Source organism: Streptomyces sp. PA03-6a, assembly GCF_033792765.1.
Classification (GTDB): Bacteria; Actinomycetota; Actinomycetes; order Streptomycetales; family Streptomycetaceae; genus Actinacidiphila.
Genome location: NZ_JARAVK010000036.1, coordinates 1 through 50,262, shown reverse-complemented (window position 1 = coordinate 50,262; position 50,262 = coordinate 1). Strand labels below are relative to the sequence as shown.

46 protein-coding genes and 1 pseudogene are annotated in these 50,262 nt (G+C 71.6%); 12 read left to right on the top strand and 35 right to left on the bottom strand.

Going from position 1 to position 50,262, the window contains the following annotated elements:
- Positions 1-416 precede the first annotated feature (416 nt).
- Positions 417-1,409 carry a 2,3,4,5-tetrahydropyridine-2,6-dicarboxylate N-succinyltransferase gene (dapD, locus tag PV350_RS12015; RefSeq protein WP_500333637.1) on the bottom strand — a complete coding sequence of 331 codons (993 nt, stop codon included), beginning with the start codon at positions 1,407-1,409 and terminating at the stop codon, positions 417-419.
- Between the two features lie 10 nt (positions 1,410-1,419).
- A complete protein-coding gene (locus PV350_RS12010; RefSeq protein WP_499511211.1) occupies positions 1,420-2,712 on the bottom strand; it encodes an MFS transporter in 1,293 nt (430 codons plus the stop codon).
- Positions 2,713-2,780: 68 nt separating this feature from the next.
- On the opposite strand from PV350_RS12010, the gene PV350_RS12005 reads away from it, so the two are divergent.
- Positions 2,781-3,668, top strand: a complete 888-nt coding sequence (locus PV350_RS12005; RefSeq protein ID WP_499511212.1) for a winged helix-turn-helix transcriptional regulator — start codon at positions 2,781-2,783, stop codon at positions 3,666-3,668.
- On the opposite strand, the gene PV350_RS12000 is transcribed toward PV350_RS12005, so the two are convergent.
- From PV350_RS12000 to PV350_RS11945, 12 genes are all read right to left on the bottom strand, one after another.
- Positions 3,646-4,857 (bottom strand): MFS transporter, encoded by a 1,212-nt coding sequence (locus tag PV350_RS12000; RefSeq protein ID WP_499511213.1) that lies wholly within the window; start codon positions 4,855-4,857, stop codon positions 3,646-3,648. The two genes, PV350_RS12005 and PV350_RS12000, sit on opposite strands and share 23 nt — an antisense overlap.
- Positions 4,858-4,962: 105 nt before the next feature.
- A complete protein-coding gene (locus PV350_RS11995; RefSeq protein WP_499511214.1) occupies positions 4,963-5,517 on the bottom strand; it encodes a TetR/AcrR family transcriptional regulator in 555 nt (184 codons plus the stop codon).
- The gene (locus tag PV350_RS11990) at positions 5,517-5,837 is read right to left on the bottom strand and encodes a DMT family transporter (protein WP_500327259.1); all 321 of its coding nucleotides are present in this window, start codon (positions 5,835-5,837) and stop codon (positions 5,517-5,519) included. Before PV350_RS11990 ends, PV350_RS11995 begins: the two co-directional genes overlap by 1 nt.
- 50 nt (positions 5,838-5,887) lie before the next feature.
- Positions 5,888-6,676, bottom strand: a complete 789-nt coding sequence (locus PV350_RS11985; protein ID WP_500333634.1) for a hypothetical protein — start codon at positions 6,674-6,676, stop codon at positions 5,888-5,890.
- A 105-nt stretch (positions 6,677-6,781) separates the two neighbouring features.
- Positions 6,782-7,123, bottom strand: coding sequence for a metal-sulfur cluster assembly factor (locus PV350_RS11980; RefSeq protein WP_018560667.1), 342 nt, complete (start codon positions 7,121-7,123; stop codon positions 6,782-6,784).
- Complete coding sequence (sufU, locus tag PV350_RS11975) at positions 7,120-7,584, bottom strand: Fe-S cluster assembly sulfur transfer protein SufU (protein ID WP_326576995.1); 465 nt, start codon at positions 7,582-7,584, stop codon at positions 7,120-7,122. Before sufU ends, PV350_RS11980 begins: the two co-directional genes overlap by 4 nt.
- A 19-nt stretch (positions 7,585-7,603) precedes the next feature.
- Positions 7,604-8,863 (bottom strand): cysteine desulfurase, encoded by a 1,260-nt coding sequence (locus tag PV350_RS11970; protein WP_499511217.1) that lies wholly within the window; start codon positions 8,861-8,863, stop codon positions 7,604-7,606.
- Positions 8,860-9,624: a Fe-S cluster assembly ATPase SufC gene (sufC, locus tag PV350_RS11965; protein ID WP_499511218.1), complete on the bottom strand. Its 765-nt coding sequence runs from the start codon at positions 9,622-9,624 to the stop codon at positions 8,860-8,862. The genes PV350_RS11970 and sufC overlap by 4 nt, the downstream gene beginning before the upstream one ends.
- 7 nt (positions 9,625-9,631) lie before the next feature.
- On the bottom strand, positions 9,632-9,961 hold the full coding sequence (locus PV350_RS11960; RefSeq protein ID WP_500333632.1) for a non-heme iron oxygenase ferredoxin subunit: 330 nt from the start codon (positions 9,959-9,961) through the stop codon (positions 9,632-9,634).
- Complete coding sequence (gene sufD / locus PV350_RS11955; protein ID WP_499511220.1) at positions 9,958-11,133, bottom strand: Fe-S cluster assembly protein SufD; 1,176 nt, start codon at positions 11,131-11,133, stop codon at positions 9,958-9,960. The genes PV350_RS11960 and sufD overlap by 4 nt, the downstream gene beginning before the upstream one ends.
- An 81-nt stretch (positions 11,134-11,214) precedes the next feature.
- Positions 11,215-12,636, bottom strand: a complete 1,422-nt coding sequence (gene sufB, locus PV350_RS11950; protein ID WP_499511221.1) for a Fe-S cluster assembly protein SufB — start codon at positions 12,634-12,636, stop codon at positions 11,215-11,217.
- Complete coding sequence (locus PV350_RS11945; protein WP_499511222.1) at positions 12,633-13,382, bottom strand: helix-turn-helix transcriptional regulator; 750 nt, start codon at positions 13,380-13,382, stop codon at positions 12,633-12,635. The genes sufB and PV350_RS11945 overlap by 4 nt, the downstream gene beginning before the upstream one ends.
- 236 nt (positions 13,383-13,618) lie before the next feature.
- Here PV350_RS11945 and PV350_RS11940 point away from each other — a divergent pair, with 236 nt between their 5' ends.
- The 3 genes from PV350_RS11940 (at position 13,619) to PV350_RS11930 (ending at position 16,443) form a co-directional block, all read left to right on the top strand.
- On the top strand, positions 13,619-14,545 hold the full coding sequence (locus PV350_RS11940) for an ABC transporter ATP-binding protein (RefSeq protein WP_500333630.1): 927 nt from the start codon (positions 13,619-13,621) through the stop codon (positions 14,543-14,545).
- Between the two features lie 50 nt (positions 14,546-14,595).
- The gene (locus PV350_RS11935) at positions 14,596-15,312 is read left to right on the top strand and encodes an ABC transporter permease (RefSeq protein WP_499516792.1); all 717 of its coding nucleotides are present in this window, start codon (positions 14,596-14,598) and stop codon (positions 15,310-15,312) included.
- A gap of 114 nt (positions 15,313-15,426) precedes the next feature.
- Positions 15,427-16,443 (top strand): COX15/CtaA family protein, encoded by a 1,017-nt coding sequence (locus tag PV350_RS11930; RefSeq protein ID WP_499511224.1) that lies wholly within the window; start codon positions 15,427-15,429, stop codon positions 16,441-16,443.
- A gap of 15 nt (positions 16,444-16,458) precedes the next feature.
- Here the strand turns inward: PV350_RS11930 and PV350_RS11925 are convergent, their stop codons facing one another.
- The 4 genes from PV350_RS11925 to PV350_RS11910 all read right to left on the bottom strand — a co-directional run bounded on the left by PV350_RS11925 (position 16,459) and on the right by PV350_RS11910 (position 20,321).
- Entirely contained in the window at positions 16,459-17,568 is a 1,110-nt protein-coding gene (locus PV350_RS11925) for an amidohydrolase family protein (protein ID WP_499516793.1), read from the bottom strand.
- Positions 17,565-18,917 (bottom strand): glutamine synthetase family protein, encoded by a 1,353-nt coding sequence (locus PV350_RS11920; RefSeq protein WP_499511225.1) that lies wholly within the window; start codon positions 18,915-18,917, stop codon positions 17,565-17,567. Before PV350_RS11920 ends, PV350_RS11925 begins: the two co-directional genes overlap by 4 nt.
- Positions 18,918-18,989: 72 nt before the next feature.
- The gene (locus tag PV350_RS11915) at positions 18,990-19,352 is read right to left on the bottom strand and encodes a hypothetical protein (RefSeq protein ID WP_499511226.1); all 363 of its coding nucleotides are present in this window, start codon (positions 19,350-19,352) and stop codon (positions 18,990-18,992) included.
- 24 nt (positions 19,353-19,376) lie between these two features.
- Positions 19,377-20,321, bottom strand: coding sequence for a heme o synthase (locus tag PV350_RS11910; protein WP_499511227.1), 945 nt, complete (start codon positions 20,319-20,321; stop codon positions 19,377-19,379).
- 348 nt (positions 20,322-20,669) lie between these two features.
- Between PV350_RS11910 and tkt the strand changes: the two genes are divergently transcribed.
- Genes tkt through pgl form a run of 5 tightly spaced genes read left to right on the top strand, consistent with a single transcriptional unit; the run spans position 20,670 to position 27,216 of the window.
- Entirely contained in the window at positions 20,670-22,748 is a 2,079-nt protein-coding gene (gene tkt / locus PV350_RS11905) for a transketolase (RefSeq protein ID WP_499511228.1), read from the top strand.
- 40 nt (positions 22,749-22,788) lie between these two features.
- Positions 22,789-23,907 (top strand): transaldolase, encoded by a 1,119-nt coding sequence (gene tal / locus PV350_RS11900; RefSeq protein WP_500333627.1) that lies wholly within the window; start codon positions 22,789-22,791, stop codon positions 23,905-23,907.
- Positions 23,908-23,912: 5 nt separating this feature from the next.
- Positions 23,913-25,436 carry a glucose-6-phosphate dehydrogenase gene (zwf, locus tag PV350_RS11895; RefSeq protein WP_499511230.1) on the top strand — a complete coding sequence of 508 codons (1,524 nt, stop codon included), beginning with the start codon at positions 23,913-23,915 and terminating at the stop codon, positions 25,434-25,436.
- A complete protein-coding gene (opcA, locus tag PV350_RS11890) occupies positions 25,433-26,437 on the top strand; it encodes a glucose-6-phosphate dehydrogenase assembly protein OpcA (RefSeq protein WP_499511231.1) in 1,005 nt (334 codons plus the stop codon). Before zwf ends, opcA begins: the two co-directional genes overlap by 4 nt.
- On the top strand, positions 26,434-27,216 hold the full coding sequence (gene pgl / locus PV350_RS11885; protein ID WP_499511232.1) for a 6-phosphogluconolactonase: 783 nt from the start codon (positions 26,434-26,436) through the stop codon (positions 27,214-27,216). Before opcA ends, pgl begins: the two co-directional genes overlap by 4 nt.
- A gap of 87 nt (positions 27,217-27,303) precedes the next feature.
- Here the strand turns inward: pgl and pgi are convergent, their stop codons facing one another.
- The 15 genes from pgi to uvrA all read right to left on the bottom strand — a co-directional run bounded on the left by pgi (position 27,304) and on the right by uvrA (position 44,880).
- Entirely contained in the window at positions 27,304-28,965 is a 1,662-nt protein-coding gene (pgi, locus tag PV350_RS11880; protein WP_499511233.1) for a glucose-6-phosphate isomerase, read from the bottom strand.
- A 46-nt stretch (positions 28,966-29,011) separates the two neighbouring features.
- A complete protein-coding gene (locus PV350_RS11875) occupies positions 29,012-30,265 on the bottom strand; it encodes an MFS transporter (RefSeq protein ID WP_499511234.1) in 1,254 nt (417 codons plus the stop codon).
- Positions 30,266-30,343: 78 nt separating this feature from the next.
- Entirely contained in the window at positions 30,344-31,111 is a 768-nt protein-coding gene (locus PV350_RS11870) for a sugar isomerase domain-containing protein (RefSeq protein ID WP_499511235.1), read from the bottom strand.
- A gap of 131 nt (positions 31,112-31,242) precedes the next feature.
- Positions 31,243-32,223 carry an N-acetylglucosamine kinase gene (locus PV350_RS11865; protein ID WP_499511236.1) on the bottom strand — a complete coding sequence of 327 codons (981 nt, stop codon included), beginning with the start codon at positions 32,221-32,223 and terminating at the stop codon, positions 31,243-31,245.
- 111 nt (positions 32,224-32,334) lie between these two features.
- Entirely contained in the window at positions 32,335-32,670 is a 336-nt protein-coding gene (locus PV350_RS11860; protein ID WP_361803309.1) for an RNA polymerase-binding protein RbpA, read from the bottom strand.
- 163 nt (positions 32,671-32,833) lie between these two features.
- Positions 32,834-33,070, bottom strand: coding sequence for a preprotein translocase subunit SecG (gene secG, locus PV350_RS11855; protein WP_018557252.1), 237 nt, complete (start codon positions 33,068-33,070; stop codon positions 32,834-32,836).
- Between the two features lie 122 nt (positions 33,071-33,192).
- On the bottom strand, positions 33,193-33,969 hold the full coding sequence (gene tpiA / locus PV350_RS11850; RefSeq protein WP_499511237.1) for a triose-phosphate isomerase family protein: 777 nt from the start codon (positions 33,967-33,969) through the stop codon (positions 33,193-33,195).
- A gap of 4 nt (positions 33,970-33,973) precedes the next feature.
- Positions 33,974-35,185 carry a phosphoglycerate kinase gene (locus tag PV350_RS11845; protein ID WP_499511238.1) on the bottom strand — a complete coding sequence of 404 codons (1,212 nt, stop codon included), beginning with the start codon at positions 35,183-35,185 and terminating at the stop codon, positions 33,974-33,976.
- 129 nt (positions 35,186-35,314) lie between these two features.
- A complete protein-coding gene (gene gap / locus PV350_RS11840; protein ID WP_499511239.1) occupies positions 35,315-36,319 on the bottom strand; it encodes a type I glyceraldehyde-3-phosphate dehydrogenase in 1,005 nt (334 codons plus the stop codon).
- 173 nt (positions 36,320-36,492) lie between these two features.
- A complete protein-coding gene (gene whiA / locus PV350_RS11835) occupies positions 36,493-37,470 on the bottom strand; it encodes a DNA-binding protein WhiA (protein ID WP_499511240.1) in 978 nt (325 codons plus the stop codon).
- Positions 37,461-38,447: a gluconeogenesis factor YvcK family protein gene (locus PV350_RS11830; RefSeq protein WP_499511241.1), complete on the bottom strand. Its 987-nt coding sequence runs from the start codon at positions 38,445-38,447 to the stop codon at positions 37,461-37,463. The genes whiA and PV350_RS11830 overlap by 10 nt, the downstream gene beginning before the upstream one ends.
- 17 nt (positions 38,448-38,464) lie before the next feature.
- On the bottom strand, positions 38,465-39,388 hold the full coding sequence (rapZ, locus tag PV350_RS11825) for an RNase adapter RapZ (protein ID WP_018557246.1): 924 nt from the start codon (positions 39,386-39,388) through the stop codon (positions 38,465-38,467).
- A complete protein-coding gene (gene uvrC / locus PV350_RS11820; protein ID WP_499511242.1) occupies positions 39,385-41,430 on the bottom strand; it encodes an excinuclease ABC subunit UvrC in 2,046 nt (681 codons plus the stop codon). Before uvrC ends, rapZ begins: the two co-directional genes overlap by 4 nt.
- Before the next feature lie 39 nt (positions 41,431-41,469).
- Positions 41,470-41,889 (bottom strand): Rieske (2Fe-2S) protein, encoded by a 420-nt coding sequence (locus PV350_RS11815; protein ID WP_500333622.1) that lies wholly within the window; start codon positions 41,887-41,889, stop codon positions 41,470-41,472.
- A 75-nt stretch (positions 41,890-41,964) separates the two neighbouring features.
- Positions 41,965-44,880 carry an excinuclease ABC subunit UvrA gene (uvrA, locus tag PV350_RS11810; protein WP_499511244.1) on the bottom strand — a complete coding sequence of 972 codons (2,916 nt, stop codon included), beginning with the start codon at positions 44,878-44,880 and terminating at the stop codon, positions 41,965-41,967.
- 208 nt (positions 44,881-45,088) lie between these two features.
- Between uvrA and PV350_RS11805 the strand changes: the two genes are divergently transcribed.
- The 3 genes from PV350_RS11805 (at position 45,089) to PV350_RS11795 (ending at position 47,867) form a co-directional block, all read left to right on the top strand.
- On the top strand, positions 45,089-45,820 hold the full coding sequence (locus PV350_RS11805; protein ID WP_499511245.1) for a maleylpyruvate isomerase family mycothiol-dependent enzyme: 732 nt from the start codon (positions 45,089-45,091) through the stop codon (positions 45,818-45,820).
- A gap of 4 nt (positions 45,821-45,824) precedes the next feature.
- Complete coding sequence (locus PV350_RS11800) at positions 45,825-46,481, top strand: MBL fold metallo-hydrolase (RefSeq protein ID WP_499511246.1); 657 nt, start codon at positions 45,825-45,827, stop codon at positions 46,479-46,481.
- An 81-nt stretch (positions 46,482-46,562) separates the two neighbouring features.
- Positions 46,563-47,867 (top strand): MFS transporter, encoded by a 1,305-nt coding sequence (locus PV350_RS11795; RefSeq protein ID WP_500333639.1) that lies wholly within the window; start codon positions 46,563-46,565, stop codon positions 47,865-47,867.
- A gap of 11 nt (positions 47,868-47,878) precedes the next feature.
- On the opposite strand, the gene PV350_RS11790 is transcribed toward PV350_RS11795, so the two are convergent.
- Positions 47,879-48,859: a TerC/Alx family metal homeostasis membrane protein gene (locus PV350_RS11790; RefSeq protein ID WP_500333619.1), complete on the bottom strand. Its 981-nt coding sequence runs from the start codon at positions 48,857-48,859 to the stop codon at positions 47,879-47,881.
- A gap of 249 nt (positions 48,860-49,108) precedes the next feature.
- A pseudogene (locus PV350_RS11785) lies at positions 49,109-50,262 on the bottom strand (TerD family protein); the annotation flags it as partial.

The following is a 50,262-nucleotide window of genomic DNA, read 5'->3' as shown; positions in this document are numbered from 1 at the left end:
AGTCGATCTTCTGCCCGTCGTATGTGCCGCCCTTGCAGGTCCATGTCCCCCAATCGACTGTTCCGCCGCCCCCACCGACGCCTCCCCCACCGTGGGTGAGTGCGAGAAGGGCGGCGGAACAGTCGATTGGGGGACATGGACCTGCAAGGGCGGCACATACGACGGGCAGAAGATCGACTAGCCACCCTAGGCGCCCCGCAGCCACGCGCTGCGGGGCGCTCGCCCGCGAGCGCAGCCGGGAGGGTCGCAGGGACCCGCACGCTCGTCCCGACCACACGGTGGTGGCGCCAGGCGGCGCCGGCTCGAACTCCCGTGGAAGGGCGCTCAGCGATGACCAGCGTCGACAACTGCCGACAGCTCAGCAGTAGTTCGGGACGTTGGTCGACAAGGCAGCCGCAGGTCACGGCCGCCGGCGGTCAGTTGTGGCTGTGCAGGATCTCGTTCAGCCCGCCCCACGAGCCCGTGCGCTGGAGGACCTCGACCGCGCCGGTGATGGAGTTGCGGCGGAAGAGGAGGTTGTTGGCGCCGGAGAGCTCCTTGGCCTTGACGATGGTCTCGTCGGGGAGGGAGACCCGGGTGCCCGCCGTGACGTACAGGCCGGCCTCGACGACGCAGTCGTCGCCCAGGGAGATGCCGATGCCGGCCTCGGCGCCGAGGAGGCAGCGCTCGCCGATGGAGACAACGGCCTTGCCGCCGCCGGAGAGGGTGCCCATGATCGAGGCGCCGCCGCCGATGTCGGAGCCGTCGCCGACGATGACGCCCTGGCTGATGCGGCCCTCGACCATGGAGGTGCCCAGCGTGCCGGCGTTGAAGTTGCAGAAGCCCTCGTGCATCACCGTGGTGCCGGACGCGAGGTGCGCGCCGAGGCGGACCCGGTCGGCGTCGGCGATGCGGACGCCGGCGGGGACGACGTAGTCCGTCATGCGCGGGAACTTGTCCACGCCGTAGACCGACAGGTGCAGCCCCTCGGCGCGGGCGGCGAGGCGGGCGCGCTCGATGTCGCCGACGGGGACGGGCCCGATGGAGGTCCAGGCGACGTTGGCCAGGAGGCCGAAGATGCCGTCCAGGTTCTGGCCGTTGGGCTTCGCCAGACGGTGGCTCAGCAGGTGCAGCCGCAGGTAGGCGTCGTGCGCGTCGAGCGGCTTGTCGTCGGTCGAGGCGATGACGGTGCGTACGGCGACGACCTCGACGCCGCGGCGCGGGTCCGGCCCCAGGGCCTTGGGGGCGGCGTCTCCCAGCAGCTCGGCGGCCTGCTCGGCGGAGAGCCGTTCGGTGCCGGCGGGGCCGGGCGCCGCCACGAGCTCGGGCGCGGGGAACCAGGTGTCGAGGACGGTGCCGTCGGCGGCGATCGTGGCGAGGCCTGCGGCAACGGCACCGGTGGCGCGAGAGGTGGCGGTCGTTTCAGTCATGTGTCGAACGCTAGTCGTTGCGTCCCGCACTTGCCCAACCGGCCCGAAATCCGGAACGCCGGCGCCCACCCGCCTCGGCTCCGGCGGTCCCGGCGGTCCCGGCGGATCCGGCGTCCCGCGCACCCGCGTCGACGGTCCCGGAGCCGCGCCGCCACCGTGCGGCGGCCGCCAGCAGCACCGCCCCGCTGAGCGCGGCCAGCACCGCGCAGACCGGCCACAGCGCGCCGGGCGCGGCGTCGTACAGGGCGCCGCCGAGGGGCGGGGCGAGGACGGTGCCGCTGACGGAGGCCCCGGCGTACAGGGACTGGAAGCGGCCCTGCAGGTGGTCGGGGGCGTTGTCGGCCACGTAGGCGGTGGCGGTGGTCTTGTAGAGGATCTCCCCCGCCGTGAGGAGCAGCATCATCGTGACCGCGGCGGCGATGTACGGGCCGCCGGCCAGGGCGGCGTAGCCGGCGCCGACGAGGACGAGCCCGGTGCCGATGATCGGCAGCGGCGGGCGGCGGCGCAGGGCGACGGTGGCCGGGATCTCCAGGCAGAGGATGACGCCTCCGTTGACGGCGATCAGCAGGCCGTACGCGGCGGTGCCGATGCCGTGGTCGGCGAGCCAGACGGGCAGGGTGGAGTACTGCTGCCGGTAGACGGTGTCGGTGACCAGGACCGTCACCAGCAGCACCATGACGGCGGGCCGGGCGCGCAGTGCCGCCCACAACCCGTCGGCGCCGGCGGCGCGGACGGCACGGGCCCGGCGGGCGCCCTGGGCGGGCAGCGCGCGGGCGGCGTAGCCGGCGAAGAGAAGGGTGCCGAGGCCGTCGGCGACGAAGAGCCAGGTGTACGAGGTGCGGGCGGCCAGGAGCGCGCCGAGCGGCGGCCCCACGGTGAAGCCCGCGTTGGAGGCGAAGCGCAGCACGGCGAAGCCCTGGCGGCGCGCGCCCTCGGGGACGGAGACGGCGACGAGCGCGGAGTTGGCGGCCCGCACGGTGCCGGCCGCGTACTGCGCGAGCAGCAGGACGGGCAGCAGCGCGGCGGTCGGCAGGGCGGGCAGCAGCACGAGTCCGGCGCCGGAGGCGGCGGACCCGGCGAGCAGGACGCGGCGGTGCCCGAGGTGGTCGCCGAACCAGCCGCCGGTGAAGTTGCCGGCGACCAGGCCCACCCCGCCCGTGCCGGCGATCAGCCCGGCCTCCGGGACGGGCAGGCCCCGTACCGAGGTCAGCCAGACGAAGAGGTAGACGAACGTGAAGCTCACGACCGCGTTCGTGAAGACCCCGGCGGCCAGCAACCAGACGACCCTGGGCACCTCGCGCATGCCCGTACCCCCTCCTCCGCCCAGTGAGTTCCTTTTGGAAACTCACTCCCGGCTGGCAGGATAGCGGCATGGCCCGCCGCACAGAACTCGGTGACGCGAATTGCTCCATCGCCCAGGCCCTCGACGTGGTCGGCGACTGGTGGACGCTGCTGATCGTGCGGGACACCGCCCGCGGCGTGGACCGCTTCGACGACCTGCAGCGCGAACTCGGCGTGTCCCGCAAGGTGCTGGCCGAGCGGCTGCGCCTGCTGGTCGACGCGGACGTGCTGGCCCGTGAGCCGTACCAGGACCGCCCCGTGCGCCACGCCTACCGGCTCACCCCGCGCGGCCGGGCGCTGCTGCCGGTGCTGATCGCCCTCCAGGACTGGGGCGACCAGTGGGTGCTGGGCGACGGCACGACCACCGGCACCGCACCGGACGGCTCACGGGAGGCGGAGCGCGTGCACGCGCTGACGGGGACCCGCGTGCCCGCGCTGCTGCTCCCCGCGGGCCCGGACGGCGAACTCCGCGACCCGGTGGCCGCGGACCGCCCGTTCACGGTCCTCTACTGCTTCCCCGGCGCCTACGCGCGGCCCACGTCCTACCCCCCGGGCTGGGGCGACATCCCGGGTGCGGCGGGTTGCACGCTGGAGTCCTGCACCTACCGGGACCGGCAGGCGGAGTTCACCGCGGCGGGGGCGGCCGTGCACGGGGTGAGCGCCCAGCGCCCGGACGAGCAGGCGGAGTTCGCCGAGCGGGAGCGGTTGCGCTTCCCGCTGCTGTCGGACGCGGAGCTGACCCTGTCCGCGGCGCTGCGGCTGCCGACCTTCCGCGCGGGCGGCGCGGTGCGGCTGAAGCGGCTGACGCTGGTGGTCGGCGCGGACCGGGTGGTCCGGCGGGTGTTCTACCCGGTCACGGACATCACGGCGGGCGTGGTGGAGGCCCTCGAGGCGGTCAGGACTGCGTCGCGGCCTTGACCGTGTCCGGTTCGGCGGCCGCGTCCCGTACGCCCGGCAGCCGCTGGGCGCCGAGCACGGCCGCGCCGGCGACGACGCCGAGCACCGCGCACAGCGGCCACAGCGCGCCCGGCGCGTGCTCGTAGAGCACGCCGCCGAGCGGGGCGGCCAGCACCACGCCGCTGATGGACGCGCCGGCGTACATGCTCTGGAAGCGGCCCTGCAGGTGGTCGGGGGCGTTGTCGGCGACGTAGGCGGTGGACGGCGACTTGTAGAGGATGTCGCCCACGGTCAGCAGGATCATCATCGCGACGGCCGCCGCGACGTACCAGCCGCCGGTGGTCAGCGCGGCGAAGCCGAGCCCGACCAGGATCACGCCGAGGCCGATGATCGGCAGCGGGGCTCGCCGGCGCAGGGCGATGGTGACCGGGAGTTCGAGGAGGATCACCAGGGCGCCGTTGATGGCGATGAGGGCGCCGTAGACGCCCGTGCCGATGCCGTGGTCCTTCAGGTACACGGGCAGGGTGGAGTACTGCTGGCGGTAGATGGTGTCGGCGACCAGGATCGCGGCGAGCAGCACCAGGACGGCGGGCCTGGCGCGCAGCGCGGTCCACAGGCCGGGCGCGTCGGGCGAGGCCTCGCCCTTGGGCCGGTGGTTGCCGTTCGCCGGCAGGATGAAATGCGCGTAGACACCGAAGAAGAGCATGCCGAGGCCGTCGGCCACGAACAGCCAGTCGTACGAGATCGTCGTGGCGATCAGCGCACCGAGCGGCGGGCCGACGGTGACGCCGAGGTTCGCCATGAAGCGCAGCAGGGCGAAGCCCTGACGGCGGGAGCCCTCGGGCACGGAGAAGGCGATGAGCGCCGAGTTGGAGGCCCGGGTGATGCCGGTGGCGTACTGGGCGACCGGAAAGACCACCGCGAGGGCGGCGGTCGGCGTCAGCGGCAGGGCCGCCAGGCCGAGACCGGACACGACCATGCCGGTGATCAGGGTGCGGCGGTGCCCGAAGCGGTCGCCGAACCAGCCGCCGGTGAAGTTGCCGGCGACCATGCCGACGCCGCCCACACCGGCGATGAGTCCTGCCTGGGAGGTGCTGAGCCCACGCGGTCCGGTCAGGTAGACGAAGAGGTAGACGAAGGTGAAGCTCACCGCCGCCACGAAGAACATGCCGCTGGCCAGGAGCCACACCACCCTCGGTATGTCCTTCATCGCCTGTTTCATACTGCCCTCCGATCGACGCTCTACAAGAATCGATCACGTGAAGGCGTGAATGCGGCGCGTGAGGATGCCGGATCAGGTCGCGGCCGGTATAGGTCAGCGAATCCGGTCACATGTGCCGATGATCCGGGCGAAGACCTCGCGGGCCTCCTCCCGGTCGATGTCGCGGCCGGTCAGCAGTGCCTGCAGGCACATCCCGTCGGTGAGGGCGGCCAGCGCGCGGGCGGTGACCGGGTCGGTCCACCGGGTGAGGAGCGCGGCCATGTGGTCCACCCACTCCGCGGCGACCGGGCGTACGGCATCGTGGCGGAGCGCGGCGAGGTAGAGCTCGTACTCCAGTTGCGCACGCGGACGGTCCCGGGAGACCGTCTCCTCGACGAACCGGGCCAGTTCCGCGGCGAGGTCGGCGCCTGGCGAGCCGAGCAGGGTACGCTCCCCGACCTCCCGGAAGAAGGCCTCGTTGCACTGCCGCAGCGCGGCCACCAGCAGGTCGTCGAGGGTGGCGAAGTGGTACGTGGTCGAGCCGAGCGGGACGTCGGCCGCCGCGGCGACGGCCCGGTGGCTCAGCCCGGCGATGCCGCGCTCGCCGACGACGCGAATCGCGGCGTCGATGATGCGCTGCCGCCGTTCCGGGTCGTACCGGCGGGCCATCAGTGGGCGCCGCCGAGGTTGAGGACGACCACCCCGGCGATGACCAGGGCGATCCCCGTCAGCTTGGCGGCGGTGGCCGCCTCGCCGAGGAAGACCATGCCGATGGCGGCGATCGCGGCCGTGCCGACTCCGGCCCATATCGCGTAGGCGGTGCCCACCGACATCGACTTGAGCGTCTGCGCGAGCAGCGCGAAGGCGATCAGGTAGCCGGCGGTGGTGCCGAGGGAGGGCCACAGCTTGGTGAAGCCGTCGCTGTACTTCATGGACGTCGTACCGAGCACTTCGGCGAGGATCGCCCCGCCCAGCAATGCGTATGCCATGCGTACAAGCGTACACATCGATGTGTACGCCTGTACGCATGGCGGGCCCCTCAGGACCGGCGCGGCCACCACCGCTTCCGGGCGGTGTCCGGCGCCGGCGCCAGGCCCAGCGAACCCGTCAGGAAGAACTCCCCGTCCACCCAGTGGCCCGGGGCCGGGGCGTCGGTCAACTCCTCGCCGGCCACGGCGACATCGACCTCGTGGCCGCCGATGGTGCGCACCCGCAGCCGGTGGAAGCGGCCGCCCCCGGCCTCGCCTTCGTGGACCTCGGCGAGCAGGACCTCCCCGGCGAACGCCGCGTGCGCCGAGGGCACCCAGTCCTCGCCCGCTCCCTCCGGCGCGAACAGGCCGAAGGGAATGAGGTAGTCGGGCGCGAAACCGATCTCGCCCTCCTCCTGTGCGGCGTCGTACGCCTGCCTGCCCCCGGTGTGGAGAGTGAGCCGCTCCGCGAGCGCGGCGAGGCGCAGTTCGCCCTCGGGGGCCGTACCGCCCCGGGAGCGCAGCACGGCGCGGTCCTCCAGCTCCACCGCGAGCGGGCACAGCATCGTCCCGCCGGGCCGGTCCAGCAGTTCGAGCCGGGCGGTCTCCTCGTCCACCAGCGCCACGCGGGCCACCGGCACGGGCTCCCCGGCGGGCGCCAGGCAGGGCAGCACCTGGGCGATCGAGCGCCCCTGCGTCTCGATGACGACCCGGGCGCCACCGGCGCCCGTCCACACGTGCCGCCTCAGCTCACCCTCGACCTGCTGCGTGTCCGCGCGTTCGAGGAGCCCGACGACGAGTGAACGGAAGGAGTCCTGGTCGGTCACGCCGAGTCCGATGGCGGCGAAATGACTGCTCATGCGCGGAAGACTCGCCGACCCGGGGGAACCCGCGCAAACGAAAATACGACCGCGGGACGCCGCTCCTGCCCGGAGCGGCGTCCCGCGGTCGTGGTCCCGTGCGGGTCAGACGTTGAAGCCGAGCGCGCGCAGCTGGTCGCGGCCCTCGTCGGTGATCTTGTCGGGGCCCCACGGCGGCATCCAGACCCAGTTGATCTTCAGGTCGTTGACGATGCCGTCGGTGGCGGACTTCGCCTGGTCCTCGATGACGTCGGTCAGCGGGCAGGCCGCCGACGTGAGCGTCATGTCGAGGGTCGCGACGTTGCTGTCGTCGATGTGGATGCCGTAGATCAGGCCGAGGTTGACGACGTCGATGCCCAGTTCGGGGTCGACGACGTCGTAGAGGGCCTCACGGATCTCCTCCTCGCTCGCCGGCTTCGTCGTCGTCACTTCTGCGTTCTCGCTCATGCGGACTCCCTGACCGCGCCATCGCCCAGTGCCTGGGCGGTGGCGTCCTTCCACGCCATCCAGCTCAGCAGCGCGCACTTGACGCGCGCCGGGTACTTCGAGACGCCCGCGAACGCGACCGCGTCCTCCAGCACGTCCTCCATCGCGTCGTCGGGCTCCAGCTTGCCCTTGGACTGCATCAGCTCCAGGAAGACCTCCTGGACCTTCACGGCCTCGTCGACCTGGCGGCCGACGAGCAGTTCGTTGAGCACGGAGGCACTGGCCTGGCTGATGGAACAGCCCTGGCCCTCGTAGCTGATGTCCCGGATGGACGTGCCGTCGAGCTTGACGCGCAGCGTGATCTCGTCGCCGCACGTCGGGTTGACGTGGTGCACCTCGACGTCACCGTCGCGCAGGCCGCGGCCGTGCGGGTTCTTGTAGTGGTCCAGGATGACTTCCTGGTACATCGAATCCAGCTTCACAGGCTTCGCCGTCCGTCCCTCAGCCGAAGAAGTTCCGTACGTGCTCCAGGCCCTCGACCAAGGCGTCGACCTCGGCCGGAGTGGAGTACAGATAGAACGACGCTCGTGTGGTCGCGGGAATTCCGTACCGCAGGCAGACCGGCCGCGCGCAGTGGTGGCCGACGCGCACGGCGATGCCCTGCTCGTCCAGGACCTGGCCCACGTCGTGCGGGTGGATGTCGCCCAGGGTGAAGGAGATCGCGGAGCCCCGGCCCTCGGGGGTGTCCGGGCCGATGATCTTCAGCTCGGGCACCTCCTTGAGCCGCTTCAGCGCGTACTCGGTGATCGCGTGCTCATGCGCGGCGATCTTGTCCATGCCGATGGCGCTCAGGTAGTCCACCGCCGCGCCGAGGCCGACGGCCTGGGCGATCGGGGGCGTACCCGCCTCGAACTTGTGCGGCGCGGGCGCGTACGTCGACTCGTGCATCGAGACGGTCTCGATCATCTCGCCGCCGCCCAGGAACGGCGGGAGGTCCTCCAGCAGCTCCTGGCGGCCCCACAGCACGCCGATGCCGGTCGGGCCGAGCATCTTGTGGCCGGTGAAGGCCACGAAGTCGGCCTGCAGCGCCTGCACGTCCAGCACCATGTGCGGCGCGGCCTGCGAGGCGTCGATCAGCACCAGGGCGCCGACCTCCTGGGCGCGGCGCACGATGGCCTCGACCGGGTTGACCGTGCCCAGGATGTTGGAGACGAGCGTGAAGGAGACGATCTTCGTCTTCTCGGTGATGACCTGCTCGATGTCGCTCAGGTCGAGCCGGCCGTCGTCGGTCAGGCCGAACCACTTCAGCTTCGCGCCGGTGCGCTGCGAGAGCAGCTGCCACGGGACGATGTTGGAGTGGTGCTCCATCTCCGTGATGACGATCTCGGTGTCGCTGTCCACGCGGTAGGGCTCGTCGGCCCAGCCCAGCATGTTGGCGACCAGGTTCAGCGACTCCGAGGCGTTCTTGGTGAATATCACCTCGTCGCGGCTCGGGGCGTTGACGAACGCGGCGACCTTGTCACGGGCGCCCTCGTACAGCGCCGTGGCCTCCTCGGCGAGCGTGTGCACACCGCGGTGGACGTTGGCGTTGTAGCGCTCGTAGTACTCGCTGAGGGCGTCGATGACCTGGCGCGGCTTCTGCGAGGTCGCCGCGTTGTCCAGGTAGACGAGCTTCTTCCCGTCGTGGACCAGCCGGTCCAGCACCGGGAAGTCCTTGCGGATCGCCTCGGTGTCCAGCAGGCCCGGCAGCTGCAATGTCATGCGGACGCGCCTCCCTTCACATAGGCCTCGTAGCCCTCGGCCTCCAGCTTGTCCGCCAGCTCCGGGCCGCCGGACTCGGCGATCCGGCCCGCGGCGAAGACGTGGACCTGGTCGGGCTTGATGTAGCGCAGGATGCGCGTGTAGTGGGTGATCAGCAGGGTGCCGACCTCACCGCTCTCGCGCACCCGGTTGACGCCCTCGGAGACGATGCGCAGCGCGTCGACGTCCAGGCCGGAGTCGGTCTCGTCGAGGATCGCGATCTTGGGCTTGAGCAGTTCGAGCTGGAGGATCTCGTGACGCTTCTTCTCACCGCCGGAGAAGCCCTCGTTGACGTTGCGCTCGGCGAAGGAGGGGTCCATGTGCAGGCGCTCCATGGCCTCCTTGACCTCCTTCACCCAGGTGCGCAGCTTCGGGGCCTCGCCGCGGATGGCGGTGGCCGAGGTGCGCAGGAAGTTGGAGACGGAGACGCCGGGGACCTCGACCGGGTACTGCATGGCCAGGAAGACGCCCGCCCGGGCCCGCTCGTCGACGGACATGGCCAGCACGTCCTCGCCGTCCAGGGTCACGGTGCCACCGGTGATGGTGTACTTCGGGTGCCCGGCGAGCGAGTAGGCCAGGGTCGACTTGCCGGAGCCGTTCGGGCCCATGATGGCGTGGGTCTCGCCCTGCTTCACGGTCAGGTCGACACCGCGGAGGATCTCCCGCGGACCGCCCTCGGCCTCGACGGAGACGTGCAGGTCGTGGATCTCAAGCGTTGCCATGGGTGTCTCAGGACTCCTGGGTGACGGAGACGAGCACATCGTCCCCTTGGATCTGAACGGGGTATACGGGGACGGGCCGCGTCGCGGGCAGCCCGGACGGCTTGCCGGTCCGCAGGTCGAAGGAGGAGCCGTGCAGCCAGCACTCGATCTGGCAGTCCTCCACCTCACCCTCGGACAGCGAGACGTTCGCGTGCGAGCAGATGTCGTGGATCGCGAACACCTCGCCCTCGGTGAGCACGACCGACACCGGCACGCCGCCGAGCTCGACACGCCGGGGCGTGTCCTCCTCGAGCTCGCTCAGCGCGCAGGCGCGGACGAAACCTTCGGCGGCGGTCATACGACGGACGCCTCCAGTTCCGCGTCGATCTTCTCCAGCAGGCGCTCCTGCAGGTCGGCGACGCCGATCTGCTGGATCAGCTCGGCGAAGAAGCCGCGGACGACCAGCCGGCGGGCCTCGTCGGCCGGGATGCCGCGGGCCATCAGGTAGAACAGCTGCTCGTCCTCGAAGCGGCCGGTCGCCGAGGCGTGACCGGCGCCGACGATCTCGCCGGTCTCGATCTCCAGGTTCGGCACCGAGTCGACCCGGGCGCCGTCGGTGAGCACCAGGTTGCGGTTGAGCTCGTAGGTGTCGGTGCCCTCGGCCTCGGCGCGGATGAGCACGTCGCCGATCCACACCGCGTGCGCGTCCCGGCCCTGCAGCGCGCCCTTGTAGGCCACGTTGGACCGGCAGTGCGGGGTGTCGTGGTCGATGAAGAGGCGGTGCTCCTGGTGCTGGCCCTCGTCGGTGAAGTACAGGCCGTAGAGCTCGGCCTCGCCGCCGGGGGCGCCGTAGACGACCCGCGGGTGCAGCCGCACGACGTCGCCGCCGAAGGTGACCACGACGGACTTGAAGGTCGCGTCGCGGCCGACCAGCGCGGTGTGCTGGGCCGCGTGCACGGCGGTGTCGTCCCAGTCCTGGATCGACACGACGGTCAGCTTGGCGCCGTCACCGATCAGGTACTCGACGTTGGCCGCGACGACGGCGTCACCGGTGTGGTCGATGACCACGACCGCCTCGGCGAAGGCACCGACCTCGACGACCTGGTGGCCGAAGGCGACCCCGCCCTGGCCGTGCACCGAGATCCGCACCGGCTCGGTGAGCACCGCGTCCTTGGGGACGGAGATGACCGAGGCCTTCTCGAAGGAGCTGTAGGCCTGGGCGGCGACCCGGTCCACCGGCTTGCCCGCCTTGCCGACCCGGGCGTCGTCCCGGCCGACGGTCTCGACGGTGACGCCCGCGGGGGCGTTCACCTCGACCTTGACGCCGCCACCGGTCGCGACGGCGGTGCCGTCGTGCAGACCGCGCAGCCGCTCCAGCGGGGTGAAGCGCCACTCCTCCTCGCGGCCGTTCGGCACGGGGAAGTCGGCCACGTCGTAGGACGCGGGCGCGCTGACCCGGGCGTCCCGGGGCTGGCCGACCTGGATGGCGCCTTCGGTGGTGGCACCGGCGGCCGGGATGGTTTCAGCCATGGCTGTCTTACTGCCTCTTTCTGTGCTCACGAGCTTGACGGGGTTGCCGGGCGGTGACCCGGCGGAGTGGCGGGACCGGCGTCAGCCGACCGCGCCCTCCATCTGCAGCTCGATCAGCCGGTTGAGCTCCAGCGCGTACTCCATGGGCAGCTCGCGCGCGATCGGCTCCACGAAGCCGCGGACGATGGTGGCCATCGCCTCGGTCTCCTCCAGGCCGCGGCTCATGAGGTAGAAGAGCTGGTCCTCGCTGACCTTGGAGACGGTCGCCTCGTGGCCCATCGACACGTCGTCCTCGCGGACGTCCACGTACGGGTAGGTGTCCGAGCGGGAGATCGTGTCCACCAGCAGCGCGTCGCACAGCACGTTCGACTTGGAGCCGGCGGCGCCCTCGCCGATCTCGATCAGTCCGCGGTAGGAAGTGCGGCCACCGCCGCGGGCCACCGACTTGGAGACGATCGAGGAGGAGGTGTTCGGCGCCATGTGCACCATCTTGGCGCCGGCGTCCTGGTGCTGGCCCTCGCCCGCGAAGGCGATCGACAGCGTCTCGCCCTTGGCGTGCTCGCCCATCAGGTAGACGGCCGGGTACTTCATGGTCACCTTGGAGCCGATGTTGCCGTCGACCCACTCCATGGTCGCGCCCTCGTACGCCACGGCACGCTTGGTGACCAGGTTGTACACGTTGTTCGACCAGTTCTGGATCGTCGTGTAGCGGCAGCGGCCGCCCTTCTTCACGATGATCTCGACCACGGCGCTGTGCAGGGAGTCCGACTTGTAGATCGGCGCCGTGCAGCCCTCGACGTAGTGGACGTAGGCGTCCTCGTCGACGATGATCAGCGTCCGCTCGAACTGGCCCATGTTCTCGGTGTTGATCCGGAAGTAGGCCTGCAGCGGGATCTCGACGTGCACGCCCTTCGGCACGTAGATGAAGGAGCCGCCGGACCACACCGCGGTGTTCAGGGAGGCGAACTTGTTGTCACCCGCCGGGATGACCGTGCCGAAGTACTCCTGGAACAGCTCCGGGTGCTCCTTCAGCGCCGTGTCGGTGTCCAGGAAGATGACGCCCTGCTCCTCCAGGTCCTCGCGGATCTGGTGGTAGACGACCTCCGACTCGTACTGCGCGGCCACACCCGCGACCAGCCGCTGCTTCTCCGCCTCGGGGATGCCCAGCTTGTCGTAGGTGTTCTTGATGTCCTCGGGCAGGTCCTCCCAGGACTCCGCCTGCTTCTCCGTGGACCGCACGAAGTACTTGATGTTGTCGAAGTCGATGCCGGACAGGTCCGAGCCCCAGGTGGGCATGGGCTTCTTCCCGAAGAGCTTCAGGCCCTTGAGACGCAGCTTGAGCATCCACTCGGGCTCGTCCTTCTTCGCGGAGATGTCGCGGACGACGTCCTCGCTCAGGCCTCGGCGGGCGGCGGCACCGGCTACGTCCGAGTCGGCCCAGCCGTACTCGTAGTTGCCCAGACCCTCGAGTTCAGGGTGAGCCGTCTCCAGGGGGGCAGTCATGCGGGGTTCCTCCCGGCGTTGCTTGCGGTGTTGGTCGGTGCGGTGGTGCCGGCCGGCGACGCGGTCTTCGGCACGAAGGTGGTGCAGACACCGTCTCCGTGCGCGATGGTCGCCAGCCGTTGTACATGGGTGCCGAGCAGGCGGGAGAAGACCTCGGCCTCCGCCTCGCACAGCTGCGGGAACTGCTCGGCGATGTGGGCCACCGGGCAGTGGTGCTGGCAGAGCTGCTCCCCGGCGGAGGCGGGCGCGCCGCGCGTGGTGGCAGCGTACCCGTCCTGGCTGAGGGCCTTGGCGAGCGCCTGCGTGCGCTCCTCGGGGTCGGCCGCCTCGACGACCGCCCGGTAGCGTTCGGCCTGCGCGGCGACCCGGGCACGGGCGAAGGCGGACACCGCGGCGTCGCCCTCCTCCCCGCCTCCGGCGGACTCGGCGATCCAGCGCATCGCGTCGGCGGCGAGCTGGTCGTAGGCCTGGTCGAAGGCGTCGCGGCCGCAGTCGGTCAGCGCGAACACCTTGGCCGGGCGGCCGCGGCCGCGGTTCCCGTAGACCCGCTTCTCACGCGGCTCGACCATGCCCTCGGCAAGGAGCGCGTCCAGGTGGCGGCGTACGGCCGCCTGGGTGAGCCCGAGCCGTTCCGCCAGGTCGGCGGCGGTCGACGGCCCGTGGACCAGTACGGACCTGGCGACCCGGTTGCGGGTGCTCCGCTCCCCGGTCGTCTGCTCCTCCTGAGCCTCGGACACGTTTTTCACAAGACCAGTGTTGCGTAATTCATCTCGCAGAGGCAAGCGGCGGCCCCCGGGGCGGATGTCTGCTGCGTCACTTAGGGAAACCTAACCTGACCTGCGGAAACGATCTTCCCCGGTACCGGGGTCCGGCGCCCGGGACCCGCCTCCCGCCCCCCGCGCACCCGCCGCGACCGGCGGCGGCGGCATCGGGCGCCGCCCTACCGGCGGAGCGCGCCCCGGGGGTTCGTAGACTTCCCGTCATGCGAATGGACCCCGCGGTCGAGGTGACCGGACTGGTCAAGCGATACGGCCCCAAGACCGCGGTGGACGGGCTCGACCTGACCGTCGCCCGGGGCACCGTGGCCGCCGTGCTCGGACCCAACGGAGCCGGCAAGACCACGACCGTCGAGACCTGCGAGGGGTACCGCCGTCCCGACGGGGGCCGGGTCCGCGTGCTGGGGCTCGACCCGGTACGGGAGACCGCCGCGCTGCGGCCCCGGATCGGCGTGATGCTGCAGTCCGGCGGCGTGTACGCCGGTGCCCGCGCCGAGGAGATGCTGCGGCACACCGCCAGGCTGCACGCCCACCCCCTCGACCCCGCGCTGCTGATCGAACGGCTCGGCCTGGAGTCCTGCGGCCGTACCCCGTACCGCCGGCTCTCCGGCGGCCAGCAGCAGCGTCTGGCGCTCGCGATGGCCGTCGTGGGCCGCCCGGAACTGGTTTTCCTGGACGAGCCGACGGCCGGACTGGACCCCCAGGCCCGCCGCGCCACCTGGGAGCTGGTCCGCGAGCTGCGCGCCGACGGCGTCACCGTCGTCCTGACCACGCACTTCATGGACGAGGCCGAGCAGCTCGCGGACGGCGTCGCGATCGTCGACAAGGGCCGCGTGATAGCGAGCGGCACCCCCGAGGAACTGTGCCGCGGCGGCGCGGAGAACACCCTGCGCTTCAACGGCCGCCCGGGCCTGGACCTCGCCTCGCTGCTCAAGGCGCTGCCCGCCGACTCCGCCGCCGTGGAGCTCACCCCGGGCAGCTACCGCATCGAGGGCAAGGTCGATCCGCAGATGCTGGCCACCGTCACCTCCTGGTGCGCCCAGCACGGCGTGATGCCCGACCGCCTCGCGGTCGAGCGGCGCACCCTGGAGGACGTCTTCCTGGAGCTCACCGGCAAGGAGCTGCGTTCGTGACCGCCACCGGCACCTTCACCCCCGCCCCCGGCGCGGCCCCGCTGCCCCGGATGATCGGCGCGCAGACGGCACTGGAGACCCGGATGCTGCTGCGCAACGGCGAGCAGCTGCTGCTGACCGTCGTCATCCCCACGCTGCTGCTGGTGCTCTTCAGCGCCGTCGACATCGTCGACACCGGCGCCGGCAAGGCCGTCGACTTCCTGGCCCCCGGCATCCTCGCGCTGGCCGTGATGTCCACCGCCTTCACCGGCCAGGCCATCGCCACCGGCTTCGAGCGGCGCTACGGCGTGCTCAAGCGGCTCGGCGCGTCACCGCTGCCGCGCTGGGCGCTGATGACCGCCAAGACCGGCTCCGTGCTGGTCACCGAGATCCTGCAGGTCGTCCTGCTCACCGTGATCGCGTTCGCCCTGGGCTGGTCGCCGCACGGCAACCCGCTCTCGGTGCTCGCGCTGCTCGCCGTGGGCACGGCGGCCTTCTCCGGCCTCGGCCTGCTGATGGCCGGCACACTCCGCGCCGAGGCCACGCTCGCCGCCGCGAACCTGGTCTTCCTGCTGCTGCTCGTCGGCGGCGGGGTGATCGTGCCGCTCGACAGGTTCCCCGGCGCTGCGCGCTCCGTCCTGGAACTGCTGCCGATCTCGGCCCTGTCGGACGGTCTGCGCGACGTCCTCCAGCACGGCGCGGGCGTGCCCTGGGGCGACCTCGGGATCCTCGCCGTGTGGGCGGTGCTGGGGCTCGGCGCGGCGGCGCGCTGGTTCAGGTGGGAATGACGCGGTCCGCGTAGCGGGCGGCCGGCGTCCTTCCGCTGGTCGACGCCGCTCGTGTCCCCCGTCCCCTGCCCTGGGTGTCCCCCTCGTGAAGGAATGCACAAGGAGGCCCCTACGATGGTGGCCGTGCCGAATCTCAGCCAAGCAGGCCAAGCCGTGCGAAACCCCCTGGCCTTCATCGCCCAGCGCTGGACCCCGTCCCCCGAGACGGTCCGGCGGGCCGCGCTGGCCGCGCTCGTGATGAGCGTCGTCATCGTGGTGACCGGCGGCGCCGTCCGGCTGACCGGTTCGGGTCTCGGCTGCCCGACCTGGCCCAAGTGCACCGATGACAGCCTCACCGCGACCGGCGCCATGGGGCTGCACGGGGCGATCGAGTTCACCAACCGCATGCTGACCTACGTGCTGTGCGCGGCCGTCGGCTGGGCGATCGTCGCCGCGCGGGCGGCGGAGCCGTGGCGGCGCGGGCTGACCCGGCTGGGCTGGGCCCAGTTCTGGGTCGTCATGGGCAACGCCGTACTCGGCGGCATCACCGTCCTGACCGGTCTCAACCCGTACACCGTCGCCGCGCACTTCCTGCTCTCCAGCGCGCTGATCGCCGTCGCGCTGCTGATGTGGCAGCGGGCCGGCGAGGGCGACGCGGGACCGCGGCCCCTGGTCGGCAAGCCGGTCAGGCAGCTGGCGTGGGTGCTGGTCGCCGCCTCCGCGGCGCTGATCGCGGTCGGCACGCTGGTGACGGGGGCGGGGCCGCACGCGGGCGACAGCAGCGACGTGCCGCGCGTCCCGGTGAAGTGGGAGACCATCTCGCAGCTCCACGCCGACCTGGCGTGGGTGGTGTGCGGGCTGACGATCGCGCTGTGGTTCGTGCTGCGCGCCGTCGACGCCCCCGGGGGACCGCGGGCCCGGGTGCGGGACCTGCTGGTCGTGCTGCTGGCGCAGGGCGTCATCGGCTACGTCCAGTACTTCACGAAGCTGCCCGAGGTGCTGGTGGCCCTCCACATGCTCGGCTCGACGCTGGTGTGGATCGCGGTGCTGCGGGTGCTGCTCTCGATGCGCGAGCGCCCGGAGACCGAGCCCGGCGAGGCGCCGGTGACCGAGGCCGTCGCAGCCGCGCCCGAGCCCGCGCCGGCCGCCTAGCCGCCACCGGCCCGGTCAGCCAAGCCGGTACAGCCGTCGCGCGTTGTCCGCGGCCACCATGGCCGCGACGCGCCGGGCGTCGGCCGCCGACCAGGCACCGTCCGCGACCCAGCCGCCCAGCACGTCGCGCACTGCGCCGCGGAAGGCCTCGGCGCCGGTCACGTACAGCTCGGGCAGCCCGTAGGCGTCCGTGGAGAACAGCAGCTTCCCGAACGGCGCCAGCTCCAGGAACTCCGCGAACACCGCGCCCGCCCGTACCCCCACATGGGTGAGGGCCAGACCGACGTCCGCGTGCACGTGGGGGAAGACGTTCGCCAGGTAGGCCGCCTGACGGTGGTACGGGTAGCAGTGCAGCAGCACCAGGTCGGTCCCCGTGCCCGCGGTCGCCCGGGCGAAGTCCGTCAGCAGCGCCGGATCGGCGTGGTCGAGCCGCAGGTCCGGGTCGCCGAACCCGGTGTGCAGTTGCAGCGGCAGCCCGGTCGCGACGGCCGTCCACAGCAGGTGCCGCAGCAGGACGGGGTGGTCGAGCCGGGTGCGGCCGGCGCGGCGCGCGTCCAGCCACGCCCCGGCGGCGTGCCGCACCTCACCGGGCGCCGGGGGCTCCGGGGCGAGGCCCAGTCCGTGGCGGTAGGCGGCGATCGACTTGAATCCGGCGGCGGTGCGCGCGGCGGCGTGGACGGCCTCGGCGATGCCCTCGACCAGGGCCCCGGGCGAGTCGCGGGTCCCGGCGACGTCCTCGGCGAGCCGCTCCAGCCGCACGATCTCCCGCTGCGCTCCCCCACCCGCGGCGGCCAGTTCCGCGGGCGTCGTCAGGTCGCCCGGGAGTCCGGTGTCGACGACGTACGTGCCGATGCCGCTGCCGTGCAGCAGCCGGCGCGTTGTCTCGTGCGCCCCGAGTTCACGGCGCCGGGCGAGGTAGCCCGCCGGCGGGCAGTGCGGCTCCAGGCCGAGCAGCGGCGGGCACCAGCGGCGGACGGCGAAGCCGGTCTGGGTGTCGAAGTAGGTCGTGCCGGGCGCCGCGGGCGCGTCGGACTCGGTGAGGTACCCCTCGAAGGCCGCAATGCCGAGGTCGCCGCGGACGACGCCGTGGCAGTGGTGGTCGACCAGCGGCGGCAGCTCGATCACCACCGCCACCGGGTGGCCTCCGCGAGCTCGGCGGGACCGTACTCGGCCAGTGCCTCGGACTCGGCGCGCCGCACCGCGACCACCGCGCCGAACAGCGCCTCCCCCAGCGCCTCCTTCAGCGTCCCGCTGCGCACCAGGTGCGAGACGGCCTCGCTGAGCGAGGTCGGCAGCCGTTTCTGGTCACCGCGCCCGCCGGGATCGCCGCTGACCGGAGGGGGGAGCGTTCCCGCGCCGTCGCGCAGGCCGGCCAGGCCCGCCGCGATGACGGAGCCGACCAGGAGGTAGGGGTTGGCCGCCGCGTCGAACGGCTTGAGCTCGGCGTGGCCGCCGTCGGGGTCGTCGGACTCGCCCGGCACCAGGCGCAGCGCCGCCTCGCGGTTCTCCACGCCCCAGCAGCGGTGCACGCCGGCCCAGTGGGAGGGGACGAGCCGCAGGTAGCTGGCCGGGGACGGGGCGCCGATGGCGCAGAGGGCGGGCAGGGCGTCGAGCACGGCCGCCAGGAAGGTGTTCGCGGCGGGCGCCAGGCCGAACGGGGCGCTGGCGTCGCGGTGCAGGTTGTGCCCGTGTTCGCGCAGGCTCAGGTGCAGGTGGCAGCCGTTGCCGACCTGCCCGGCGACGACGGCCGGGGCGAAGGAGGCGCGCAGACCGTGGGCGGCGCTGACCGCGCGCACGGTCTCGCGGACGAGGACGACCTCGTCGGCGGCACGCACCGGGTCGGCGGGCGCGGTGGAGACCTCGAACTGGCCGGGCGCGTACTCGGGGTGCACCTGCAGCACCTCGATGCGCTGCACGGCGAGCGCGTCGTGCAGGTCGAGCAGGTAGTCCGAGAGTTCGGTCACCCGCGTCAGGCCGTAGGCCGGGCCGCGGGAGGCCCAGTCGCCGCTGCCGTCGTCCTTGACCACGACCCATTCGGTCTCGAAGCCCATCCGCAACTCCAGGCCGCGCTCGGCGGCCCGCTCCGTCATGCGCCGGGCGAACAGCCGCTGGCAGGCGGGGTGCGGGCGGCCGTCCTGGTCGTAGCGGTCGGCCGGGGCCCAGGCCCAGCCGGGGCGGGCGGCCAGCACGGTGAGGCGGTCCAGGTCGGGGAAGAGACGCAAGTCACCGTCGGGGCCGGCGATGTGCGGGGAGGAGGTGATGGCGTCGTCGGAGGTGAAGACGTCGAAGACCGGCGACATGCCCACCCCGCGGTGCGCCGCGTGCGGCAGCCGGGCGGTCGGCACGGTCTTGGCCCTGCTGATGCCCGCGTTGTCGACCCAGCTGACGGCGACGGCGCGCACGCCCTCCGCGCACAGCCGCGCCGCTTCCCGGCGGGCCGTCAGCCGCCGCTCGTCCCGTTCCTCGGTCTCCACCGACGCCTCCTCGTACCGGCCCGTCCGTCGACCGGACCACTCCCATGGTGGTCCTAACGGGCGGGCCCGGCGTCAGGTGTTGGCGCGTCCGCCGATCTGGATCCCGGCCATCCGCGACCACTCGTAACGGCCGGTGCGCACCTTGGCCGCCAGGTCGCCGTCGAAGGACTCGTGCACCGTGATCCCGGAGCGCTCGACGGCGCTGCGGGCGATGTCGTACGTGGGCGCCACCAGGTCGCCCCACTCGCCGTTCTCGCCGACGAGCACGATGCGGGTGCCGACCTCGCCGATGTACGCGATCTGGCCCTCGGCGCCGCCGCCGTGGCTCTTGGCGAACGCGGTGATCTGCTTCGCCAGGCGGGCGGCGCGGCGCTCGGCACGGGCCGCGGCCCGGCGGTCCGCGGCCTGGGTGACTGCTTCCTGGGTCTCTGCCATGGGAGGAATGCTACCCGCCGGTAATCAGCGCAGGAAGGGGTCCACGGCGACGGCGACGAACAGCAGCGTCGCGTAGGTGATCGACCAGTGGAACAGCCGCATCTCCTTCAGCTTGGCGCCGACCACACCGGCCTTCGCCCGCCCGTACAGGGCGTGCGCCTCGACCAGCCAGAAGGCGCCCAGCAGCACGGCGGCGGCCGCGTAGAACCAGCTCGCCGCACCCAGCGGCCACCACAGGGTCAGCGAGACCAGCACCATCACCCAGCTGTAGATGACGATCTGCCGGCCCACCACGACGTTGCCCGCCACGACCGGCAGCATGGGCACGCCTACGCGCGCGTAGTCGTCCTTCACCTTCATCGACAGCGGCCAGTAGTGCGGCGGCGTCCAGAAGAAGAGGACGAGGAAGAGGACGAAGGGCGCCCAGGCCAGTTCGTCCCGCACCGCCGACCACCCGATGAGCACCTGCATGCAGCCCGCGATGCCGCCCCAGACGATGTTCTGGGCCGTGCGGCGCTTGAGGCCGAGGGTGTAGACGAAGACGTAGTAGAGGATGGCCGTGAGGGACAGCGCCGCCGACAAGGGGTTGACGAGCACCCAGAACCAGGCGGTGGAAACCACCGAAAGCGTGATGCCGAAGACCAGGCACTCCCACGGCGCGACCATGCCGGTCACCAGCGGGCGCTGCTCCGTACGGTGCATGAGCGCGTCGATGTCACGGTCGATGTACATGTTGAGGGCGTTCGCGCCGCCCGCCGACATGTAGCCGCCGATCATGGTCGCCGCGACCAGCCAGAGGTCGGGCACACCGCCCGCCGCAAGGAACATCACCGGAACCGTCGTGATGAGCAGCAGCTCGATGATGCGCGGCTTGGTCAGCGCCACGAACGCCATCACACGGGCACCGAACGGCCGGTGGCGATGGCTCGATCCGATGGCTCCGGCGGGCCGGGATTCGACGGCCGTCACGAACACCCCTGAGGAAAAGTCCAGCAAGCGGCTCCGCTTGCGCGTACCACGCCACTTTAGACGTAGCGGATACTCCACCCGCGCTCGGGGGTGGCACGTGTTGGCCTCCATAGCGCAAGAGAGGCGCAACCTGAAGGTGTTCTGTGTTCAACAGGCGAAGAAACGCTGACCGGGGCACGCTGGTGACACCACCGGTGCCGGGGAGGGAATGTGGCTGCCCGGGGATCGGTTGCCGCAGGCGTCGAGCCCAACACTCGAATAGGTGCACGTACGTGCAGGGGTAGGCTCGGCAACGCCCGGTGTGCACTTCGTCACCGGCGTAATACATGTGGAGAGGAGCCCTCTCAGGTGAGCACCGAGCCGACCACCACCGAGCTGGAGTGGACCGAGCTTGACAGGCGTGCGGTTGACACCGCCCGGGTTCTGGCGATGGATGCCGTGCAGAAGGTCGGCAACGGCCATCCGGGTACGGCGATGAGCCTCGCCCCCGCGGCCTACCTGCTGTTCCAGAAGCTGATGCGGCACGACCCCTCGGACGCCGGGTGGACCGGTCGCGACCGCTTCGTCCTCTCGCCGGGACACACGTCCCTGACGCTGTACACGCAGCTCTTCCTTTCGGGGTACGGCCTGGAGCTGGAGGACCTCAAGGCCTTCCGCACCTGGGGCTCGCGCACCCCCGGCCACCCCGAGCACGGTCACACCACGGGTGTGGAGACCACCACCGGCCCGCTGGGCCAGGGTGTCGCCAACGCGGTGGGCATGGCGATGGCCGCCCGCTACGAGCGCGGCCTGTTCGACCCGGACGCGGCGCCGGGCGAGTCGGTCTTCGACCACACCATCTGGGCGATCGTCTCCGACGGCGACCTGGAGGAGGGCATCTCCGCCGAGGCGTCCTCGCTGGCCGGGCACCAGAAGCTGGGCAATCTGATCGCCCTCTACGACGACAACCACATCTCGATCGAGGGCGACACCGCGACCGCCTTCTCCGAGGACGTGCTGAAGCGCTACGAGGCCTACGGCTGGCACGTGCAGCGCATCGAGCAGGACCCCTCGGGCGACTTCGACGTCCAGGCCCTTTACGCCGCCTTCGCGAAGGCCAAGGCCGTCACCGACCGCCCCTCGATCATCGCGGCCCGCACGATCATCGCCTGGCCCGCCCCGAACGCGCAGAACACCGAGGCCGCCCACGGCTCGGCGCTGGGCGACACCGAGGTCGCGGCCACCAAGAAGGTGCTGGGCTTCGACCCCGAGCAGGACTTCGAGGTCGTCCCCGAGGTGCTGGCGCACGCCCGCAAGGTCGCCGACCGCGGCCGTGAGGCGCACGCGGAGTGGACCAAGCGGTTCGAGGAGTGGCGCTCCGCCAACCCGGAGCGGGCCAGGACCTTCGACCGCATCCACGCCGGCGAGCTCCCGGCCGGCTGGGAGGACGTCGTCCCGGAGTTCCCCGCGGGCAAGGACGTCGCCACCCGCAAGGCCTCCGGTGAGGTGCTGAAGGCGCTGGGCGGCGTGATCCCCGAGCTGTGGGGCGGCTCCGCCGACCTGGCGGGCTCGAACCTCACCACCATCGACGCCTCGTCCTCGTTCCTCCCGGCGGACAACCCGCTGCCGGAGGCGAACCCGTACGGCCGCACCGTGCACTTCGGCATCCGCGAGCACGCCATGGGCTCGACCATGAACGGCATCGCGCTGCACGGCAACACCCGCGTCTACGGCGGCACCTTCCTGGTGTTCTCCGACTACATGCGCCCGGCGGTCCGCCTGGCGGCGCTGATGAAGCTGCCGGTCTCCTACGTCTGGACGCACGACTCCATCGGCCTGGGCGAGGACGGCCCGACCCACCAGCCGATCGAGCACCTGGCGGCGCTCCGCGCCATCCCCGGCCTCAACGTCGTCCGGCCGGCCGACGCCAACGAGACGGCAATCGCCTGGGCGGAGATCCTGCGCCGCCACACGGCCAAGCCCGCCCCGCACGGCGTGGCGCTGACCCGGCAGAACGTGCCGACCTACCCGGCGAACGAGGACGCGGTCAAGGGCGGGTACGTGCTGTTCGACGCCGAGGGCGGCCAGCCTCAGGTGATCCTGATCGCGACCGGCTCCGAGGTGCAGCTGGCCGTCGAGGCCCGCGCGCAGCTGCAGGCCGACGGCATCCCGGCGCGCGTGGTCTCCATGCCGTCCGTGGAGTGGTTCGAGGAGCAGGACCAGGCCTACCGCGACAGCGTCATCCCGCCGAACGTGCGGGCACGCGTCGCCGTCGAGGCCGGCATCGGGCTGACCTGGCACCGCTTCGTCGGTGACGCGGGCCGGATCGTGTCCCTGGAGCACTTCGGGGCAAGCGCCGATTACAAGGTCCTCTACCGCGAGTTCGGTCTGACCGCGGAGGCCGTGGCCGCCGCAGCGCGCGACTCGCTCGCCGCCGCCGCACGCTGACGCACAGACCCTTACGACGTACCGAGGAGATGCAGAACCCATGACAGACGCACTCAAGCGCCTCTCCGACGAGGGCGTGGCGATCTGGCTCGACGACCTGTCCCGCAAGCGGATCACCTCCGGCAACCTGGCCGAGCTCATGGACCAGAGCCACGTGGTCGGTGTCACCACCAACCCCTCGATCTTCCAGAAGGCGATCTCCAGCGGGGACGGCTACGAGCAGCAGCTCACCGACCTCGCCGCCCGGAAGCTGACGGTGGACGAGGCCCTGCGCATGATCACCACCGCTGACGTGCGCGACGCCGCCGACGTGCTGCGCCCGCTGTACGACGCCAGCGGCGGCCAGGACGGCCGGGTGTCCATCGAGGTCGACCCGCGTCTGGCGCACAACACCGCCGCCACCATCGCCGAGGCCAAGCAGCTCGCCTGGCTGGTGGACCGGCCCAACACCCTGATCAAGATCCCGGCCACCAAGGCGGGCCTGCCGGCCATCACCGAGGTGATCGGCCGGGGCATCAGCGTCAACGTCACGCTGATCTTCTCCCTGGAGCGCTACCGCGAGGTCATGGACGCCTACCTGGCGGGCCTGGAGAAGGCCCGGGCCGCAGGCCTGGACCTCTCCCTGATCCGCTCGGTGGCCTCCTTCTTCGTCTCGCGGGTGGACACCGAGATCGACAAGCGCCTGGAGAAGCTGGGCAGCGACGAGGCCAAGTCCCTCAAGGGCAAGGCCGCCGTCGCCAACGCCCGGCTCGCCTACCAGGCGTACGAGGAGGTCTTCTCCTCCGACCGCTGGCAGGCGCTGGAGCACGAGGGCGCGCACAAGCAGCGTCCGCTGTGGGCCTCCACCGGCGTGAAGGACCCGTCCTACCCGGACACCCTGTACGTGACCGAGCTGGTCGCCCCGGGCATCGTCAACACCATGCCCGAGGCCACGCTCGACGCGGTGGCCGACCACGGTGAGGTCACCGGCGACACCATCCGCGGCACGTACGAGCAGTCCCAGGGCGAGCTGGACGCGATCGCCGCGCTCGGCATCTCGTACGACGACGTCGTCCAGCTGCTGGAGGACGAGGGCGTCGAGAAGTTCGCGGCGTCCTGGAACGAGCTGCTGGCCTCGACCGAGGCCGAGCTCAAGCGCCTGGCGCCGAAGGAGGCGTAAGCACGTTGAGCAGCGCCAACCCGCTGCGTGACGCATCGGACCGACGGCTCCCGCGCATCGCGGGACCGTCGGGCCTGGTGATCTTCGGCGTCACGGGCGATTTGTCACGTAAAAAGCTGATGCCTGCCGTGTACGACCTCGCCAACCGCGGGCTGCTGCCGCCGGGCTTCTCGCTCGTCGGCTTCGCGCGCCGCGACTGGGCGGACGAGGACTTCGCGCAGGTCGTCCACGACTCCGTCAAGGAGCACGCGCGCACCCCCTTCCGCGAGGAGGTCTGGCAGCAGCTCTCCGAGGGGATGCGGTTCGTCCCCGGCGACTTCGACGACGACCAGGCCTTCGAGAAGCTGCGCGGCACGGTCGACGAACTGGACAAGGCCCGCGGTACGGGCGGCAACTTCGCCTTCTACCTCTCGGTGCCGCCCAAGTTCTTCCCGACCGTGGTCCAGCAGCTGAAGAAGCACGGGCTGTCCGACCCGCCCCAGGGTTCCTGGCGACGGGCCGTCATCGAGAAGCCCTTCGGCCACGACCTGGCCAGCGCCCAGGAGCTCAACCAGGTCGTCCACCAGGTCTTCCGTTCCCAGGACGTCTTCCGGATCGACCACTACCTGGGCAAGGAGACGGTCCAGAACATCCTGGCGCTGCGGTTCGCCAACACGATGTTCGAGCCGTTGTGGAACCGTTCCTACGTCGACCACGTGCAGATCACGATGGCCGAGGACATCGGCATCGGCGGCCGCGCGGGCTACTACGACGGCATCGGCGCCGCGCGCGACGTCATCCAGAACCACCTGCTGCAACTCCTCGCGCTGACCGCGATGGAGGAGCCCGCCTCCTTCGACGCCAAGTCGCTGGTGCAGGAGAAGCTCAAGGTCCTTCAGGCGGTCAAGCTGCCGGCGGACCTCGGCAGGCACACCGTGCGCGGGCAGTACGCGCACGGCTGGCAGGGCGGGGAGGAGGTGCTCGGCTACCTGGAGGAGGACGGCATCGACGCCAAGTCCAAGACCGACACCTACGCCGCCATCAAGCTGGCCATCGACAACCGCCGCTGGGCCGGGGTCCCCTTCTACCTGCGCGCCGGCAAGCGCCTGGGGCGCCGCGTCACCGAGATCGCGGTCGTCTTCCAGCGCGCCCCGCACTCCCCGTTCGACAACACCGCGACCGAGGAGCTCGGGCAGAACGCCCTGGTCATCCGGGTCCAGCCGGACGAGGGCGTGACGATCAGGTTCGGTTCCAAGGTGCCGGGCACCTCGATGGAGATCCGGGACGTGACGATGGACTTCGCCTACGGCGAGTCCTTCACCGAGTCCAGCCCGGAGGCCTACGAACGGCTGATCCTGGACGTCCTGCTCGGCGACGCCAACCTCTTCCCCCGGCACCAGGAGGTCGAGGAGTCCTGGCGGATCCTCGACCCGATCGAGGAGTACTGGGACCGGCACGGCAAGCCCGAGCAGTACACCGCGGGCACCTGGGGTCCGAAGGCGGCGGACGAGATGCTCGCACGAGACGGCAGGAGCTGGCGCCGGCCATGAACATCGATCTCACCGAGACGACCTCAAGCAAGATCAATTCGGCGCTGATCAAGGCGCGCAGGGCCATCGGCAGTCCGGCCGTCGGCATGGTGCTGACCCTCGTCATCGTCACCGACGAGGGCAACCACTACGACGCCCTCAAGGCCGCCTCCGACGCCTCGCGCGAGCACCCCTCGCGCATCCTGGTCGTCATCAAGCGCCCCGGCCGCTCCCCCCGCGACCGGCGCAGCGCCCGCCTCGACGCCGAGGTGCGCGTCGGCGGCGAGTCCGGCACCGGCGAGACCGTCCTGCTCCGCCTCCACGGCGAACTCGCCGACCACGCCGAGAGCGTCGTGCTGCCGCTGCTGCTGCCCGACGCCCCCGTCGTCGTCTGGTGGCCCGAGGACGCCCCGGCGAACCCCGCAGAGGACCTGCTGGGCCAGCTCGCGGCCCGCCGGATCACCGACGCGGCGGCCACCGAGGACCCGGTCGCCGCACTGGGACTGCGCGCCGAGACGTACACCCCCGGCGACACCGACCTGGCCTGGACCCGGATCACCCCGTGGCGCAGCGTGCTGGCCGCGGCCCTGGACCAGAAGGAGGCAGCGGTCAAGGGCGCCGTCGTCGAGGGCGAGGCGTACAACCCGAGCACGGAGCTGCTCGGGCTGTGGCTCGCCAGGCGGCTCGGCGTACCCGTCAGGCGGAAGGTCTCCGACGGCCCCGGCATCACCGCCGTACGGCTGGCGACCGCGGACGGCGAGATCTGCCTGGACCGGCCGACCGGCGCGCTGGCCGAGCTCGCCATCCCCGGCCAGCCCGACCGGCACGTGGCGCTGCAGCGGCGGGCGACCTCGGACCTGATCGCCGAGGAGCTGCGCCGGCTCGACCCCGACGAGGCGTACGCGGCCGCGGTCAAGTTCGGCGTGGACCGGCTGGGGCGCGCCGAGGACGCCGCCGAGCCGGCCGCCGCCGGGGCGGGGCCGGCCCAGAACGGCGGTTCGGACAAGGCGGCCGTCACGTGACCGCCCCCCAGGTGGTGGTCCACCGGGACAAGGAACTGATGGCGCAGGCCGCGGCGGCCCGGCTGATCACGAAGATCGTGGACGCCCAGGCCGCCCGCGGCTCCGCCTCGGTGGTGCTCACCGGCGGACGCAACGGCAACGCCCTGCTCGCCGCCCTGGCCGCCTCGCCGGCCAGGGACGCGGTGGACTGGACGCGGTTGGACCTGTGGTGGGGCGACGAGCGGTTCCTGCCCTCGGGCGATCCGGAGCGCAACGAGACCCAGGCCCGTGAGGCGCTGCTCGACGCGGTTCCGGTCGACCCGGCGCGGGTCCATCCCATGCCGCCCTCGGACGGGCCGCTCGGCAACGACGCGGACGCCGCGGCCGAGGCATACGCCCAGGAACTGGCGGCGGCGGCCGGTCCCGAGGACCACGGGCCGGTGCCCTCCTTCGACGTGCTGATGCTCGGCGTGGGGCCGGACACGCACGTGGCCTCGCTCTTCCCCGGGCACCCCGGGGTCCGCGAGAGCGAGCGCACGGTCGTGGGCGTGCACGGCTCCCCCAAGCCGCCGCCGACCCGGATCTCGCTCACCCTGCCCGCCATCCGTGCCGCCCGCGAGGTGTGGCTGCTGGCGGCGGGCGAGGACAAGGCGGGCGCCGTGGCCATCGCCCTGTCCGGGCCCGGTGAGATCCAGGCCCCGGCGGCGGGTGCCCATGGGCGGGCCCGCACGTTGTGGCTGCTGGACCGTACGGCCGCCGCGAAGCTGCCCCCGCAGTTGTACCCGCCGTCCTCCCCGTGAGGCGGTGACCGGCGCGGGACGCGACGCAAGACGCCGGGCGAGCTCCTCGGAGCCCGCCCGGCGTCCTTCTACCGCCTCTGTGGCGTCTCAGCGGCCGCGCAGCGACCGGTAGGTGGCCACGAGGGCCTGGGAGGACGCGTCAAGACCGGGCACCTCGGCGCCCTCGGTCAGGGCCGGCTCCACGCGCTTGGCGAGGACCTTGCCCAGCTCGACGCCCCACTGGTCGAAGGAGTCGATGTTCCAGACCGCGCCCTGTACGAAGACCTTGTGCTCGTAGAGCGCCACCAGCTGCCCCAGCACCGACGGGGTCAGTTCCTTGGCGAGGACGGTCGTCGTCGGGTGGTTGCCGCGGAAGGTGCGGTGCGGGACCTGCGCCTCCGGGACGCCCTCGGCACGGACCTCCTCGCTGGTCTTGCCGAAGGCCAGCGCCTGCGTCTGGGCGAAGAAGTTGGCCATCAGCAGGTCGTGCTGGGCGGCGAAGGCCGGCTCCAGCTCACCGACCGGGTTGGCGAAGCCGATGAAGTCCGCGGGGATGAACTTCGTGCCCTGGTGCAGCAGCTGGTAGTAGGCGTGCTGCCCGTTGGTGCCGGGCGTGCCCCACACGACCGGGCCGGTCTGCCAGTCGACGGGCCGTCCCTCGCGGTCCACGTACTTGCCGTTGGACTCCATGTCGAGCTGCTGCAGGTAGGCCGTGAACTTCGACAGGTAGTGGCTGTACGGCAGGACCGCGTGCGCCTGCGCGTCGAAGAACTGCCCGTACCAGACGCCCAGCAGACCCATCAGCAGCGGCGCGTTGGCCTCCGGAGGGGCGGTGCGGAAGTGCTCGTCGACGAGGTGGAATCCGGCCAGCATCTCCCGGAACTGCTCCTCGCCGATGGCGATCATCAGCGAGAGCCCGATGGCGGACGGGTACGAGTAGCGCCCGCCGACCCAGTCCCAGAACTCGAACATGTTGTCGGTGTCGATGCCGAACTTGGAGACCTCCGCCGCGTTCGTGGACACCGCCACGAAGTGGAAGCGCACCGCGTCCTGGTCGCCGCCGAGCCCGTCGAGCAGCCACTCGCGCGCCGAGGTGGCGTTGGTGATGGTCTCGATGGTGGTGAACGTCTTGGACGCGACGATGAACAGCGTCTCGGCGGGGTCCAGGCCGTGCAGCGCCTCGTGGAGGTCGGCGCCGTCCACGTTGGAGACGAACCGGAAGGTGAGCCCGCGGTCGGTGAACGCGCGCAGCACCTCGTAGGCCATCGCCGGTCCCAGGTCGGAGCCGCCGATCCCGATGTTCACCACGTTCTTGATGCGGCGTCCGGTCGAGCCGACCCACTTGCCCGTGCGGACGGAGTTGGCGAAGCTCCCCATCCGGGTGAGCACGTGGTGGACCCCGGGCACGACGTTGACGCCGTCGACCGTGATCTCGGCCGACTGCGGGGCGCGCAGCGCCGTGTGCAGCACGGCGCGGTCCTCGGTGACGTTGATCTTCTCGCCGCTGAACATGGCGTCCCGCAGTGCGGCGACACCGGTGGCCGCCGCGAGGTCGCGCAGCAGACGCAGCGTCTCGTCGGTCACCAGGTGCTTGGAGTAGTCCAGATGGAGATCGCCGACCTGCACGGTGTAGCGCCGGGCGCGGTCCGGGTCGGCGGCGAACAGCTCCCGCAGGTGGGTCGCGCCCAGCTCCTCGTGGTGCTCGGCGAGCGCGTGCCACTCGGGGCGCTGGTCGAGACGGGTTCGGCCCTGCGTGTTGGTATCGGACATCAGTCCACTTCTCCTCGTCCTCCTGCTGCAGGTCCAAACTAGTTGATTACCTGCACGCCGTTGTTTCACCTCCGCCCTCTGGCGTGGTGACGATCGGACGAAGAGCAGGCAACGCGCAGCCCAGCACGGCGGCCGCGAGCAGCAGCGGGGTGTTCGGCCCGAGGATCTGCGCCGCGACGCCGCCCAGCAGGGCGCCGAGCGGAGCCCCCGCCACCCCCAGGGTGCGCATGGCCGCGCTCACCCTGCCCAGCAACTTCTCGGGCGTGCGCTGCTGCATCAGGGTGGTCTCGTTGACGTTCCACACCATGCCGAGGGCACCGAAGACGGCCAGGGCGGCCGCGGTCACCGGCAGGGAGCGCACGGTGCCGGCCACGACCAGGCAGCCGGCCTGGAGGGCCAGGCCCGGCGCGAGGCTCCTGACGCGACCGCCCAGCAGCGCGGAGAGCCGCCCCGCGGCCGCTCCCCCGGCCACGCTGCCCGCCCCGTAGGCGACCAGCACGAGGGCGTATCCCGTGTGCCCCGCGTGGAGCCAGCCTGTGACCTGGAGGACGAGGGTCGCCACCAGGGCGCCGATGCCCACGTTGACCACGGTGTTGGCCGTGCACAGCGCCCTGAGCACGCGGTCCCGCCACAGCACCCGTATGCCCTCGGCGATGTCCTGCCGCAGGGTGCGGCCCGCGGCCCGCGCCGCCCGTTCGGGTGCGGGCAGCCGCAGCGAGGCCACCAGCCCGGCCGCGACCGCGTAGGTGAGGGCGTCCACCCCGAACGGCAGCGCGGCCGTGAGGCCGAACAGCACCGGCACCAGCGGCGCGGCGAGGAAGGTTGCGGCCATGGTCTGACCGGTCATCAGACGGGCGTTGGCGCGGCCCAGGGACCGGGAGGGGACGACCGCCGGCAGCAGTGAGGTCGCCGCGTTGTCGAAGAGGGTCTGCAGTGTGGTCAGCGCGAACGCCAGCACGAGCAGCAACGCGATGCCCGCCCGGTCCAGCCACACCGCGAGCGCGAAGACGGCCGTGAGTGCGCCCCGCACGGCGTCCACGGCCCACATGGCGCGCCGTTGGTCCACCCGGTCGGCCACCGCCCCGCCGAGCAGCCCGAAGACGAGCCAGGGCACGAAGCCCGCGGCGGTGACGAGCGAGACCAGCAGTGGCGAGTCGGTCAGGCCCACGGCGAGCAGCGGCAGCGCCGCCGCACGCAGCCCGTCACCGAACCGCGAGACCGCCGCGGCCGTCCACAGCCGCCCGAACCCGCCCCGCCACTGCGGCGTGCGCTCCCGGCCCTGCACGATGCCGACGCTCATGGATCCCCCCGCTCACCGGTCCTCGACCTTCGTCACAGACCGTAGCGGGGGCCACTGACAACGCAGCGTCCGCACTGGTCAGAACCCTCCGCGGTGCAGTCTCTCCCCGTAGTGGCGCTCCAGGACGAGGTTGCGCTCGAAGCCGCCGGGGACGTTGGCCGAGACGTACACCGGTGCCTGGTGGCCCTCGGCGGTCATCAGCCCGACGGCCTCGGCGACGGTCATCTGGACGAGCATGGCCGAGGTGATCGTGGAGATCCCGCACAGTGAGCCGCCGTCGGGCAGCGGGAGCAGGGCGTCGCCGGTCGGCGCGCCGTTGTCCAGGACGACGTCGGCGACGTCGGCAAGGCGCTTGCCCCCGGCGTGCAGCGCCGGGACGGAACGGGTGTGCAGCAGCGAGGTGAGGGCGATCAGCGGGTGGCCGGCGTCCTTCACGTGCAGGGCGAAGTCGACGATCGAGTTGTTGACGCCGGAGTTGGAGATGACGACGAAGACGTCCCGCGGATGCGGGGCGGCCAGTTCGTACAGACGCTTGCCGAGCCCCGGCGACCGCTCCAGCAACGGGTCGGAGAGCACCGAGAGGTCCTCGCCGCCCCGGAGCACCAGGTCCGACAGCCCGATGCGGTTGGTGGGGATGAGTCCACCGGCACGTCCGGCGATCTCCAGCGCCGTGGCCTGCGAGTGGCCGGTCCCGAAGGCCTGGACGATGCCGTCCGCGGCGACGCAGTCGGCGATCAGCCGGGCGGCGGCGGCCACGGAGTCCTTGTTGCCGGCGACCACGCGGTCGATGACCGTCCTCGCCTCGTCGGCGAAGCGTGCGGCGGTGGTCGTCACGTCGTCGGCCATGGCCGATTCCCCCTGAGTCCAGTGATCCGGCGGATGCTCCTCCGAAACGATGGACGAGAGGTCTAGTCCACGTCAATCCCCCGGTGGACGCCTCCTGTCGGCGCCGCCCGAACCGTCCGGTTCGCTCCCGCTCAGTCCCCGTTCACCCGCAGCCGGGCCAACGCCAGCGCGCCCGCACCGCCGTTGCGCACCGGCTGGACGTCCAGATCCATCTCCTCGGCACGGGCCACCACCCGGCCGAGCAACGGCCCCGTCGGGCCCAGCAGCCCGCCGGTGACGACCAGGGGTTCGCCCGGGCGCGGATCCAGCGCGGCGACGGTCGCGGCGAGTTCGTCCGCGGCGTCGTCCAGCAGGGAACCGGCGACCTCGTCGCCGTCCCGGTCGGCGGTGACGGCGAGCGGGCTCAACCGGGCCAGCCTGACCGGGGGTTCGGCGTACACCAGCGGCACCAGACGGTTGCGCAGCACGTGGCACTCATGGCCGCCGGGACGCTCCTGCGCGAGGTACGGGCCTCCGGGGGAACCCATGTAGTGGGAGAGCACGCCCTCGACGAGGATCGTCCACGGCCCGCGCCCGTCCAGCGCGCGCAGGGCGGCCCGCATGACCTCGCGGCCCAGCCAGAACCCGCTGCCCTCGTCGCCGATCAACCAGCCGTTGCCGTCCGCGACGAGGGTCTGCTGGCGCTTCTCGATCCGCGCGGCGACGGCTCCCGTCCCGGCGACCAGGGCCAGACCGTCCGCCGGCGTGCCCGGCGCGGAGGCGAAGGCGACCTCGATGTCGCCGCAGACCGTCACCTCGGGCGTGCCGACGCCGTGGCTGTCGAGCGCCGCCCGCAGACAGGAGGTTGCCAGTTCGTGCCCCGTCTCGGGGCCGGTGCCGAGCGCCGCACCGGCGAAGCCGCCCACGACGGACGTGACCTCGCCTCTGCGGTCCTCCGGGACCGCGCCGCGGATGGCGTCCGCGAGGTGCTGCGTCAGCGCCACACGTTCGACGGTCATCGCGTTGCCGGGCCCGCCCTCGCCCTCACCGAGCACCACGCCTTCGCGCGCCGCCTCGGCCAGGTAGGCGCGCGTCCGGGTTCCGCCCGCATCGATGCCGATCACCAGAGACACGACACGGAGTATACGTTTTGGTTACGCACAGTCGAAGGGACGCGACGGGCCCGGCCGCGAAAGAAGGGTCTTCCTCGCGGGCCGGGCCCGTGGAGTTTCAGCCGGTGCGGCTCAGATCTCGCCGCGCAGCTTGGCGAGCGCCTCGGCGAGGATCGCCTCGCCGTCGGCCGCGCTGCGCCGCTCCCGCACGTACGCCAGGTGCGTCTTGTACGGTTCGGTGCGCGGCGGCGCCGGGGGGTTCTCCTCGTCCTGTCCGGCCGGGAAGCCGCAGCGAGGGCAGTCCCAGGTCTCCGGGATCTGCGCGTCGCTCGCGAAACTCGGCCGGGTCTCGTGCCCGTTGGAGCACCAGAAGGAGATGCGCAGGCGCGGCGCGGACTCGCCCCGCTCGGCCTCTCCCATCGGCCCCGCCCCGACCCGACTGCCACGGATCGCGTTGCCACTTGCCACGGTCGTAACTCCCTGCGTGATGGTGCTGCGAGGTCGCCCAGTTTACGGAGACCGGTCCACCCCCCGCGCCTGCGGGGAAAGGGCACCGTATCCCATGACGCGCTCCCATGATAAGTCGCGCCGACGACGAAGCGTCACTTCTCCCCGGAAGCCGGGGACTCGGTCACTTCTGGAACTTCAGCAGAAGCCCAAGGGCGACAATGCACGCAAACCACAGCAGACCGATGACAACCGTGATCCGGTCGAGGTTGCGCTCGGCCACCGAGGAACCGCCGACGGACGACTGCATGCCGCCGCCGAACATGTCGGACAGACCGCCGCCCTTGCCCTTGTGCATCAGCACGAGCAGCAACAGCAGCAGGCTGAAGATGATGAGGGCGATGGAGAACCCGATGACCACAGCTGGACCAACTCTCTCGGTGACCTAGGACGACGCGGGGGCCGGGCCGCTGCCTGCTATGCAGCGCTCCGACCCCCGACAGAGTACTTCGGGCAGGGCCCGACAGCCTACTGCCGCGAAACTTACTGGTCGCGGAAGCGGATGATCTTGACGAACTCCTCCGGGTCCAGCGCCGCGCCGCCGACCAGGGCGCCGTCCACGTCCGGCTGCGCCATGATCGCCGCGATGTTGCCGGCCTTGACCGAGCCGCCGTACTGGATGCGGATCGCGTCGGCCACCTCCTGGCCGTACAGCTCGGCAAGACGGCCGCGGATCGCCCCGCAGACTTCCTGGGCGTCCTCGGGGGTGGCGACCTCGCCGGTGCCGATGGCCCACACCGGCTCGTAGGCGACGACCAGGGTCGCGGCCTGCTCGGCCGGGATGTCCTTCAGGGCGCCGTCGACCTGGGCGAGGGTGTACGCCACCTGCTCACCGGCCTTGCGGACGTCCAGGCCCTCGCCGACGCAGACGATCGGCGTCAGCTCGTGCCGGAACGCCGCCTTGACCTTGGCGTTCACCTGCTCGTCGGTCTCGTGGTGGTACTGGCGGCGCTCCGAGTGGCCGATGACCACGTACGAGCACTTCAGCTTGGCCAGCATCGAGCCGGAGATCTCACCGGTGTAGGCACCGGAGTCGTGCGCCGACAGGTCCTGGGCGCCGTACTTGATCTTCAGCTTGTCGGCCTCGATCAGGGTCTGCACCCCCCGGAGGTCGGTGAAGGGCGGCAGTACGACGGCCTCGACGGCGTCGAAGTCCTTGTCGTTGAGCGCGAAGGCGAGCTTCTGGACGTGGTGGATGGCCTCGAGGTGGTTGAGGTTCATCTTCCAGTTGCCCGCCATGATCGGCGTGCGCGAGGTCATCGGGTCAGTCCTCCAGTGCGGCGAGGCCGGGGAGCGTCTTGCCCTCGAGGTACTCGAGGCTCGCGCCACCACCGGTCGAGATGTGGCCGAAAGCGTTCTCGTCGAAGCCCAGGATACGGACGGCCGCGGCCGAGTCGCCGCCGCCGACCACGGTGAACGCGGGGCTGTCGATCAGCGCCTGGGCGATCGCGCGGGTGCCCTCGGCGTAGTCGGGGTGCTCGAAGACGCCCATCGGGCCGTTCCAGAAGACGGTTGCCGCGTCGGCGAGCTTCGAGGCGAAGACCTTGCGGGACTCCGGACCGATGTCCAGGCCCTGCAGGTCGGCGGGGATGGCGTCGACGCCGACGACCGCCGGGTTGGTGTCGACCGGGTTCTTCAGATCCGGGAAGGACGGGGCGGCGACGACGTCCACGGGCAGCACGAACTCCACGCCCTTGGCCTTCGCGCGCTCCAGGTACTCCTTGACCGCGGGGATCTGGTCCTCCTGCAGCAGGCTCTTGCCCACCTCGTGGCCCTGGGCCTTCAGGAAGGTGTAGACCATGCCGCCGCCGATCAGGATCCGGTCGGCACGCTCCAGCAGGTGGTCGATGACCCCCAGCTTGTCGGAGACCTTGGCGCCGCCGAGCACCACCGCGTACGGACGGGACACGTCCTCGGTGAGCTTCTTCAGCACGGTGACCTCGGTGGCGATCAGCAGGCCCGCGGCGTGCGGCAGCCGGGCCGGGAGGTCGTACACGGAGGCGTGCTTGCGGTGCACCGCGCCGAAGCCGTCACCGACGTACAGCTCGGCCAGCTCGGCCAGCTGCCCGGCGAAGGCGCCGCGCTCGGCGTCGTCCTTGCTGGTCTCACCCGGGTTGAAGCGCAGGTTCTCCAGCAGCGCCACCGAGCCGTCGGTGAGGGCGTCCACCGTCCCGCGGGCGCTCTCGCCGACCGTGTCGGTCGCGAACGCCACCTGCGTGCCGAGGAGTTCGCCCAGGCGCGCCGCGACGGGGGCGAGCGAGAACTGCGGGTCGGGCGCGCCCTTGGGGCGGCCCAGGTGGGAGGCGACGATCACCTTGGCGCCGGCCCCGGCCAGCTTGGCGATGGTCGGTACGACGGCGCGGATGCGGCCGTCGTCGGTGATGGTCGTGCCGGACAGCGGCACGTTGAGGTCGGCGCGCACGAACACGCGCTTGCCGCCGACCCCCTCGTCGACGAGTTCGTCGATCGTCTTCATGGTGGAGGCTCCCCTGCCTTGGTCCTGACTGGTCGGATCGCTCCGACCGCCACGTCATGGGACAGGGCCCGGACGACGGCACGTCGTCCGGACCCTGTCCTCATCGCATGGCGGGCGGTCGAGCGGGTGTCAGAGCTGGCCGCCGACGAAGACGGTCAGGTCGACGAGACGGTTGGAGTAGCCCCACTCGTTGTCGTACCAGCCGATGACCTTGACCTGCTTGCCCTGCGCCATCGTCAGCGAGGAGTCGAAGGTGCAGGAGGCCGGCCAGTTGACGATGTCCGACGAGACGATCGGGTCCTCGGTGTACTCCAGGATGCCCTTGAGCTGGCCCTCGGCGGCCTTCTGGAAGGCCGCGTTGACCTCGTCCTTGGTGACCTCGCGCTCGAGCTCGATGACCAGGTCGGTCACGGAGCCGGTCGGGACCGGGACGCGCATGGCGATGCCGTCCAGCTTGCCCTTGAGCTGCGGGAGCACCAGGGCGGTGGCCTTCGCGGCACCCGTCGAGGTCGGGATGATGTTCTCCGCGGCGGCACGGGCGCGACGCAGGTCCTTGTGCGGGAAGTCCAGGATGCGCTGGTCGTTGGTGTACGCGTGCACGGTGGTCATCAGACCCTTGACGATGCCGAAGTTCTCGTCGAGGACCTTGGCCATCGGCGCCACGCAGTTGGTGGTGCAGGACGCGTTGGAGATGATGTTGTGCTTCGCCGGGTCGTACTTCTCGTTGTTGACGCCCATCACGATGGTGATGTCCTCGTCGGAGGCGGGCGCCGAGATGATGACCTTCTTGGCGCCGCCGTCGAGGTGCTTCTTGGCGTCGGCGGCCTTGGTGAAGATGCCGGTGGACTCGATCACGATGTCGACGCCGAGCTCGCCCCACGGGATGTCGGCGGGGTTGCGCTCCGACAGCACCTTGATGGTGTGGCCGTCGACGGTGATGGAGTCGGCGGTGTGCGTGACCTCGGCCTTCAGGCGGCCCAGGATCGTGTCGTACTTGAGCAGGTGGGCGGTGGTGGCCGTGTCACCCAGGTCGTTGACAGCCACGATCTCGATGTCCGCACCCTGGTCCAGGGCGGCACGGAAGAAGTTTCGACCGATGCGACCAAAGCCGTTGATGCCTACGCGGATCGTCACGAACCGATCTCCTCGCTGGTGTGCCGGAGGCCATTTCGCTCCGGCTGCGACGTATTGGGATGTCCCCGACCAAGGACGACCCTACCTCCCCGGGCACCCGGCGGTGACATCGGCGCCACGGGTGCCCGCCGTACGGAACGGTAACCGGACGGGGCGGGCGGGCCGCGGCGGGTTCAGCCCACCATCTCCTCGGTCAGGTTGGACTCGGTGCCCGGGATGCCGAGGTCCGAGGCGCGCTTGTCGGCCATCGCCAGCAGGCGCCGGATCCGGCCCGCCACCGCGTCCTTGGTGAGCGGGGGTTCGGCGAGCGAGCCCAGTTCCTCCAGCGAGGCCTGCTTGTGGTCCATGCGCAGCCGGCCGGCCGCCGCGAGGTGCTCGGGCACCTCGTCGCCGAGGATCTCCAGCGCCCGCTGCACACGCGCACCCGCGGCCACCGCGGCGCGGGCCGAGCGGCGCAGGTTCGCGTCGTCGAAGTTGGCGAGCCGGTTGGCGGTGGCGCGCACCTCGCGCCGCATCCGCCGCTCCTCCCACGCCAGCACCGACTCGTGCGCGCCGAGCCGCGTCAACAGCGCGCCGATGGCGTCACCGTCACGGACGACCACGCGGTCGACGTTCCGCACCTCGCGCGCCTTGGCGGCGATCTGCAGCCGGCGGGCGGCGCCGACCAGGGCGAGGGCCGCCTCGGGGCCGGGGCAGGTGACCTCCAGGGACGAGGAACGGCCCGGCTCGGTCAGCGAGCCGTGGGCCAGGAACGCCCCGCGCCAGGCGGCCTCGGCGTCGCAGGTGGCCCCGGAGACGACCTGCGGCGGCAGGCCCCGGATGGGACGGCCGCGGCCGTCGACGAGCCCGGTCTGGCGGGCCAGCTGGTCGCCGCCGGCGACCACCCGCACCACGTACCGGCTGCCGCGGCGCAGCCCGCCGGGCGCCATGACCACCAGGTCGGAGGAGTGCCCGAAGATCTCCAGGACGTCCTTGCGCAGTCTGCGGGCGGCGATTCCGGTGTCCAGCTCCGCCTCGATCACGATGCGTCCGCTGACCAGGTGCAGTCCGCCCGCGAACCTCAGGATCGCCGAGACCTCCGCCTTGCGGCAGCAGGTCCGGGTGACGGGAAGCCGGGAGATCTCGTCCTTCACCGCTGCCGTCATCGCCATGGGCCGATCCTTCCATGCATACGAAAAATCCGGTCGAACGCGGCCGCCAGCAGTTCCGGATCGTGCCGCGGCCCGTCGGGGGCGGCGACCCGGGCCAGCTCCACCGTGCCCGACAACCGCTCGGCTGCCTGTATGAGGCTGTCGCGGTCGAGCACGGCGGCCTCGTCGGCCAGCACCACGTCGATGGTGAGTTTAGGGGCGTGTCGGGCCAAAACCTCCAAGTGACGCTGCGGAGAAAAGCCCTCGGTCTCACCAGGTTGCGGCGCGAGGTTGAGCGCGAGCACCTTGCGGGCCCTGGTCTCCATGAGCGCGGACACCAGATCGGGCACCAGCAGGTGGGGCATCACGGAGGAGAACCAGGATCCGGGGCCGAGCACCACCCAGTCCGCGTCGAGCACGGACTTCACCGCCTCGGGGACGGCCGGCGGGTCGTGCGGCACCAACTGCACCTCCTGCACCTCACCGGGGGTGAGGGCGACGGTGGCCTGGCCGTGCACGGTCGTGACCTCGTCCGGCTCCGCCGGGTCGTGACCTCGGACCGTGGCCGTGAGCTCCAGCGGCACCGCGGACATGGGCAGCACCCTGCCGTGGGCGCCGAGCAGCCGACCCACCCACTCCAGGGCCGCCACGGGGTCGCCGAGCTGCTCCCACAGCGCCACGATCAGCAGGTTGCCCACCGCGTGGCCGTGCAGCTCGCCCTGGCTGACGAAGCGGTGCTGGACGACCTGGGACCAGGTGCGGCCCCACTCGTCGTCGCCGCACAGCGCGGCGAGCGCCTTGCGCAGGTCGCCGGGCGGCAGCACCCCCATCTCCTGGCGCAGACGGCCGCTGGAGCCGCCGTCGTCGGCGACCGTGACCACCGCGGTCAGGTCCTGGGTGATGCGGCGCAGAGCCGACAGGGAGGCGGACAGTCCGTGCCCGCCTCCCAATGCCACGACCTTGGGCGTGGCCCCGCTGCGCCCTGCCGACCGGCGCAAGCGCCGCGTCGTCCTGATCACTCGCGCCCCATGTCCCGGTGGACGACCACCGTCTCCACTCCGTCGGCGGACAGTCGCGCGGCCAGGCGCTCGGACATGGCGACGCTGCGGTGCTTGCCACCGGTGCAGCCGACCGCGATGGTCACGTAGCGCTTGCCCTCGCGGCGGTAGCCGGCGTTGACGATGTGCAGCAACTCGGCGTAGCGGTCGAGGAACTCCTTGGCGCCGGGCTGGTTGAACACGTAGGTGGCGACCTCGTCGTTGAGACCGGTGTACGGACGCAGCTCCGGCACCCAGTGCGGGTTGGGCAGGAAGCGGCAGTCCGCGACCAGGTCGGCGTCGACGGGGAGGCCGTACTTGAAGCCGAAGGACATGACGGTGGCCCGCAGCTCCGGCTCCTCCTCGCCGGCGAACTGGGCGTCCATCTTGGCGCGCAGCTCGTGGACGTTGAGGCTGGAGGTGTCGATCACCAGGTCGGCGTCGCCGCGCAGCTCGCTCAGCAGCTCCCGCTCCTTGGCGATGCCGTCGACGATGCGCCCGTCGCCCTGCAGCGGGTGCGGGCGGCGCACCGACTCGAAGCGGCGCACCAGCGTCTCGTCGGAGGCCTCGAGGAAGAGCACCCGGCGCTTGACGCCCTTGGAGTCCAGGTCCGCGAGGGACTCGCGGAGGTTGTCGAAGAAGCGCCGGCCGCGGACGTCCACGACCACGGCGATCCGTGCCACGTTGCCCTGGGAGCGGGCGCCGAGGTCGACCATGGTGGGGATGAGGGCCGGCGGCAGGTTGTCCACGACGAACCAGCCGAGGTCCTCCAGGCACTTGGCCGCGTGACTGCGCCCGGCACCCGACATGCCCGAGATGATCACGAGTTCGGGGATGGCCTCGGCCGCCTCTCCCGCTCCTCCGGTCGTCACCTGTGCTCCGCCTCCGTCGTTCGCGTTCATGAGCTGTGCCCCCGTTCCGTGGGGACGGTCACCGGACCGGCCGTCCCCTCTTCCTCAATGATCTCTCCTGTGGCGGTGTTGACCGCCGGTCCGGCCGGGGCGGCCCCGGCCAGCGCGGCGAGCACGGCCTCGGCGGTGCGCAGGCCGACTCCGGGGACCTCGCAGATCTGCTCGACCGTGGCCGCCCGCAGCCGCTTGAGCGAGCCGAAGTGCTTCAGCAGCGCCTGGCGGCGGCTCTCGCCGAGGCCCGGCACCGCGTCCAGGGCACCGGCCTTCATCGACTTGGAACGCTTGTTGCGCTGGTAGGCGATGGCGAAGCGGTGGGCCTCGTCGCGGACCCGCTGCAGCAGGTACAGGCCCTCGCTGGTGCGCGGGAGGATCACCGGGTCGTCCTCGCCGGGCAGCCAGACCTCCTCAAGGCGCTTGGCGAGGCCGCACACGGCCACGTCCTCCACACCGAGCTCCTCCAGGGCCCGCTGGGCGGCGGCGACCTGGGGCTGCCCGCCGTCGACGACGACCAGCTGCGGCGGGTAGGCGAACTTGCGCGGCCTGCCCGTGTCCGGGTCGATGGGACCGCCGGCGACCTCGCCGGGACCCTCCTCGCCACCGTCGCCGTCCCCGTCGACCCACTCGCCGGTCTTCTGCTTCTCCAGCAGGTAGCGGCGGAAGCGCCGGGAGACCACCTCGTGCATCGACCGGACGTCGTCCTGGCCGGCGAAGCTCTTGATCTGGAAGCGGCGGTACTCGCTCTTGCGGGCCAGCCCGTCCTCGAAGACCACCATCGAGGCGACGACGTCGTCGCCCTGGAGGTGGGAGATGTCGAAGCACTCGATGCGCAGCGGCGCCGAGTCCAGGTCCAGGGCCTGCGCGATCTCCTCCAGCGCGCGGGAGCGCGTGGTGAGGTCGGAGGCGCGCCTGGTCTTGTGCAGCACCAGCGCCTGCTGGGCGTTGCGCTGCACGGTGGCCATCAGGTCCTTCTTGTCGCCGCGCTGCGGTATCCGCAGGCTGACCTGGGAGCCGCGGCGCTCGGTGAGCCACTGCTGGACCGGCTCGTACGGGTCGGGCAGCGCGGGCACCAGCACCTCCTTGGGTACCCCCTCGCCCCGCTCCTCGCCGTACAGCTGCTGCAGGGCGTGCTCGACCAGCCCGGCGGTGCCGACCTCCTCGACCCGGTCGGTGACCCAGCCGCGTTGACCGCGCACCCGGCCGCCGCGGACGTGGAAGATCTGGACGGCGGCCTCCAGCTCGTCCTCGGCGACGGCGATCAGGTCGGCGTCGGTGGCGTCGGCGAGGACGACCGCGTTCTTCTCCAGGGCGCGCTTGAGCGCCTCGATGTCGTCCCGGAGCCTGGCCGCCTTCTCGTACTCCATCGCGGCCGCCGCGTCCCTCATCTGCTGCTCCAGGCGGCGCAGGTAGGTGCCGGTGCGGCCGGCCATGAAGTCGCAGAACTCCTCGGCCAGTTCGCGGTGCTCCTCGGCGCTGACCCGGCCGACGCAGGGGGCCGAGCACTTGCCGATGTACCCCAGCAGACAGGGGCGGCCGATCTGCGCGGAACGCTTGAACACCCCGGAGGAGCAGGTGCGCACGGGGAAGACCCGCAGCAGCAGGTCCACGGTCTCGCGGATCGCCCAGGCGTGCGCGTAGGGACCGAAGTAGCGCACGCCCTTGCGCTTGGGGCCGCGCATCACCTGGACGCGGGGGAACTCCTCGTTCAGGGTGACGGCGAGCGAGGGATAGCTCTTGTCGTCCCGGTACTTCACGTTGAAGCGCGGGTCGAACTCCTTGATCCAGGAGTACTCCAGCTGCAGCGCCTCGACCTCGGTGGTCACCACCGTCCACTCCACGGAGGCGGCGGTGGTGACCATCGTGCGGGTGCGCTGGTGCAGGTTCGCGACGTCCTGGAAGTACGAGGAGAGCCGCTGGCGCAGGCTCTTCGCCTTCCCGACGTAGATCACCCGGCCGTGCTGGTCCCGGAACTTGTACACCCCGGGGGAGTCCGGAATCTGTCCCGGCTTGGGGCGGTAGCTGGAGGGATCGGCCATGCCCCCACCCTACTGATTGACGGTGACATTCCCGCCGTCTCAGGCACCGGTCACGGCGACGAGCTTGCCCTCCTTGACCTGGACGTCGACCTTGGTCAGCGGCTTGGTCGCCGGGCCGTTGCGGACGGCGCCGGTGGCTGCGTCGAAGACGCTGCCGTGGCAGGGGCAGGACAGGGCGGTGCCCTCGACCTTGTCGCAGGTGCAGCCCTGGTGGGTGCACACGGCGCTGAACGCCTGGTAGCTGCCCTGCGTGGGCTGAGCGACGACTATCTTGGCCTCGCGGTAGAGCTTGGCGCCGCCGACCGGAACCTCGGTGGCCGCGCCCAGCTCGACGGGGCCGTCGGAGACCGTGGTGCCGGAGCCGCCGCAGGCGGTGAGGCCGACCCCGGCGACGCCCACGAGGGCCGCGCCCTTCAGGACGGTACGGCGGCAGGGGGGCAGGTCGGTGATGTCGGCCATGGGGGACTCCGTTTCGGCACGTAAGGAAAAGAGCTTGAAAGCTGCACCTTACGTGCCGAAACTCTGAGCCGGCTGTCAGGCCTTCGCCGCCGCCCGCTTCCGCGGGGCAGCCCGCTTCTTGGCCGGGAGCGGCGGGGCGTCGGAGATCCGCTCGGCGCCCAGGATGTCCCTGAGGAACTTGCCGGTGTGGCTCGCGCCCACCCCCGCCACCTGCTCGGGGGTGCCCTCGGCGATCACCAGACCGCCGCCGCTGCCGCCCTCGGGGCCCATGTCGATCACCCAGTCGGCCGTCTTGATCACATCGAGGTTGTGCTCGATGACGACCACGGTGTTGCCCTTCTCGACCAGCCCGGAGAGCACCTTGATCAGCTTGCTGATGTCCTCGAAGTGCAGACCCGTGGTCGGCTCGTCCAGCACGTAGACCGTGCGGCCGGTGGAGCGCTTCTGCAGCTCGGAGGCGAGCTTCACGCGCTGCGCCTCACCACCGGACAGGGTCGTCGCGGACTGGCCCAGCCGGACGTAGCCCAGGCCCACCTCGGTGAGGGTGCGCAGGTGACGCGCGATCGTCGGGACGGCCTCGAAGAAGTCCAGCGCCTCGGAGATCGGCATGTCCAGGACCTCGGCGATGGACTTGCCCTTGTAGTGGACCTCCAGGGTCTCCCGGTTGTACCGGGCACCGTGGCAGACCTCGCACGGGACGTAGACGTCCGGGAGGAAGTTCATCTCGATCTTGATGGTGCCGTCGCCGGAGCAGTTCTCGCAGCGGCCGCCCTTGACGTTGAAGGAGAAGCGGCCCGGCAGGTAGCCGCGCACCTTCGCCTCCATCGTCTCCGCGAAGAGCCTGCGGACGTGGTCGAAGACGCCGGTGTACGTGGCCGGGTTGGACCGCGGGGTGCGGCCGATCGGCGACTGGTCGACATGGACCACCTTGTCGACCAGGTCGTCACCGTCGACCCGGGTGTGCCGGCCCGGGACGCCCCGGGCGCCGTTCAGCTCACGGGCCAGGTGGGTGTAGAGGATGTCGTTGACCAGGGTGGACTTCCCGGAGCCGGAGACCCCGGTGACCGCCGTGAAGACACCCAGCGGGAAGGACACGTCGATGTCCCGCAGGTTGTTCTCCCGGGCGCCGTGCACGGTCAGCCGGCGCTCCCCGTCGACCGGGCGGCGCATCTCCGGGATCGGGATCCGGCGCTTGCCCGCCAGGTACTGGCCGGTCAGCGACTCCTTGTTGCGCAGCAGCTCCTTGAGCGAACCGCTGTGCACCACCTTGCCGCCGTGCTCACCCGCACCCGGGCCGATGTCCACCACCCAGTCGGAGGTCTTGATGGTGTCCTCGTCGTGCTCCACCACGATCAGGGTGTTGCCGAGGTCGCGCAGGCGCACCAGGGTCTCGATGAGCCGGTGGTTGTCGCGCTGGTGGAGCCCGATGGACGGCTCGTCCAGTACGTAGAGCACGCCCACCAGGCCCGAGCCGATCTGCGTGGCCAGCCGGATGCGCTGGGCCTCGCCGCCGGAGAGGGTGCCGGCCGCGCGGTTGAGCGAGAGGTAGTCCAGGCCGACGTCGACCAGGAAGCGCAGCCGCTCGTTGACCTCCTTGAGCACCCGCTCGGCGATGGTCTTCTCGCGCGCGCTCAGCTTCATGCCGCGCAGGAACTCCGCGCAGTCGCTGATGGACATCGCGGCGACCTCGGCGATGGACCTCCCCTGAACGGTGACCGCCAGCACGATCGGCTTGAGGCGGGTCCCCTCACAGGTCGGGCAGGGCACCTCGCGCATGTACCCCTCGAAGCGCTCGCGGCTGGAGTCGCTCTCGGACTCCGCGTGCCGGCGCCGGACGAAGGGGATCGCGCCCTCGAAGGAGGTGGTGTAGGAACGCTCGCGCCCGTAACGGTTGCGGTAGCGCACCGCGATCTGCGTCTTGTGGCCGTTCAGCAGGGCCTTCTTCGCGCGCTGCGGCAGCCCCGCCCAGGGGATGTCGGTGCGGAAGCCCAGCTCGTCGGCGAGCGCGCCGATCAGGCGCTGGAAGTAGTCCCGGGTGTGGCCGAGCGACCAGGGGGCGATGGCGCCCTCGTCGAGGGACTTGTCCTGGTCGGGGACGATGAGCTCCGGGTCGACCTCCATGCGGGTGCCGATGCCGGTGCACTCGGGGCAGGCGCCGAAGGGCGAGTTGAAGGAGAAGGAGCGCGGCTCCAGCTCCTCGAAGGACAGGTCGTCGTACGGGCAGTACAGGTGCTCGGAGAACATCCGCTCGCGCTGCGGGTCGTCCTCGGGGAGGTCGACGAAGTCCAGGATCACCATGCCGCCGGACAGGCCCAGGGCCGTCTCGACCGAGTCGGTCAGCCGGCGCTTGGCGCTCTCCTTGACGGTGAGGCGGTCGATGACCACCTCGATGGTGTGCTTCTCCTGCTTCTTGAGCTTCGGCGGGTCGGTCAGCTGGACGGTCGCACCGTCCACCCGGGCCCGGCTGTAGCCCTTGGTCTGCAGGTCGGCGAAGAGGTCGGCGAACTCGCCCTTGCGCTCGCGCACCAGCGGCGAGAGCACCTGGAAGCGGGATCCCTCCTCCAGCTCCAGCACCCGGTCCACGATCGCCTGGGGCGACTGCCTGGAGATGGGCCGGCCGCACTCGGGGCAGTGCGGCTTGCCGATGCGGGCGAAGAGCAGACGGAGGTAGTCGTAGACCTCGGTGATCGTGCCGACCGTCGAGCGCGGGTTGCGCGAGGTGGACTTCTGGTCGATCGACACCGCGGGCGACAGGCCCTCGATGAAGTCGACGTCCGGCTTGTCCATCTGGCCCAGGAACTGCCGTGCGTAGGAGGAGAGCGACTCCACGTAACGGCGCTGGCCCTCGGCGAAGATCGTGTCGAACGCCAGGGAGGACTTGCCCGACCCGGAGAGGCCGGTGAACACGATGAGCGAGTCCCGTGGCAGGTCGAGCGAGACGTTCTTCAGATTGTGCTCGCGAGCGCCACGGACGGTGAGACGATCGGCCACGCCAGTGCGCACCTTTCAAAAGACAGACAAGGGACAGCACCCCCAGACAGCCTAAACGGGGCGCCGACGAGTTTTCTTCCGGTTGCGATGACAGCGAGCCTATAGCACGCACATTCGATTTCTGGCATCGGTGCGGCAGCTTCACCCGAATGAGTGCCCCGCGCTAGCGTCTCCGTGGAGACGTCGACCGGTCCGACCAGGAGGCTCCGTGTCTGTCCAACGACCCGACCCCGACCACGATGCGGCCGAGCTCCGAGAGGCCACCGAACGACTGATCGAGACCGTGGCCGCCATGCCCCCGGCGTGCGTCGCCGAGCCGTCGCGGCTGCCGGGCTGGACCCGCGGCCACGTGCTGGCCCACCTGGCGCGCAACGCCGACTCCCTGGTGAACCTGATGATCTGGGCGCGCACCGGCGAGGAGACCCCGCAGTACGAGAGCACCGACGGCCGCAACAAGGACATCGAGGAGGGGGCCGGCCGCACGCTCGCGGAGCACGTCGACGACCTGCGCGCCTCCGCGGACCGGCTGGCCCTGGCCATCGCGGAGCTCCCGCCCCAGAACTGGGCCGCGCAGGTCGTCATGCGTTCCGGCCGGGTGGTCGCCGCGGCCGAGATCCCGTACACCCGGCTCATGGAGATCTACTTCCACCACGTCGACCTCGGCCTGGAGTACACCTGCGCGCACCTCCCCGGGGACTTCGCGGCCCGGGAGCTCGGCGCCATCATCGACGACCTGTCCGGCCACGAGGGCGTCGCCGCCGTCCGCATCCACGACACCGACAGCGGCGAGAAGTGGGTGATCGGCGCCGCCAACGAGCCCGAACTCACCGTCGGCGGGCCCCGGCACGCCCTGCTCGCCTGGGTCAGCGGCCGCTCCGACGGCGAGGGCCTGACCGCCCGGCCCGACGTACCCCTGCCGGTGCTGCCGCCACTAGGCTGACGCCATGACGTACAGCGGCGAGGTCACGGTCGGGGGCGCGCCCGACGTGCACGAACTCAAGGACCTCATCATCACCAAGGTCGCGGTCGGCCCCATGGACAACAACGCGTACGTGCTGCGCTGCCGCGCCACCGACGAGCAGCTGCTCGTCGACGCGGCGAACGACGCGCACACGCTCGTGGAGGTCGCCGGCAACGACGGTCTCGCGTCCGTCGTCACCACGCACCGGCACGCCGACCACTGGCAGGCGCTGCAGGCCGTGGTCGACGCGACCGGCGCCCGTACCTACGCGGGCCGCCACGACGCCGAAGGGATCCCCGTCCCCACCGACGTGCCGGTCGAGGACGGCGACCGGATCCGGGTCGGCCGGGTAGAGCTCACCGCCCGGCACCTGGTGGGCCACACGCCCGGCAGCATCGTCCTGATCTACGACGACCCCCACGGGCACCCGCACATCTTCACCGGGGACTGCCTCTTCCCCGGCGGCGTCGGCAACACGCACAACAACCCGGACCACTTCATGAGCCTGTTCGAGGGGGTCAAGGCCAAGCTCTTCGACCGGCTCCCGGACGAGACCTGGGTCTACCCCGGCCACGGCAAGGACACCACGCTCGGCGACGAGCGCCCCCACCTCGACGAATGGCGCGAGCGGGGCTGGTAGCGGCTCCGTGGCGGCGCCCCCTGCGGCGCCGCCACCCCCGCGCACGTGCGTCGTTGGACCCACGTGCGCACCTCCCCCTCCATGGCCCGGATCGCCGCCGCGTCGGCGGCCGGGACCGCGATCGAGTTCTACGACTTCTTCGCCTACGGCACCGCGGCCGCCCTCGTCCTCGGACCGCTGTTCTTCCCCGACGCCTCGGCCCTCGCGGGCACCCTCGCCGCCTTCGGCACCTTCGCGGTGGGCTTCGTCGCCCGGCCGCTCGGCTCGGTCCTCTTCGGCCACATCGGCGACCGCGTCGGACGGCGTCCCGTGCTGATCGGTTCCCTGCTGCTGACCGGGCTGGCGACCACCGCCGTCGGCTGCGTCCCCGCTCACGCCTCGATCGGCCCGGCCGCGCCCGTGCTGCTGGTTGCCCTGCGTTTCCTGCAGGGGCTGGGGCTGGGCGGCGAGTGGGGCGGAGCGGTGCTGCTCGTCGCGGAGCACGCGCCGGGGCGGCGCCGCGGACTGTGGGCGAGCCTGCCGCAGACCGGTCCCGCGGTGGGCTTCCTGCTGGCGAACGGGATCGTGCTCGCCCTGTCCGCGGGGCTGAGCGACGCGGCCTTCCGCTCCTGGGGCTGGCGGGTGCCGTTCTGGGTGGCGGGCGTGCTGGCGCTGGCCGGGCTGGCGCTGCGGGCGGCGCTGCCGGAGACCCCCGCGTTCGCGGCGGCCGCCGGGCGCGGGGACCTGGCCCGGGTGCCCGTCTCGGAGCTGCTGCGCGAGCACGGGCGCCTGGTGCTGCTCACGGCGGGCGCCATGGCGTGCGGCTACGTCGTCTTCTACACGGTGACCACCTGGTCGCTGGCGTACGCCACGGAGCACCTCGGCATGGACCGCACGGTCGTGCTGGGCTGCGTCCTGGTGGCCGTCCTGGTCAAGGGGGCCCTGACCCCGCTGGCGGGACTGCTCGGCGACCGCTTCGGACGCCGGCGGATGGCACTGGCCGGTACGGCGGCGATGGGCGTGGTGGTCTTCCCGTACGCCGGGCTGCTCGCGAGCGGCTCGCCGGTGGCGATCACTGTGGGGTCCGCGGCGGAGCTGCTCGCCTTCATCACGGTCTTCGCCGTCGTGGGCGCGTACCTCCCGGAGCTGTACGCGCCGCGGGTGCGCTGCACGGGCGCCGCCCTGGGCTACAACCTCGGCGGTGTCCTGGGCGGCGCGCTGACCCCGGTCGTGGCGACCCGGCTGGCGGCGGGCTCCGGCACGCCCTGGCCGGTGGCGGCGTACGTCGCAGGGGTCGCGCTGCTCAGCCTCGGCTGCTTCGCGGCACTGCCGCAGACCCGGGGCGAGGCCGCCGCGGACGCGACGGCGGGGTGCGCGGCCGTCCGCCGCGCACCCCGTCCGGGCTGAGGAGCCGTGGGTCAGGCGTCGATGTGCTCCTCGTCGCGCTCGTCCGCGGCCGCCTGCTTCTTCGAGGCCATGAGGCTGGTGACCGTGGTGACGGCGAGAACCACGACGATGAAGCCGAGGGAGAAGGGGATGCTGATCTCGGGAACGTGGACCCCCGCCTCGTGCAGGGCGTGGAGCACGAGCTTCACGCCGATGAAGCCGAGGATGATCGACAGCCCGTAGGAGAGGTGGACCAGCTTCTTCAGCAGACCGCCGATGAGGAAGTACAGCTGCCGCAGGCCCATCAGCGCGAAGGCGTTGGCGGTGAAGACGATGTACGGGTCCTGGGTCAGGCCGAAGATCGCCGGGATGGAGTCCAGCGCGAACAGGACGTCGGTGGTGCCGATCGCCAGCATGACCACCAGCATCGGGGTCATGATCCGCTTGCCGTTCTGCTGGATGAAGAGCTTGGTGCCGTGGTAGCGGTCGGCGACGCCGAAACGGCGCTCGGCGGCCTTGAGCAGCCGGTTCTCCTCGAACTCCTCGTCGTGCTCCTCGGCGCGGGCCTCCTGGACCAGCTTCCACGCGGTCCAGATGAGGAAGGCGCCGAAGATGAAGAACACCCAGGAGAAGCTGGCGATGATGGCGGCGCCGGCGGCGATGAAGGCCGCTCGCAGGACGAGCGCGATGAGCACGCCGAAGAGCAGCACGCGCTGCTGGTACTGGGACGGCACCGCGAACTTCGCCATGATCAGGACGAAGACGAAGAGGTTGTCGACGCTGAGCGACTTCTCGGTGATGTAGCCGGCGAAGAACTCGCCCGCGGGCTGCCCGCCGGCGAAGAACAGCAGGCCGAGCCCGAACAGGGCGGCCAGGACGATCCAGACGACGGTCCAGGTCCCGGCTTCCTTGACGGACACCTCATGGGGCTTGCGCCCGATGAAGAAGTCGGCGGCGATCAGGGCGCACAGACCGGCGATGGTCAGCACCCACAGGGTCAGGGATACATCCACGCGTTGCCTCCGGCAGATGGGCTGGCAATTGTCAGCGTTGTCGCTGCCGGAGGTCTCTTCCACCCGGGCCGTCAGGCCGGGGCCGGTGTCCCGGGGCCGTTCCGGCCCGTGATGACGGGATGCACCGCAAGCTGGGAGTACTCCCCTCCGCGTAAAGAAGAGTACATGAAATCCCAAGGAAAGGTAAAGAGAGTAAAGTGATGGTCAATCAGGAGGGTGCACCGAGGCCCCGTGGGACCGGTCGGCCGGTCAGTGGCGGCCCGGGTCGTAGGTCCGGCGCGCGGCGGCCACCTGGCGCAGCACCTGCGACAGGACCGCGCTGCCGGCCGGGGCCAGCAGCGGTTCGTACGTCCAGGCGTGGCCCACCCAGGGGTCGGCGAGGTGGTCGTCGGGCTGCGGGGTCAGCCGCAGCATCGAGCGCCACAGCGGGTCGAGGAGCGGACCGTACTCGCGGGCGTCCTCGCGGTCGGCGACCAGGACCAGGTGGACGCCGACCTGCGGTCCCTCGTCGGCGAGGTAGCGCAGCTGGTTGACCGTCCGGTCGTCGAAGCCGTACGGGAAGTCGTTGACGACCAGCACCTGGCGGGCCGGGTCGACGCCCGGGGGGACCTCGAAGGGGACGTCGGCGCGCAGGGCCATCTGCACCAGGTCGACCCGCTCGGTGAGCCGGGCGAGCAGGGCCGCCACCCCGGCGGCGCCGGTGGCGGGCGGCTCGCGCAGTGCGCCGGAGTCCGTGAACGGTGCCAGCGCCGTCCCTGCGGAGCCCGCCGGGTCGATGACGTGGACGGCGCACTCCCCCGCCGGGTGGGAGGCCAGCAGGCGGGCGGCGAGCGCCACGGCCACGTCCACGGCACGGCGGCGGTCCTGGGCGCTGTCCACCCACAGACCGCGCTCCAGGGGCAGCCGTACCAGAAGGGGGACGCGCAGCTCCGGGCGCTCGGGCAGGTGGAGGTCGCCGAGCCGGACCGCCATCGGCGGCTCGGCGGGGGCGCGGTAGCCGTGCCAGACCGGGCTCTCCCAGCCCGCGTAGGGCGGCGGCAGGGCGGGCTCGACCACCTCGGCCTCAGCGGTGAGCTGGGCCAGGTCGCGGTCGAGCACGGCACGCGCCCGGTCCACCAGCTCGGCCTGGCGGGCCCTGGCCTGGTCGCGGGCGGCCTCGGCGGCGGGGCCGACCCGGGTGCGCGGGTCGGCGAGGAGCGCGTCCAGCTCCTGGTCGAGCCGGGACTCGGCGAAGTCGACGGCGCTGCGGTACGCCGCGATGGTGCGGGCCAGGTCCTCGAACATGCCCCAGACCTGGTTGTAGAGCCGTTCCTCCATGCTCCAGCCCGCGGCGTCACCCGCGACGGGCGCGGGGGCCGGGGGCACCGCGCCCGTCGCGGGTGACGCCGCGGGCTGGAGCATGG

Excerpts from the sequence above, each read along its gene's own strand:
- rapZ (WP_018557246.1), bottom strand. The coding sequence starts at position 39,388 with ATGAACGCGAACGACGGAGGCGGAGCACAGGTGACGACCGGAGGAGCG.
- PV350_RS11995 (WP_499511214.1), bottom strand. The coding sequence starts at position 5,517 with ATGGCCCGCCGGTACGACCCGGAACGGCGGCAGCGCATCATCGACGCC.
- PV350_RS11990 (WP_500327259.1), bottom strand. The coding sequence starts at position 5,837 with ATGGCATACGCATTGCTGGGCGGGGCGATCCTCGCCGAAGTGCTCGGT.
- opcA (WP_499511231.1), top strand. The coding sequence starts at position 25,433 with ATGAACATCGATCTCACCGAGACGACCTCAAGCAAGATCAATTCGGCG.
- sufC (WP_499511218.1), bottom strand. The coding sequence starts at position 9,624 with ATGGCAACGCTTGAGATCCACGACCTGCACGTCTCCGTCGAGGCCGAG.
- PV350_RS11930 (WP_499511224.1), top strand. The coding sequence starts at position 15,427 with ATGGTGGCCGTGCCGAATCTCAGCCAAGCAGGCCAAGCCGTGCGAAAC.
- PV350_RS11795 (WP_500333639.1), top strand. The coding sequence starts at position 46,563 with ATGGCCCGGATCGCCGCCGCGTCGGCGGCCGGGACCGCGATCGAGTTC.
- sufB (WP_499511221.1), bottom strand. The coding sequence starts at position 12,636 with ATGACTGCCCCCCTGGAGACGGCTCACCCTGAACTCGAGGGTCTGGGC.
- PV350_RS11815 (WP_500333622.1), bottom strand. The coding sequence starts at position 41,889 with ATGGCCGACATCACCGACCTGCCCCCCTGCCGCCGTACCGTCCTGAAG.
- PV350_RS11875 (WP_499511234.1), bottom strand. The coding sequence starts at position 30,265 with ATGAGCGTCGGCATCGTGCAGGGCCGGGAGCGCACGCCGCAGTGGCGG.
- sufD (WP_499511220.1), bottom strand. The coding sequence starts at position 11,133 with ATGGCTGAAACCATCCCGGCCGCCGGTGCCACCACCGAAGGCGCCATC.
- tpiA (WP_499511237.1), bottom strand. The coding sequence starts at position 33,969 with ATGACCTCGCGCACGCCGATCATGGCGGGCAACTGGAAGATGAACCTC.
- PV350_RS11915 (WP_499511226.1), bottom strand. The coding sequence starts at position 19,352 with ATGGCAGAGACCCAGGAAGCAGTCACCCAGGCCGCGGACCGCCGGGCC.
- PV350_RS11985 (WP_500333634.1), bottom strand. The coding sequence starts at position 6,676 with ATGAGCAGTCATTTCGCCGCCATCGGACTCGGCGTGACCGACCAGGAC.
- PV350_RS12010 (WP_499511211.1), bottom strand. The coding sequence starts at position 2,712 with ATGCGCGAGGTGCCCAGGGTCGTCTGGTTGCTGGCCGCCGGGGTCTTC.
- PV350_RS11935 (WP_499516792.1), top strand. The coding sequence starts at position 14,596 with ATGATCGGCGCGCAGACGGCACTGGAGACCCGGATGCTGCTGCGCAAC.
- PV350_RS11870 (WP_499511235.1), bottom strand. The coding sequence starts at position 31,111 with ATGGCCGACGACGTGACGACCACCGCCGCACGCTTCGCCGACGAGGCG.
- PV350_RS11845 (WP_499511238.1), bottom strand. The coding sequence starts at position 35,185 with ATGAAGACGATCGACGAACTCGTCGACGAGGGGGTCGGCGGCAAGCGC.
- pgi (WP_499511233.1), bottom strand. The coding sequence starts at position 28,965 with ATGTCCGATACCAACACGCAGGGCCGAACCCGTCTCGACCAGCGCCCC.
- whiA (WP_499511240.1), bottom strand. The coding sequence starts at position 37,470 with ATGGCGATGACGGCAGCGGTGAAGGACGAGATCTCCCGGCTTCCCGTC.
- PV350_RS12005 (WP_499511212.1), top strand. The coding sequence starts at position 2,781 with ATGGCCCGCCGCACAGAACTCGGTGACGCGAATTGCTCCATCGCCCAG.
- PV350_RS11980 (WP_018560667.1), bottom strand. The coding sequence starts at position 7,123 with ATGAGCGAGAACGCAGAAGTGACGACGACGAAGCCGGCGAGCGAGGAG.
- tal (WP_500333627.1), top strand. The coding sequence starts at position 22,789 with ATGACAGACGCACTCAAGCGCCTCTCCGACGAGGGCGTGGCGATCTGG.
- PV350_RS11940 (WP_500333630.1), top strand. The coding sequence starts at position 13,619 with ATGCGAATGGACCCCGCGGTCGAGGTGACCGGACTGGTCAAGCGATAC.
- PV350_RS11800 (WP_499511246.1), top strand. The coding sequence starts at position 45,825 with ATGACGTACAGCGGCGAGGTCACGGTCGGGGGCGCGCCCGACGTGCAC.
- uvrC (WP_499511242.1), bottom strand. The coding sequence starts at position 41,430 with ATGGCCGATCCCTCCAGCTACCGCCCCAAGCCGGGACAGATTCCGGAC.
- dapD (WP_500333637.1), bottom strand. The coding sequence starts at position 1,409 with ATGACTGAAACGACCGCCACCTCTCGCGCCACCGGTGCCGTTGCCGCA.
- PV350_RS11960 (WP_500333632.1), bottom strand. The coding sequence starts at position 9,961 with ATGACCGCCGCCGAAGGTTTCGTCCGCGCCTGCGCGCTGAGCGAGCTC.
- PV350_RS11970 (WP_499511217.1), bottom strand. The coding sequence starts at position 8,863 with ATGACATTGCAGCTGCCGGGCCTGCTGGACACCGAGGCGATCCGCAAG.
- PV350_RS12000 (WP_499511213.1), bottom strand. The coding sequence starts at position 4,857 with ATGAAGGACATACCGAGGGTGGTGTGGCTCCTGGCCAGCGGCATGTTC.